We start from the raw sequence: 57100 nt of genomic DNA on the forward strand, positions 1-57100 counted from the left end.
GATCTTTGAGCCTTCCAGGACACGGACCTGGCGTTCCTGGAACTCGGGCTCGGCAGCCATCTTGAAGGCAACAGCCTTGGCAGCGATGACGTGTTCCAGCGGTCCACCCTGCTGGCCGGGGAAGACGGCAGAATTCACTTTCTTGGCGATGTCGGCGTCGTTGGTGAGGATCACGCCACCGCGGGGGCCGCCGAGCGTCTTGTGCGTGGTGCTGGTGACAATGTGGGCGTGCGGGACCGGGCTCGGGTGGAGCCCTGCAGCCACAAGACCTGCGAAGTGGGCCATGTCCACCATGAGGTAGGCGCCCACCAGGTCCGCGATGCGGCGGAATTCAGCGAAGTCCAGCTGGCGGGAGTAGGCGGACCAGCCGGCGACGATCAGCTGCGGCTTGCTTTCCAGTGCCAGGCGCTCAACTTCGGCCATGTCCACGGTGTGGGTGTCCTCGCGAACTCCGTAAGGAACAACCTTGTACAGCTTGCCGGAGAAGTTGATGCGCATACCGTGGGTCAGGTGTCCGCCGTGCGCCAGGTTCAAGCCCATGATGGTGTCGCCGGGAGTGATCAGGGCGTGCATCGCCGAGGCGTTTGCCTGGGCTCCGGAGTGTGGCTGAACGTTGGCGAACTCTGCGCCGAACAGGGCCTTCAGGCGGTCAATGGCGAGCTGTTCGATCACATCAACGTGTTCGCAGCCGCCGTAGTAGCGCTTGCCGGGGTAGCCCTCGGCGTACTTGTTGGTCAGTACCGAGCCCTGTGCCTGCATGACGGCAGTGGGAGCGAAGTTCTCAGAGGCGATCATTTCCAGCGTGGACTGCTGGCGGATGAGTTCCTGGGCGATCGCCTGATCGACCTCCGGGTCCGCCTGTGCGAGCGGGCGGATCAGCGGTGCAACCATGGTGTTCTCCTTCTGAAGTACTTGTAGCGGCCGTCTGTTAGGCAACTGATATATTAGAACTATTGCCATAGTATGTTGGAGATCACATAGTCGTCAACAGGTCTTGGGTAACTCATCCAACAGACTGGGATTACGACAACGGGAGAGAGTAATGAGCGCAGCACTGGACGCACTGGAAACAGCTCAGCAGGGCACGTCCCTCGCCGACAATGCATACCTGCTGCTGCGCGACAGGCTCATCATGCTGGATATCAAACCCGGCGATCCCATCAACGACGGCCAGATCGCTGCCGAACTCGGCATCGGCCGCACCCCTGTTCGTGAAGCCATCAAGCGGCTTGAAAGCGACCATCTGGTGGTGTCGTATCCGCGGCGGGGTACCTTCGCTACCGGCGTAGACATCACGCAGCTTGCCGAAGTCTCCGAGATCCGTGAGCTGCTGGAACCGCTCGCCTCCAGGAAAGCTGCCCGGATGGCCAGTCCTGCCATGCGTTCAGAGCTCCGGGCGGTCGCCTCGGCCATCCGCGATCTGGAAGGCCAGGACAATTCGTCCCAAGAACTGATGCGCTACGACATTCAGGTCCACCGGCTCATCTACAAGGCTTCCGCCAATGCGCACCTCCAGGACGTCCTGATCCGGTACGACAACCTCGCCACCCGCATCTGGTGCCACATGTTGGAGAAGATGCCCTCCGTTTCGGGTCACATCTCCGAGCATGCCGAGCTCCTGACTGCCATCGCCGACGGCGACGAAGAACGCGCCGCCGAGCTAGCCCTTCACCACGTGGTCAGCTTCGAAGAGACCATCCGCAAGGTCCTCTGACCCTCTCTCACCTTTCGTCGGTTTTTTCTGGACGCTCTCTCACCTTTCGTCGGGTTTTTTGGGACGCTCTATCACCTTTGGTTGGTTTTTCCGGGACGCTCTCTCACCTTTGGTCGGGTTTTTCGGGACCCTCTATCACCTTTGGTCCATGAGGCTTTTCGACGGAATCATCGCGACTTCGGCCGCGTCTGCCGCGCAGGTGTGCGTGCGCATTTAAGGCAGGGGTCGACGTCGTTGCCGCGTCTAAGTGCCGACGTCGAGTCGTCTTCACCCAAGTGAGAGAGCGTTGGCGAAACGCCGACGAAAGGTGAGAGAGGGTTCCCAAAAGTGGGACGAACGGTGAGAGAGCGTCCCCATGAGGGGACGAAAGGTGAGAGAGGGTTCCCCGGGTGGGGGCGAAAGGTGAGAGAGCGTCCCCAAAAGTGGGACGAAAGGTGAGAGAGCGTTGGCGAAACGCCGACGAAAGGTGAGAGAGCGTCCCCAAAAGTGGGACGAAAGGTGAGAGAGCGTCGAGTCTGCTTGCAACTGAGTTGATGTAGTCGCAACGGAATCGCCTTGCCCGGCCGAACCGTTGCATCGATCCCCACTTAAAGACCGACACAATTCCTCAATGAAATCAAGGACGACGGTATTTTCAAATAGACCCTTGACCGTGATCCACCGCACACATAGTCTGGTGCAACAGCGTTGCGTTGAATGCAACCCCAATGATTTTGGTGGACACATGAGCAATGAATCCTCTGTGGCAGCCGAGCAAGGCACAGCACCTGCCTCCGGCGCCAGCCACAACAACAGCCACACCCCCAGCCCCAACCACACGGTCAGCAAAGACACTCGACGGCGAGTGGTCACTGCCAGCTTCATCGGCAACTTCGTCGAGTGGTTCGATTACGCGGTGTACGGCTACCTCGCCGGCATCATCGCGACGGTTTTCTTCCCGGAGTCAGACCGCCAAACGGCGTTGCTGGCAACCTTCGGCGTCTTTGCGATCTCTTTCTTCGTCAGGCCCCTGGGCGGTTTCATCTGGGGCCACATCGGCGACAGGCTTGGCCGCAAACAGGCGTTGTCCCTTTCGATCGTGCTGATGTCGGTGGCCACATTCTGCATAGCGTTGATCCCCGGGTACGCCACCATCGGCGTCATGGCCCCCATCCTGCTCTTGCTCGTAAGAGTGGTCCAGGGCTTCTCGGCCGCGGGGGAGTACGCCGGCGCTTCGGCCTTCCTGGTGGAGTACGCACCGGCCAATCGCCGCGGACTCTATGCCGCCGTCGTGCCTGCAAGTACAGCAGCGGGACTGTTGCTGGGGTCCTTGCTGGCCGCGCTGCTGAGTTCAGTACTGTCGGCCGAGCAACTCAACGACTGGGGCTGGCGCTTGCCGTTCCTGCTCGCGGCGCCCATGGGCCTCATTGGGCGGTACATCCGGACCAAGCTGGAGGACACCCCGGCGTTCAGGGAACTCACGGCGAAGGACACCGCCGTCAAAGCGCCTGCCTTGGCCATGTTCAAGACGTATCGGAAGCAACTCATCATCGCCACGGGTGCGGTGTTGCTGAACGCAGTGGGCTTCTACGTGATCCTCAGCTACATGCCCACGTACTTATCTGTGGAATTGGGCTTCGGGGCGGCTGAATCCTTCCTGGCCACCACCATCGCCTTGGCCAGCTACATCGGCTTCATCTTCCTGACGGGCATCGCATCGGACAAGTTCGGCCGTAAGCGCATGCTCATCACGGCATCAGTCCTCTTTATACTGCTGACGGTTCCGGCGTTCATGCTCCTGGACACCCGCAACTTCCTGGTGATCGTGCTGGTACAGATCCTCCTCGGCGGAATGCTGACCCTGAACGATGGCACCCTTCCCAGCTTCCTGGCTGAGCTCTTCCCCACGAAGGTCCGGTACACGGGATTCGCTGTCAGCTTCAACCTTTCCAATGCGTTGTTTGGCGGCACTGCGCCGTTCATGGCGACGCTCCTCATTGGCATGACCCACAGCCAGCTGGCTCCCGGCTGGTACCTCGTGGCGGCCTCCCTTGTTTCCCTCATCGCAGTCCTGTTTGCCGCGGAGACTTCCAAGAAGCCCCTGCTGCAGGACTAAGAACAACCAACCCATCGAAAGGAACCACCATGACCATCACCGAGAACGAAGCAATCAACGACGTCGCCAAGCTCGAGCGCCTCAAGGTCCTCAACAACGGGGACAAAGTCTCCCTGACCTTCTCCGACACTGAGTTCGAGCGTCGCCTCGCGGGCCTTCGCCGGATCATGGCCGAGAAGGACCTCGACGCCGTGGTCCTCACCAGCTATCACTCCATCAAGTACTACTCCGACTTCCTCTTCACCTACTTCGGCCGCTCCTACGGCATGGTGGTCACCAAGGATGACACGGTGACCATTACGGCAAACATCGACGCCGGTATGCCTTGGCGCCGCAGCTACGGCGACAACCTGGTGTACACGGACTGGCGCCGGGACAACTACATCCACGCCATCCAGGAAGTCCTGCGGACCCGCGGCATCAACCCGCGCCGCATCGGCGTCGAAGATGACTCGCTGCCCCTGGACAACCGCAACAAGATCCAGGCGGCCTTCTCCGGAGCGACGCTGGTTGACGTCGCGCAGGCGGCTATGCGTCAGCGCATGATCAAGTCGGATGAGGAGATCGCGGTTATCAAGCACGGCGCCAGGATCGGCGACCTCGGCGGTGAGGCTATCCGCAACGCCATCACCGCAGGCATCACCGAGTACGAGGTTGCGTTGATCGGTACCGAAGCCATGGTTCACGAGATCGCCCGCACGTTCCCGGACTCGGAAATCCGCGACACGTGGGTCTGGTTCCAGTCGGGCATTAACACCGACGGCGCCCACAACTGGGCCACCACCCGGAAGATCCAGGAACACGACATCCTGTCCCTGAACTGTTTCCCCATGACCAGCGGCTACTACACCGCCCTGGAGCGCACCCTGTTCTACGGCGAACCCGATGCCCGCTCCTTGGAACTGTGGAACATCAACGTGGAAGTTCACAAACGCGGCCTCGAACTCATCAAACCCGGTGCCGTCTGCAAGGACATTGCCGCCGAGTTGAACGAGATCTACGTCAGCCACGGCCTGCTGGCCAACCGCACGTTCGGCTACGGCCATTCCTTCGGTGTGCTGAGCCACTATTACGGACGCGAAGCTGGCCTGGAACTTCGCGAGGACATCGACACCGTGCTGGAGCCGGGCATGGTGGTCTCCATGGAGCCGATGATCACGGTGCTGGACGGGCAGCCTGGAGCCGGCGGTTACCGCGAGCACGACATCCTGGTGGTCGGTGAAGGCGGCGCGGAGAACATCACCAAGTTCCCGTTCGGTCCCGAGTACAACATCATCGGAGCCTAGGTGACCCGGCCGGTGAACACAGTGCACGGTGTTCACCGGCCTGCGCCCGGGACGTCCAGCGGGCTTCAGCGAAATATAGTGAACCCATGACTCCCACGGAATCCAACGATGCTTCAGGCAACGGTGACAACAAGAGCACCTCGGTGATCGTCAACGCGATAGCAGTGCTGAGGAGCTTCACGGCGGACGAACCACTCCTGGGAGTCACGGAAATCGCGGGCCGAATCGGCTTGCACAAGAGCACCGTCTCCCGCATCCTGGCAACGCTGGAACAAGAAAACCTTGTAGAGCGCGACGTCGATTCGCGCAGGTTCCGCATGGGGCTGGGGATGATCGCCATGGCGGGCCCCCTCCTGGCGGAACTCGAAGAGCGCCGCGTGGCCTACCCCGTGCTGCGCGAACTCACCGAACGCACGGGGGAGACCAGCGCGCTGATGGTGTGGAACGGCAACGAATCCATGTGCGTTGAGCAGATCCCCAGCCGCCACCAGGTCAAGCATCTTGCTCCGCTGGGTGCCAGGTACAACGAGGCACTGAGTTCGTCGGTGCAGGTCTTCCTCGCCACGGAGAACGAGGACCGGGTGCGTCAGCTGCTGCGCAGCGGTTCGATCGTCCTTACCGGTACGGACGAGGACGCTATTGAGGCCTACCTCATGCGGCTGAAGGAATCGAGGGAGCGCGGCTGGGCTGTGAACTTCGGCGAAACGTCCATCGAAGAGGTTGGTGTGGCCTCCCCGGTCTATGACCACCGCGGCGACATCGTGGCCTCCGTCCTGATTCCGGCGCCGAAATTCCGCGTCTCCCAGGACACCCTGACCAGCCTCGGTGAAGCCTGCGCCGCCGCCGCTGCCAAGGTCACTTCGCGGCTGGGTGGACGCGCCCCGCGCTAGGCCGTCGCCGAGGCGCCAACAAACCACAATCCCAGGCTTCGGAGCCGTCATTACCGTCATCCCAGCGGAAACGAAACGGCGGCCGTCCCCTCAAAGGGGACAGTCGCCGTCGTTGTTCTGCACGACGTGCGAAAGGCTACATATTCCTTCGCGCCGACGGTGATTCGTCCATGGCATCCCTGCCCAGCCAGGCTCCCAGGCCGATCATGGCAACGCCGAGGATGAGGTGCAGCCAGTTGTCAGCCGTGTTGAACGGGACAAAGTTGGCGCCTGTTTCCTGGTTGATGACCAGGCCGTAGATCCAAAGAACGATGTACACAGCGCCGCCGCCCAAGAGGAACAGGCGGGCCATGCGGGCGTTCCTTGCCATGGCCAAGCCGGCCACGCCAAACAGCAGATGAACGATGTTGTGGAGTATGGACACTTGGAAGACTCCAAGCAGCATGGCGCCGGATTCATGTCCCGCAAAGGTCATGGCGCCGAAATTGGTGGTGATCCCCGGGATGAAGCCCAGGACGCCTACCAGCAGAAATACAATGCCAACGCCCATGGCGGTGTTGCGAAGTGTCAACCCCATCATGTGGTGGTGTTCGGCGGGGTGCGAAGCGGTGGTCATCAGTCCTCCCTTTCACGCGGTTAACCGGCTCTTCTCATGGAGAGCCGACCTGCGGCAAGGGGTGTGGCAAAACCTTGCCGACGCCGCCATAATACTCCTGAAATGCTCCGGATAGCAGGGGATGTGCCCAGTTCAGCGGCGGTTAGCATGGTTTTATGAGCCAAGATCCGAACGGGCGCGTGCACACGATCTTCCATGACACCCGGGATTTGACGCCTTTCCGCGAAGGCTACGTCCGTACCCCGGTGCGCGGCCTCGCGGACGGCATGAATGACGTGCTGTCAGGGGTGCTGGGGGGTCGGGACCATGCGAGGCTCTCTGTGGTGGGGAATGTCCCGCGTTTGAAGATGCTGTCATCCAAGCCGGCGAAGGGCATGCACGATGCCGTGTTTACGTCCACCGAGCCGGATTCCCTGCTGGCGTTTGGCCGCGTGAATCCCGGGTGGGCAGGCTTGTGCTACGTCATGGCAGGCCTGCTGGCGTACAAGCACGGTGGGTTCCTGCGGGCGTCTGAGTTGCTGCAGCGCGGTTTAACAACAAGGATCGACGACGACGCCAGCCAGTTCTCGGCCATCTACCTTGGGCAGGTGGTCACCCGTGTGGAGGTGGCGGAACGCATCGAGGTTCCCGTCTTGTTCAGTGAGGAATCCGTGTTCCTGGCCTTGGCCCATTGTCTCCGGGAAATGGGCATGACGGAGTCGGCGTTGGAAGCGGTGGTGGGTTTGCCGCCGTCGTTACCTTCTGCCTTGGCACGCTGCACGGCAGCGCATTCCCTGGACCGTCACCGCGATGTGGTGGTTTGGACCGAAGGGTTGCTGAATACTGACGATCTTTCCGCGGCGTTGTTGTTGATCCGTGCGCGGTCCCAGCGGGCCAGGGGTGACTTCGACTCCGCGCAGGTTGCGTTGAAGGAGATCCTCCGCCGTCGGAAAACAAACCTGGCACTGAAGAATGATGCCTTGACGGACCGCGCCCTCCTCGCCTTGGACCAAGGGCGCAGAACTTTGACTCCCCGATCCAAGCGCCCTGCCCCTCCTGCGGAGTTGGAGACCCTGGAAGTGATCCGCAAGGACGCTGAGATGCGGCGTTTATGGGAGAACGATTTCAGGCAGTTGGGCGGGGAATAGACGCTATTGTGCCTTGGTCTCAAGGGGCGTAACGTTGTAATCAACCAAACCATTGATAAAGGATTTGGTTGATTACGAAGGGTATATGCGGCGATGGAACGGGAAGTTCGGGGGCCTGACGCTTTGGACAGGGCCTTCATGGCGTTGGCAGATCCGGTGAGGCGGGCGATAGTCGCCCGGCTGTCCCGGGGTGACGCCACCGTGAACGAGCTCGCGGAACCATTCGCCATCACAAAACAGGCGGTGTCCAAACACATCCAGGTCCTGGAGCATGCCGGATTGGTTACACGCTCCCGTGACGCCCAACGCAGGCCGGTCCACCTGGACGCGGCAGCCCTGGAGCACTTGACGGCCTGGATTGACCAATACCGGCTGATCGCCGAGTCCCGATTCCGGCGACTCGACCAGCTGCTGGGCGCAGACGTCCCGGATGAAGGACCACAGGAAAAACCAGGAAAGAAGAAAGAGGAACTGAAATGAGCAACCCAACAACAATCACCGCTGACAATGGCGTCCCGTTCGTTGACACGGTCCGCGAATTCGATGCCCCGGTCAGCGCAGTCTTCAAGGCCCACGTGGACCCGGACCTCCTGGCCAAGTGGCTTGGCCCGCGGAGTGCGGTGACAAGAGTGACCGAGTACAACGCGAGCACGGGCGGCAGCTGGCACTACGAGAGCGGGGGAGATGGCGGGATGTACGGCTTCCGCGGCATTTTCCACACGGTGGAGCCGGACGCGCTGATCATCATGACCTTCGAATTCGATGGTGCGCCGAACCAGGTAGGCCTGAGTACCACCACCTTCGAGGAAGTGGATGGCCGCACGCGGATCGTTGCCCACGAGGTTTACCCCACGGTGGAAGCGCGGGACATGGCCCTGGCCACGGGGATGAATTACGGAGTGGTGGAAGGGTATGAGCGCCTGGACGAGCTGCTGGCCGCCTAGCTGCTGGCGGCCAGAATTTGCAGCACCAACGGCAGGAGCTGCTCCGACAACAGCACTGTCCCCAGTCCGATCATGACGATCCCGCTCACCAGGGTCACCACCCTCGCGGCACCCGGCCGGGAGGCCAGCAGCTTCCGCGAGGTCAAGGCGACGCCGGTGTAAACCATCCCTGCAAGGATCACGAAGGTCAGGCCGAGTAACCCCGATTGCACAGGGACGGGCAGTGCTGCCTCAGGACTCACAAACTGGGGCACCAGCGCCACAAAGAACAGCAGGCCCTTCGGATTGATACCGCTGGTGCCCATGCCCTGGAAGAACGTGCGGAGTTGATTTCCGGACTGCACGACGCCGCCTTCCGCACTGAAGCTGGCGCCTCGCCAAGAGCGGATGGTTCCGACGCCGAGCCACAGCAGGTACGCCGCTCCGGCGATGGTGAGCCATCCCAGAAGTCCGGGCACTCCAGCCAGTAGGGCCGCCAAGCCAGCCGCCATCAGCAGGGTGTGGACGACGTAGCCGCTGCACAGTCCGGCAACCGCAGGGACGAAGCTACGTTGGCGAAGGCCTGCAGAGATCGAATAAGCCCAGTCCACGCCGGGGGTGCAGGCCAAGGTGACTGCGACAAGCATGAAGGCGATGAACAGCTGCGGATTCACGATCTCTCCAGGGTTAGGTGGTAGGAAAACTCTAGGGAAAAATACCCCATAAGTGTTCCCTGATTTAGCCCTGATATTGCCGAAATGGGTAAGATTATTGCGTGATAGACAAAATCGACAGAAGTATTTTGCGCTACCTCAAAGAAGATGGGCGGATGACGGCCACGGCCCTCGCGTCACAGGTGGGTTTAACGGTGGCTCCATGCCATCGGCGACTCCGCGATCTGGAGTCCTCTGGGGTGATCCGTGGCTACCGTGCGGACATTGATCCTGCAGCGGTGGGGCTTGGTTTCGAAGCGATTGTTTTTGTCACTCTCCGCCAGGTTGAGCGCACCATCATGGCGGAGTTTGAGGATCGTGTGACCGCAAGTCCCAACATTGTGGAGGCTCAGCGGCTCTTCGGTTCCCCGGACTATCTGTTGAAGGTCATTGCCGCGGACCTGCCTGCCTACCAGCGCTTCTACGACGACGAACTTGCAGCCCTTCCAGCTGTCGAGCGCCTGACCTCGACGCTGGTGATGAAGAACCTGAAAACAAACATCGGCCCGCCTGTCTAGGAAGTCTCCACCCCAGGCGACTGCCGCTTCTGGCCGCAGGGCCTCTCCTTGCGGCCGGACAGCCTCTCCTGGCCGCAGGCGGGTTGGTCAGCTTGCTGGGCTCACGTGGACGATGATGACCTGCTGGTCTTTGGAACCGTCAAAGCGGAGGTCGTAGTTAACCTCCAGCCCGGTGCTGGTGCCGGACGTCAGGGAGTAGTCGCTCTTTGAGCCGGTGTCCTTGCTGGTGGACTCAATCCAGCGCTCGGCATCAGAGGAGTCGATCCCGTACTTTTCCACGCCGTCGCGGATGAGGGTGCTGAGGCCCTCGAATGAATCCGCAGTGAGGAAGTAAGTGACCTCAGTGAAGTCGGGCCTCGCATCGGTGGTCTTGAACCGGATGCGGTCTGTCTGAGCGCTGATCTCGCCGCTGGGTGCCGCGATGGTCAGGTTGATCTTGCCCGAGTCCTGTGTGTTGATCTCCGGACCATAGCTGTCCGGGGAGACACGCACTGCCGATTTCTGGAGTGACCCGCTGCTCATGTCCAAACGGGCTTGCTTGTCCGTTCTGATCCGGTCAACGCCAGCAGCGTCCAGCGTGGAGAATTCCGAGGTGATCACTGTGCTCCCTTGTGAAGATGAAGATGAGGATGATGATTGCGGCGCCTGGGATGTTGGGACGGGCGTAGGCAACTGGCATGCGCTGGTGGTCATGACTCCCAGCCCCACCACGGTGGCCACCGCGAGCTTCAGTAAGTATTTTGCCTGCAGCCTCACTGATGCACCTCCGCATCGAAGCCGTCCAGGAAGCGATCCATGATGCCGGGAATGTTGTTGGTGGGCCTGTATTGGTCTACGCGGTCATTGAAGTCCGAGCCGATGATGTCCCGGGCTTGCTGGGGGTCGTTCGCCAGGAGGTCCTGATAGGCCGGAAGGGTGTCCTGTTTGATAAGGGCCCACCGCTGGTCAGCGTCGGCGATATTGCCGTCAGGGAATCCAGTGGTGAAGTCGGTGCGGAACTGCGCGGGGTTATCCCAGTTGGTAAAGGGGATGTTCTCGGGCCCAGGGCTCTCCACGCTGAACTCGTAGGGGAAGACCTCGGGGTAGCTCTTGGCTCCGGGGATGGACGGCTCGCCCGCCAGGGTGACCATGTAGGTTACCGCTTCCCCGCCAGGGTGGTTGCGCATGTTCGTGTAGTCGTCAGCGATGATTTCGTTTTGCTCGCGGTAGAGCAGGGCCGTGTTGCCTTCCTTAACCTGTGCCGGGTCACCGGAATCGATGTGCGCCCAGGCTTCTGCAGTTCCCGGGTCAATTGCACCGGAGTCGCGAAGGCGGTTGATTTCCTCGATGCCGCCGTTCATGTACGCCTGGTGCTGGCGTGCCTGGTCCAGGAAGATCTCTTTGTTCATGTCCAGCATGGACGTTTCATAGAACTTGATCTCGGCATCGGTCATGCCGGCGAGTTGCTCGATCTGGTCCAGCACCGGGATCGGGATGTCCGAGGCAGGGTTGTCGGCTATTTGCTGTGCCAGGTCACGCAGCATGGACATGTCCTTGAATCCACCGGCAAAGGATGGACCGATCATGTTCGCCATGCCGGCCCACTGCAGGTCCGGGTTGGACAGGAAGGCCTGTCCGTAGAAGTCGTAGACCTTCTTGATGGTTTCCCAGTTGTATTCAGTGCCCCTGCTGGTGTCCCACGTTGAGGGGTCGATGCCCATCTCCCGCATGGCCTGCTGGTTCCAGTAATCGCTGAGGAACTGTGAGTACTCCGGCGACTTCTTTTCAATGAGGCCGGAATCGGCGGCCGCATCCATCGCGGCCTTGGCTTCCTCGGGGTGTTCCAGTGCCCACTTCTTGAATTCATCGCTGCGGAGGTATTCGGACCGCTCCTGCGGCGTCATACCGCTGAGCAGGTCCGTTAGCTCCTGGCCGTTCCCGCCTGGCGAGCCGGATCCACCGGGACCACCACCACTGCCTCCGCCCGTGCTGGCAGAATCCTGTTCCTGGGCGTTCTTTAACAAGCTCTGGGAGGCGGCCTTGATTCCGGAAGCCGCACTTTGGAGAGCCCTCAAATGCGAGTTGCTCCATTCATGACGGAACCGGTCGCCGTCGTTGCCCCGCCACGGACTGTTGTTGATTGAACCCGAGAGCTGTTGTCCCAGATCCGTGAGTCGATCCGCATTGCGCGCCAGTTCCTTGGCCAACTGCCGCAGCTGTGCGACGTCTGCGCCGTAGAAGTTGCCCGCCACCATGCCCCCAAAGTTGTTTGCCGTTGATCTGACCCCCATCCTAGGCCGAGGCCAGAGCCCGGCACATGGGCACAACTGCCCTATGTGAATAACGTGAGTCGCTACTCCTGGAGCAGCCCTGTGGTCCGGTACGGAATGACTTCCCGCAGGAACATGCTGGTGGAGGTCCGCACGATTCCGGGGCATAGACGAATTTCCTCGGATACCCGGTACAGATCATCGGGGCTCTTGGCCACCACCCTAATGATGAGGTCCGTGTCTCCGGCAGGCGCGTGGCATTCGAGGACTTCGGGGATTTTCCGGAGGGCTGCGATTGCCTCGTTGAGATGGCTTTGGTCCAGTTCGGCGCTCACTGCGGCAGCAACGCCCCGTCCCAGGGCGGTGGGCAGGACGCGGCTGCTGTTGGGTCGCAGGGCGCCGGATGCCGTCATCCGCTCAAGGCGGGACTGCACCGTTCCGCGTGCGAGGTGCAGTTTCTGCGCCAACACCATGATGGGGACCCGCGGATCGTCGTCCAGTGCGGCGAGGATTCGGCGGTCGGTGGCGTCGAGTTCCTGCAATGTGACCACTTCCTGACCAGGTTTTCGTATGGGACTAGTCAGATCGACCAGTCATCTCAATGTCTGTTGCACCTACTGTATGCCTACTGCTGAAATGGTGACAACGAAGCAGGACGAGGCTACCGCCGGACCCCGCAGGCACCAGGCACCCGGAACACCACCCGGAGCCCTGCATAGGTTTCCCGCAAGGAAGCAGCCGCTGATTGACTCTTGTTCACAGCATTGTCATTCTGCACTCGCCCGTCGTAGGGCAGCACAGTAAGAGCCCCTGAGCCACCGGATCGTTGCGGTGGCTGAGGGGCTCTTGTCGTGCCGGCACTCACGGCGCCGGCGAATAGGCTTGGAGCATGACTCCTGCTGGCCGCTTCGCCCCGAGCCCATCCGGCGAACTGCACGTCGGCAACTTGCGCACAGCCATCCTTGCCTGGCTGTTCGCAAAATCCAGCGGCCGTGATTTCCTGCTGCGGGTAGAGGACCTGGATCGTGCACGGGCCGGCGCCGAGGCGGAGCAGCTCCGCGATCTGGAGGCAATCGGCGTGAGGTGGGATGCCGCCGTCGTACGCCAGACTGAGCGCGCGGCGCTTTACAGCGACGCTATTGCCCGCCTCACCAAGGAAGGCCGTACGTACGAATGCTTCTGTACACGGCGGGAAATCCAGGAGGCCCCGTCCGCTCCGCATGCACCGCAGGGCGCGTATCCGGGGACGTGCAGGCGGTTGTCCCACGCCGAACGTGAGATCCGGCGCGCCTCACGCCCGGCGTCGATCCGCTTGCGGTCGGACGTCATGGAGTGGGCTGTTGAGGACCAGTTGCACGGAACATTCGTGGGCATGGTGGACGACTTCGTGTTGCGCCGAAATGACGGCGTGACGGCCTACAACCTGGCGGTCGTGGTGGACGATGCTGCCCAGGGAATCGACCAGGTGGTGCGGGGCGACGACCTCCTCTCATCCACCCCGCGGCAGGCTTATCTGGCTGCCCTGCTCGGCCTGCCTGTCCCGGAATATGCCCACGTTCCGCTGGTGGTGAATCACGACGGCGTGAGGCTGGCAAAGCGCGACGGTGCCGTGACGCTGGGCGACCTCGCCGCCGCCGGAATTCCCGTGCATCGCGTGCGCGACCTGATCCTTGAATCGCTCCGGCTTCCTGCTGGTTCATTGCAGGACGCGCTCCCGGCATTCAACCCCCAAACGCTGCCAAACGAGCCGTGGGTGTGGATAACGCCCCGGGCCTGAAGGTCCTGACCCCGTAGGCTGTCTGGATGCATTCACAGGTGATCGCCCCAGGTTTTGAACCCGTAGCTGAGCTCTTTGGCCGTTTCCTCGAACAGGATCCGGACTACTCCGCGCAAGTAGCGGCGTACCATCGTGGCGTCAAAGTGCTGGACCTGAGCGGCGGGCCGCACATCCGCCCGGATTCGGTGACGGGTGTCTTTTCCTGTTCCAAAGGCATGGCTGGGCTTGTCATGGCGTTGCTGGTGCAGGACGGCGAGCTGGACCTTGACGCCGAGGTGGTCAAGTATTGGCCCGAATTTGGCGTCGAGGGCAAAGCCTCGATCACTGTCGCGCAGCTCCTGTCCCATCAGGCCGGGCTCTTGGGTGTGGACGGTGGCCTGACCCTTGAGGAGGTCAACAACTCGGAGCTCGCGGCCGTGAAGCTCGCCAAACTGGCGCCGCTGTGGAAGCCGGGTGCGGCGTTTGGCTATCACGCGCTGACCATTGGCATCTTCACGGAAGAGCTGTGCCGCCGCATCACTGGTTCCACGCTGCAGGAGGTCTTCGAGCAGCGGATCCGTGCCGTGACCGGTGCTCACTTCTACCTTGGCCTGCCCGATTCCGAGGAGGCCCGCTTTGAGCCGTTCCGCTGGGCGGCCGATCCCTCGTGGCCATGGGTGGACCCGGCCAGCCACGTCGGCTTGGCCGCCAACGCGGCCGTGGGCGACATCCTGGACTTGCCGAACATTCGTGAAGTCCGCGCGGCAGGCCTGAGCTCGGCCGCAGGCGTGGCGAGTGCGGAAGGAATGGCGAGGATCTATGCGGCGACGCTGACCGGGCTGGCCGGCGACGGTGCTGGATCAGCGGTCGGCGGGCAGGACGCCGTCGGGCCGCTGCTGACCGAGGAGACAATTCGTGCGATGACCAGTGAGCAGGTGTTCGGGATCGACCGCGTTTTCGGGGAGACCGGCTGCTTCGCCACTGTTTTCATGAAGTCGCACAGCCGCATGCCGTTCGGCAGTTACCGCGCGTTCGGGCACGACGGCGCCAGCGCGTCGTTGGGGTTCGCGGACCCCGTGTACGAACTCGGCTTCGGGTACGTGCCGCAGCAGGCGGAGCCCGGGGGAGTGGGCTGCCGCAACTTCCAGCTGAGTTCAGCGGTTCGGGAGGTTATCGCGGGCCTCGCGTCCTAGCTGTGCAAGGCTGCCTGCGAGGCGTGCGTCGCCTGGGCGGCAGGAACCCCTGTGGCCATGCCTGCCCATAGGGTGTCGGTGGTGGCGGCAACCACGGCGTCCACCGTCGTCCCCTCCAAATGGTCTCCAGCCGCAAGCAGTGCTGCTCCGTGAAGGCTTACGAAGCAGACCATGGCCAGGGTCTCGGGGTCACCTGCCGCCAACACGCCCGCGTTCTGGGCTTCGGTGATCATGGCCCGGGCCACGTGAATCCCTTGTTCGCCCGTGCTTCGCAGCTCGGCGCTGGAGTCCGGATGGTGCTTCGTGGAGTACATCACCGTGAGGAGCGCAGGGTGGGCTACGGCGAAATCGACGTACGCCTTCCCGACGCTGAAGAACTTGCCGCGGAGCTCCTCACCTGACTGGGCGGCGTTCGCGATAAGGCTGTTCATTGATTCAAAGCCGGTCAGCGCCAAAGCATCGATCAGGGCTTGCTTGTCGCGGAAGTGTTTGGCGGGTGCGCCATGGCTGACGTTCACGTCGCGGGCGAGCTGCCGCAAAGACAGGCCTTCCACGCCCACTTCTTCGATGGTCTCCATGGCACGCTCCAACAGTGCCTCGCGGAGTTTGCCGTGGTGGTAGGGCTGCTCGGTCATGGGATCAGTCTAAGCCAATGTAGTCATTGACAACAAAGTAGACACTGCCTACCATGTTGTCAGTGACTACATGAGTCTCACCTCCCACCGATTGGATTCGCCATGACGATGACCTACTCAGGCACCACCGCTCTTATCACCGGAGCAAGCTCCGGCCTGGGCGCCGAATTCGCGGGCCAATTCGCTGCACGGGGCTCCAACCTCGTGTTGGTGGCGCGGCGCGTTGATCGCCTGGAAGAGCTGGCCCAGGAACTGCGTTCCAAGCACGGAGTCACGGTGACGGTGGTACCTATGGACCTGGGCCGCCCTGGCGTTGGCAGCGAACTCTTCGAGGAGGTCGCTGGCCTCGGAATCACCGTGGACACGCTCATCAACAACGCTGGCTTCGGCACGCATTCGCCCTTTGTGGAGGAGGACCCGGACACAGTTGCGTCTGAGATTTCCTTGAACGTGGCCGCCCTGGTGGACATCACGCGGGCGTTCCTTCCGGATATGCTTTCCTCCGGCAAGGGTGCGCTGGTGAACGTTGCCAGCACCGCCGCCTTCCAGCCCATCCCCGGAATGGCCGTGTACGGGGCTACCAAGGCTTTCGTCCTGAGCTTCACCGAAGCTGTGGCCCACGAGACCAAAGACTCCGGGCTCAATGTCCTGGCCCTCTGTCCCGGGGCCACCCGCACTGAGTTCTTCGACGTCCTTGGCGGCAACTCCGCAGCCGTGGGCAAGATGCAGACCTCTGGCCAGGTTGTGGGAACGGCGCTCAAGGCGTTGGATCGCAAGGAAACCCCCGGCAGCGTGGTCTCCGGTTGGGTCAACCGCGTCGCTGCAGGCTTCGCGCAGCGCCTGCCCAGAGCCGTCACCGTTGCCATCGCTGCTCGCGCAGTTCAGGACTGGTAGGACTGGCGGACCGGTCAGGACGGGCAGTCCGGTGTTTCGGGTCCCGGAACAGCGGATAGCCTGAAGGTGAGGACCGATCCCCGCCGGTCCCTCTTCAAGCCGGAGGCCAGCATGACCGAACCACGCTTCACCGTAGAGACAGCCCAGGTCCTGGCCGAAGTGGCTCACAACCGCCAGAAGGACAAACTCAAGCGTCCCTACAGGGAGCATGTTCTGGCGGTGGGGGATGCCCTGGCCGATTTTGATGAGGACATCCAGATCGCCGGATACCTTCACGACATCGCCGAGGACACCCCCATCACCCGTCAGGCTCTGCTGGACATGGGGGTTTCAGAGCGGGCAGTGGACATTATTGAGCGCGTCACCCGCCGCTTCCACGACGACCCGGATGATTACGACGCCGGCATCCGTTACGTTGCGGAGGATCACGACGCCACGTTGGTGAAGATCGCGGACAACGCCCACAACTCCCTGCCCGAACGTGTCCGGGCGCTCGCCGAGAAGTGGCCGGACAAGCCTCCGGCCACGCGCTACGCCGATGCCCGCCCGGTGCTGTACACAGCTGTCCCAAGGGAAGAAGTGGAGCTGATCCTGCAGCGGATCAACCCCTATCTGCTCGCTGAGTTGGACGAGATCGTTCCCGAGTAGCCTTTGGTGCCCCCAGCCTGTCTTCAGCCGCCCGTTGTGGGGCCTGTTTTGCGTGTTTGGCGGGGGATTTGGGGCGTAGAGTGGGCCCCGCAACGGGAGTGGGCTGAGTTGTGAGGCCTGCTTTGCGTGCCTCAACCGGCAATGAGGGTGCAGAGTGGGCCCCGCAACGGGAGTGGGCTGAGTTGTGAGGCCTGTTTTGCGTGTTTGGCGGGGGATTTGGGGTGCAGAGTGGGCCCCGCAACGCAGGCGGAGTCAGCCCGCGGCAGCTTCGAGCCGCCGAAGCGCAGCCGCCCGGCCCTTGTGCCCTCGGCGCTCGTCGTACGCGATGGACAAGCCCAGGACCACCATCATTTCCAGCATGCACAGGGGTACCGAAGCGCCCGCCGAAGCCATGGCGATGCTTCCCGCCAGGGCCACAACCACCAGCGTGGTGCTCCAGAGGAGTTCGCGGTCCCTCCCGAGCATGATGCTGTAGAGCGTCGTCAGGGACACTTTGAAAAGGATGATCGGCAAGGCAATCGAGGCCACTGCGGAGGCCGCCGGGATGTGAGCCTCGTGATCGATGAAGTAGGCGGCAACGTGGAGCCCGGCACCCGTCGCCGCGATGGCAGCGAAGATGAAGATGTGTCCGTAGCCAAACACCCACGAGCGGTGCCTCTGGAAGTGGAGAGCGGGTCCTGAAGGCAGGATGAAGTAGATCCACCACATGGCGAAGGCCAACCCTGTGCCGCTGAGCCCAACCAACGCGGCATCCATGGTCCAGCCGTGCAAGGCAACGATCGCGCGCAGGGTCTCAATGGCTCCGATCAAGCACTCGCCCAGGGCAATGATTGCCAGAAGTCCGTACCGTTCGGCGATGTGGTGCGCGTGCCACGGGGTGCGGATTTTCCTTTCCGCGAAGTATGGTGCTGCCATTTCCATGACGAACAGCGGCGTTGCAATGAGGAATGTCGTGAGGACGCTTGCATCGATCAAGAGGACCGCTACCCAGCCGATCTGCACCACGGAAACGTACTTTGCGTAGCGCAGGCACGTCTCACGGCGTTCAGGATCCTGCCGGGCGGCCCGCAGCCATTGGAAGATCAGGGCCACCCGCATCACGATGTAGCCCAGCACCATGGTGACGTTGTCCACGTGCTTGCCCTCGATGATCGAGTGGAACATCGGCTCAATGCCCATGGCCAGAACCAGGACACCCACCATCTGCACCATGGTGACTACCCTGAACACCCAATCGTCGGTGTCGTAGGCGCTGGCGAACCAAGTGAAGTTGATCCAGGCCCAGATCACGGCGAACATGGCGAAAGCGAAGGCGAGGAGCCCGGGCCAGAAGTGGGCTTCTGCCACGGCATGGGCGAACTGGTTACCGGCAACACCGAAGGCTATGACGAAGGTCAGGTCGAAGAACAGCTCAAGCGGCGTGGCAGTGCGGTGCTTCTCGTGGGGGTCGCGACCGCCCATGCGGGAAAGCGCATGGCGAAGTGGATTGGTGGACATGGCTCAAAGATTACCGCTGCCCATGTCTCCTCGCCGAGATCGCCGGAATGCGTCGAGATCGCCGAAGAGTTCCGGCGATCTCGGCAGCGTTCCGGCGAACTCGCGGAGAGGCCGGCCCTACACACGCCCCAAGACGTCGATGTCTTCCAGGAAGTCCTGATGGACCTCGGGACTCACGGTGGTGCGGGTATCCGCGATCGCATCGAGGTAGTCCTGCGTGACCGGCCCCTTGCGCCCGTTGGACCCGGACGCAACGTCGGCCGAACCGCCCGAGCCAGCACCGTCGTCGTACACGGCCTTTTCCAAAGCACGCTGGGAGGCGCTGCGGGCAGCGAACTCTATGTCCGCGGGGGAGAAGCCCTCGGTCCGGTCCACCAGCTGGGCGATGTCCACGTCATCCACCACGGTGGCAGGGATGAACCGCTGCCACATGGCCTCGCGCGCGTGGACATCCGGCAGGCCAATGGGGATCACGTAGTCGAAGCGGCCGTGGCGCAGGAACGCGGTGTCCAGGGCACGGATGAAGTTGGTGGCGCACACCAGCAAGCGCCCGGGCTGCTCACGGAACGCGGGGATGATCTTGAGGAGCTCGTTGGTGACGCCCTGGAGCGGCGACGGCGGATCACCGGCGCGCTGGGACGCGATTTCCTCTACCTCGTCGATGAACACCACGGCGTGCTCCAGTTCGGCGATTTCCAGGAAGGTTTCGCGCAGGGCACCGGCGAGGCCTTTGGGATCGGAGGCCAAACGCGATGGGAACACCTCAACAAAAGGCCATTCCAAGCGCGACGCAATGGCCTTGGCGAAGGTGGTCTTGCCTGTGCCCGGAGGGCCGAAAAGCACCACGGCCCGGGGTGGAACCACACCGTATTCATCAGCGAGGTCAGCCTCGGCCAGCGGCAGTACCAGGCGGCGTTCCAGCAACTCCTTCTCACGGCGCATGCCGGCCACGTTCTCCCAGAGGTCGCGCGCCAGGATGCGTCCGCCGAGCAGTCCCAGCGCGCCAAGCTCCTGGCGTTGCACCGGAATGGTCCGCTCAAAATAGCGCAGGTTTTTCTTCACCACGAAACCGCGGCCCAGGAACGCCTCGACGCGCGTCTCTGTCTCCGGCATCAGCGCGGACAACTTGTTGAGGCCATGAGGCGCCATGCGGTTTTCGACGGCGGACAACAGCGAGGTGCCGATCCCCCGGCCCCGGAACTCTGTCAGCGTGGCCAGGAAAACGATCCAGCCCTGGTCATGTGCCGCACGTCCGACGGCGGCACCCACCACTTGATCGCCCTGCACCGCAACCACCGCGTGGTCCTTTTCGCACGACGCCAGGACCTCTGACAACGCGTAGACAGGCTCCACACCATCGGCCTTGAGTGACTCCCACAAGTGCAGGATGCCGTCGAGGTCGGACGAGTGGAAGTCCCTGATGCGCCAGTTGCTCATGGCTGTGTCTCCTGGTTTTGCTAAGTGGATCGCCGTTGATTCCTTGGAGTTGAGCATAGGCGAACCGCGCGGGCAGGACGTTGCGCCTCCGTTGCGTTACGCAACGGAGGCCGCCTTGGGCAGTACCGCACGACGACGGCCTGTCGCCGCCCGCGTTCGTCCCGCCATGGGGCGGGCCTCCTAGGATGGGCCCACATGGCACTTTTCGAGGGAGAAGCGTGGGCCTGTTACCCGGGAGAAGGATCAATGCGGCGGGAATAATGGCTGCGTTGCTGGTGGGCGCAGGGTTGGCGCCGGCCGCTCAAGCACCGGCCGCTCATGCAGCGGACGCGCAGGATGTGACGGTCTATGGCCACCCGATCGTGGGCGCGGTCCTGTCCGTGGAAGGGGCTCCGGCCTACTTCGCCAACTGCGGCGGGAGCGGCGAGCCCAGCTATTCCATTCAGTGGCTCCGGGACGGCGAACCCGTGGAGACCAGCCCGCCTTACTCCCCATACCTTTACCCCCTGGAAGCTGATGACCTCGGCGGCCGGATCTCTGCGATCGCCACCGGATCGCCCACCAACTGTGCCGGCCAGGAAGTGGTGACCGGCGAGTCGGAGGAGATCCGCAAAGAACCCATGCGGGCAGAAGGCTTTACTGGCCGGGGCGTCTTCGAGCTGATGGCCCGGAAGCATGACGGAACGCTCATGATGTACCTGGGAAGGGACCAGGTTCAAGGCTGGCAGGAAACCCGGCAGGTAGGACCCGGCTGGGACGGGTTCACCAGGATCTTTGCCGCGGGCGACTTCACCACGGATGGCATCAGCGACCTCATGGCCACGGACACGTCGGGCACGCTCTACCGCTTCCAGGGAACGGGCGACGGTGGGTTCTACACCTTCCGCCATGCCGTGGGCTGGGGGTGGGACAGCATCGACAAAGTGGCGGGCCCCGGCGACTTCGACGGTGATGGCCTCAACGATCTCCTGGGCAGCGAGGCGAACGGGGACCTCTACGTCTTCCCCTCCCACCCGTGGGGAGGTTGGAGTCCCCGGATGAAGGTGGGCCACGGCTGGGACGTCATGGATCTCCGGATCGGTCCCGGCGACTTTGACGGCGATGGCAACGTGGACGTCCTGGCCAAGGACAAAGCCGGACGGCTCTATTTCTACGGCGGCGATGGTGCCGGTGGATGGACCAGCTCACGCCAGATTGGCCAGGGCTGGAATGCCCTGACCAACATCGGGAGCGCCGGAGACTTCAACCGCGACGGCGTTAATGACGTTCACGGTGTCAACGCCGCCGGGGAGCTGGTGATGTACTACGGTGACGGGCACGGTGGCTGGAAAGGCGCGGAAACCGTTGGCTGGGGCTGGACCATCTTCAACGGTCTCTACTGAACCCCACCTGCTACTGAACCCCACCGGCTACTGAACAGGCCGCAACCGCAATCCCTGCATGCCGCCATCCACCGCCAGGGAGGTTCCCGACGTCGAGCCCGACAAAGGGCTCGCCAAGTACGCGACGGCGCCGGCCACCTCCACCGGATCCACCATGCGGCCGTGCGGTTGGCGGGCGTTGAGGGCCGCACGCTCGCCGGCAGGATCGGCGGCAGAGTCCAGCAGGCGGCCTACCCACGGAGTGTCCACGGTGCCGGGGTTGACGCAGTTCACACGGATGCCCTCGCGGACGTGATCCGCCGCCATGGCGAGCGTCAGTGACAGGACCGCGCCCTTGGACGCCGAGTAGAGCGCCCGTTGCGGGAGTCCAGCCGTCGCGGCGATGGAACAGGTGTTCACGATCGCGGCGGCGGGGGACTCGCGCAGGTACGGCAGGGCCGCCCGGCTCACCCGGGCGATTCCCACCACGTTGACGTTGAGCACGCGCAGCCATTCGTCATCATCATTGGCGGCAATGTCACCTTGCGCGCCGATGCCGGCGTTGTTGATCACGATGTCCAACCGGCCGAATTGCTTCGCAACGTTTTCGACGGCGGCACGCACCGAGGCGTCATCGGCCACGTTGCATGTCACGCCGAAGTACGGACTGGTTTCAGGTGCGAGGTCGAGGACCGCCACCTGCGCGCCCCCGGCGGCGAGGCGGTCCGCGATGGCAGCCCCGATCCCGGAGGCTCCGCCGGTCACCAGTGCTGCGAGGCCATCGAACTCGTTACCCACCGAGGTTGCCACGGGGCTCAGGCGGTGGTGCCGGCGAAGGAAGCGGCGTGTGCTGCACCAGCGGCGGAGCCGGCCTGTGCGCGGAAGTACTCCTGGCGCTGGCGTCCCAAGCCGTCGATCTCCAGTTCCACAACGTCCCCTGGTTGGATAAACGGGAAACGGCCGGACATTGCCACGCCCTCGGGGGTGCCGGTGATGATCACATCGCCTGGTTCCAGGAGCATGTACTGGCTGAGGTGGTGGACGATCGTGGCGGGGTCGAAGATCATGTCCGAGGTATTGGAATCCTGGCGTGGTTCGCCATTGACCAGGGTCTGGAGGCGCAGGCTGCCGGCGTCGACGTCGGCAGCGGGAACCAGCCACGGGCCCAGGGGAGTGGAGCCGGGGAGGGACTTACCCTTGGTCCACTGTCCGGCCGCGCCGGGGATTTGGTACTCACGCTCGGAGAGGTCGTTGGCCACTGCGTAGCCGGCGATGCATGCTTCGGCCTCGGAGACGGAAGAAAGGTATGACGCTTCCCGGCCGATCACGATGGCCAGTTCCACTTCCCAGTCGTACTTTTCCGACGACGGCGGGATGGGGGCGGCGTCGAACGGACCAGTGATCGTATTGCTTGGCTTCAAGAAGACCACCGGAACCTCGGGCGGCGTTGCCCCGGATTCGGCGGCGTGGGCCGTGTAGTTGAGGCCAATGGCCACCACGGCTCCGGGGCGGGCCACGGGGGCGCCGACGCGAAGTCCCGCGGCGGAGATTTCCGGAAGTTCCCCGTTGTTCAGGGCTTCACGCGTGCGTTCGATGCCGTCCGAGGCGAGAAAACCGCCGTCGATGTCGTTGGTCAGGGCCGTAAGGCTGAAGTACTTCTCGGTGCCGTCGGCGTCCTGGGCAATGACGGCCGGTTGTTCGTTTCCGGCTGTTCCCAGCCTGGCGAATTTCAAGGTCATGGCTTCCTCCGTGCGTTCGGGACTAACATCCGAGCTCTAGTGTGCTGTTTTCACCCATAATACGGAAATGTGACCCATTGACAAGGCAGACATCGGATGTTTAGGCTCGGTGAAGAATCGTGACGCACTTCAGGAGCCCCATGAGCACCATTACCGCAGTGGATACGTTCGATATCCGCTTTCCCACATCCCTTGAACTGGACGGCTCGGATGCCATGAATCCGGACCCCGACTACTCCGCCGCCTACCTGATCATTCGCACCGACGCGGGCGACCACCTTGAGGGCCACGGCTTCGTGTTCACTATCGGGCGGGGCAACGAGGTGGAAGCTGCAGCAATCAATGCCCTCCGGGACCACATCCTGGGGGCCGACGTTGAGGAGCTGCTCAATGACATGGGCGCCACCTGGAAACTGTTGGCCCACGATTCCCAACTTCGCTGGCTCGGACCGGAGAAGGGCGTCATGCACATGGCCATCGGTGCCGTGGTGAATGCCTTATGGGACCTGAAAGCCAAACGCGCGGGACTGCCACTCTGGGAATTGCTGGCTGGAATGAGCCCGGAAGAGCTCGTGGCACTGGTGGACTTCCGCTACCTCACGGACGCGCTCACCCCCGCCGAAGCGTTGGAGATACTCCATGCCGCCGTGCCGGGCAGGGAAGCGCGCAAAGCGGCACTTCGCGCTGAAGGCTACCCCGCATACACCACGACGCCGGGATGGCTGGGTTACAGCGACCAGAAACTGACGCGGCTGGCCAAGGAAGCCGTGGCTGACGGATTCGCCCAGATCAAGCTGAAAGTGGGCGCCTCCCTGGAGGACGACATCCGCCGCGTGCGGGCAGCCCGTGAAGCCGTGGGCCCCGATATCAAAATCGCAGTAGACGCCAACCAGCGCTGGGACGTCCAGGACGCCATCGACTGGATGGCCCACCTGGCCCCCTACGACATTGCCTGGATCGAGGAACCCACCAGCCCGGACGATATTTTGGGTCATGCCGCCATAGCCCGGGGAGTGGCGCCGATTCCGGTGGCAACGGGAGAGCACGTCCAGAACCGGGTGGTGTTCAAGCAAATGCTCCAGGCCGGCTCGCTCGAGGTCCTGCAGATCGACGCAGCCCGCGTGGCCGGAGTGAACGAGAACATTGCCATCCTGCTGCTCGCAGCCAAGTTCGGTGTGAGGGTGTGTCCGCACGCCGGCGGGGTGGGTCTCTGCGAAGCTGTGCAACACCTGTCCATGTTCGACTACCTTGCCGTATCAGGGACCAAGGAAGGCAGGACCATCGAGTTCGTGGACCACCTCCACGAGCACTTCATCACACCCGTAGTTGTCCATAGCGGCGCGTACTGGCCGCCGTCGGCTCCTGGAGCCGGCAACCAAATGCTCCATGAAACACTGACCGCTTACAGCTTTCCGGACGGCCCGGTATGGAAGGAAACCCGTTGATCCAGCACGCACCGTGGTTCGAAGAAGCACGCTTTGGCATGTTCATTCACTGGGGCCTGTACGCTCTCCCGGCACGCCATGAGTGGGTGATGAACATTGAAGAGACCACGGTGGAGGAGTACGCCAAGTATTTTCAGCGCTTCGATCCCGATCTCTACGACCCCCGGGAATGGGCCCGCGCCGCCCGCCAGGCAGGCATGAAGTACGTGGTCCTCACCACCAAGCATCATGACGGCTTCTGCCTGTGGGATTCAGCCCTGACGGAGTACAAGGCCACCAACACGCCCGCCGGCCGGGACCTGATCACGCCGTATGTGGAAGCGCTCAAAGCGGAGGGGCTGAAAGTTGGCTTCTATCACTCGCTCATCGACTGGCACCATCCCCACTTCACCGTTGACGGGGTACACCCTCAACGGAACGCGGCCGACGTCGAAAGCTTGAACAGCGGGCGGGATATGGCCCTCTACCGTGACTACCTGCACGGCCAGGTGCGCGAGCTCCTGAGCAACTACGGCACCATCGACTACCTGTTCTTCGACTTCTCCTACGCAGGAACCAGCATCACGGAATTCTGGGGCGGGAAGGGCCGCGACGACTGGAACTCCAAAGAATTGCTGGCGATGGTGCGGGAGCTCCAGCCCGGGATAGTGGTCAACGATCGCCTGGACATCCCGGGAGACCTGGTGACGCCTGAGCAATACCAACCTACCGAGCCCATGATGCTCGACGGCGTCCCCGTCACCTGGGAGGCCTGCCAGACCCTGAACGGGAGCTGGGGTTATGACAGGGACAATGTGAACTACAAGTCCGTGGACCTGCTCATCCGTATGCTCATTGACGGTGTTTCCAATGGCGGCAACCTGCTGCTCAACGTGGGACCCACCGGCCGTGGCAGCATCGACCCGCGTGCCCTGGCTTCCCTGGAAGGGATCGGCGCCTGGATGAAGCTGCATTCCCGCGCCATTTACGGTGCCGGTGCCTCACGGTTTACGGCACCGGCCGACTGCCGCTACACCCAGCGCGGCGACAGGCTGTATGTGCACCTCTTTGCCTGGCCATTCGAGTACATCCACCTCCCGGACCTGGCCGGGAAGGTTGAGTACGCGCAGCTGCTGAACGATGCATCCGAGGTGTTCCTCAAGGAAGTCGATCCGAACCAACAGGCATTCAACACCGTGCCCGGGGGCCAACCGCCAGGAACCCTGACCATCAAGCTCCCGGTGCAGCGGCCGGACGTCGCCGTACCCGTGCTTGAACTGTTTCTGAAACCGGAGGCCGCGAATGGCTGAAAGCATCGCCCTGCACACCCGGCTCAAACCCGGAACCGAGGAGGAGTACGCTGACGCCCACGCGCACATACCGCCCGAACTGGTGGCGGCGCTCAAGGAAGCCGGCGTGCATAACTGGCGGATCTGGCGCAGCGGACTGGACCTCTTCCACGTGGTGGACGTTGAGGACTACCATGCCATGCGCCACGCGCTCGCAGATCACCCGGCCAACGTGCCGTGGCAGGCCAGAATGGCTGAACTCCTGGAGGTTCAGGACGATTACTCGGGGGAGGACAACGGTATCCGGAAGGTATGGGAACTGCCATGAACTCACTGGACCTCGGCAAACTCGGCTTCGGCGGAGCGGGAATCGGGAACCTGTACAGGGCCATTCCGGACGGCGAAGCCCTCGCGACAGTCCTTGCTGCCTGGGATGCGGGCATACGCTACTTCGACACCGCCCCCCACTACGGACTCGGGCTGTCTGAGCAGAGGCTGGGCGCCGTGCTCCGGGACAAGCCGAGGGATCAGTTCATCATCTCCACCAAAGTGGGCCGGCTGTTGGAACCCAACGATTCCGGTGGCCGGGACCCGGAAGGTTTCGATGTCCCAGCCACCAGCCGACGCGTATGGGACTTTTCCGAGGCAGGCATCCGGCGGAGCATCGAGGACTCCCTGGAACGGTTGGGACTGGATCACGTGGACATCGCCTACCTCCACGATCCAGACGTCCACGATCTCCACGCCGGAATCACCCAAGCCCTGCCGGTCCTTGAAAAGCTCAGGTCCGAAGGTGTGGTCACGGCAATAGGCGTTGGCACCAACTCGGCCGAGGCAGCCCTTGAATGCGTCCAAGCCGCAGACCTGGACCTCGTGATGCTCGCCGGTCGCTACACCCTGCTGGAGCAGCCCGGCGTTCCGCTGCTTGACCGCTGCAGGGCACGCAGCACCGGCGTCGTGAGTGTGGGTGCCTTCAACTCAGGGCTCCTGGCCCTGCCTGATGTCCCCGATGATGCGCACTACAACTACGAACGCGCGCCGCAGGTGTTGGTAGAGCGGGCGCGTCAGCTGGCGGCTGTCTGCCGCGACTTTGGCGTAGAGCTTCCGACGGCGGCCCTCCAGTTTCCGCTGCGGCATCCGGCCGTGGTGAACGTGACAGCCGGGGCAACTTCTCCTGAGCAGGTAGCCATGAACGCGGCCAGAATGGACGCTTCTGTGCCGGATGAACTGTGGGATGCGTTGGAGGCCGCCGGGCGTGATTGATTCGCACCTGCACTTGTGGAGCCTGGACACCTTCGTCCCCGGCGGTGAACGGCCCTATTCGTGGCTTGGCCCTCAGCACGGACCGCTTTTCCGGAGCTTTGGCGCGGATGAAGCGCGTGAGACGTTGGACGCCGCTGGTGTCAGGGGTGCCGTGCTGGTCCAGGCCGACGACACCCTGGCCGATACCCAGAGCATGCTGGCCGTCGCGGCACAGAATCCCTGGGTGCTGGGCGTGGTGGGCTGGATCCGCTTGGACTCACCAGCGGACGCCAGGAAGCAGTTGGCCCGTTTCGCCGCCCATCCCGCGTTCAAGGGCGTCCGGCATCTGGTGCATGACGATCCGCGGGCCGGTTTCCTGGCCCTTCCTGCCGTTCGGGAATCATTGGCTCTGCTGGCGCGGCAGGGCTTCCCCTTCGATGTCCCGGATGCGTTCCCGCGTCACCTCGGCTCCGTGGTCCGGCTGGCGCGGGACCTTCCGGAACTGACCGTGGTCCTTGATCATCTTGGCAAGCCACCGCGTGGCGATGCTGCAGCCATGGAGTCATGGCGAACTGACGTCCGGGCCCTCGGGCGTGAGCCCAACGCGGTGGCCAAGCTCTCCGGACTCCACCTGCCGGGGGTTGAGTACACCGCGGACTCGTTGCGGCCCTTGTTCGAATCAGCGTTGGAAGCTTTTGGACCCCGGCGTTTGATGATCGGCGGCGACTGGCCTGTCAGTACCTTGGGGGCTCCATACGGCCGGACGCTGGATGTGTTGCTTGAACTGCTTTCCTCTTTGGAACCTTCGGAGCAGGATGACGTGCTGGAGGGTACAGCGATCCGCACTTATGGGCTGGCGGCCGCTCCTCTCGCCGAGGGCTAGAGAGCCTGGCGCAGTTTGGAGCGCCCGGCGCAGCCTAGAGAGCCTGGCGCAGCCAGTTCTCGACGCCACTGATGTGCACGGTCACCAAGGCCCGCACCAGCTCGGCATCGCCGCGTTCCAAGGCGTCCGCGATTGCGTGGTGCTCGGCCAAGGTGTGTGCCACGGCCTTTTCCTGGGTTAAGCCCCGCCATATCCGTGCCCGGACGGTGCTGCTGGACAGAGCCTCCAGAAGGCTGCCGAGATAGTCGTTTCCTGCGGCTTCGGTGATGATGCTGTGGAACTCGAGGTCATGGGCCACCAGTTCCTCGACGTCCGTGTTCTCGTCAATGCCATCCATGGTGCTCCGGAGGGCAAGGAGCTCGTCCGGGGTAATTTTTCCTGCGGCCAGATGGGCCGTGGCGGGTTCCAGGATTCGTCGGACCTCAAAGAGTTCCAAAATGGAGCGGTCCTGGTGCAGATCCACCACGAATGCCACAGCCTCATTGAGGAGTTTGGCGTCGAGGCTGGTCACGTACGTTCCATCGCCGCGGCGGACGTCCAGCACGCGGATCAGTTCCAAGGCTTTCACAGCTTCACGCAACGAACTCCGGGAAAGGCCCAGGCGTTCGCTCAGTTCCTTTTCCGGCGGAAGTCGATCGCCGGCCTTGAGTTCCCCGCGGATCAGCATGTCTTTGATCTTGCTGATCGCCTCGTCTGTGACAGCCATGGACCAATAGTAGCCACGAATGATCCGATGTCTGTTTCTGTCGCGTCCCAACCCAATTGAGTCGCAGCTCGGGCCGTTTTCAGCGCTGGGAACGGCCTAACTGCGACTCGGTTGGGGGCGTTAACTTACGACGGCGGCACCTGGGTTCCGCTGTTACGGAACCCGGGTGCCGCCGTCGTAAATCAGCGGTTGTTACTTGTCGCCGCCCGGCAACGGCCGGTTGGCTATGACAGGGGCGCTGCCGGTGTAGCCATCGCGGGTGGCAGCAAGCTCATGGATTTGCTTGCGGCACAGGAACCAGCCCCAGACCATGAGTCCGCAGGCAACCGCGGTAACCAGCATGGTGAGCGGCGATTCGATGAACACCATGATCAGGACGCCTGCGAGGAAGATCAGGGACAACCAACCTGTGTAGGGTGCGCCGAAGAGTCGGAAGGACGGCCGTTTCACCCAGCCCTTGTCCGACCATCGCTTCAGCTGCATCTGGCACAGGACAATGGTGGCCCACGTGACGATGATGCCCACCGAAGCGACGTTCAGGACGATCTCGAAAGCATCGGACGGAACCAGGTAGTTCAGCGGTACGCCGAGCAGGGAGACGCCTGCCGTGATGGCGATGCCGCCATACGGGACACCCGCCTTGTTCATGCGCTGCGCGAACTTGGGGGCGGAACCCGCCACGGACATGGAACGGAGAATGCGGCCGGTGGAGTAGAGGCCGGCGTTCAAGGACGAAAGGGCCGCGGTGAGGACAACCAGGTTCATGATGACGTCTACGCCCTCAACGCCGATGGATCCGAAGAACGTCACGAAGGGGCTGACGCCCTTCTCGTACGAGGTGTAGGGGAGCAGCAGTGCCAGCAGGATAACCGAGCCAACATAGAAGACTGCGATGCGGAAGACCACGGAGTTGATGGCCTTGGGCATGATCTTCTCAGGGTTGGGGGTTTCGCCGGCCGCAGTGCCCACCAGTTCGATCGAGGCGTACGCAAACAGCACGCCTTGCATCAGAATGATCATCGGCAGGATGCCGTTCGGGAAGACGCCGCCGTTGTCCGAGATGAGGCTGAAGCCGACTTCCTGGCCATCAACCGGGGTGCCGAAGATGACGAAGTAGGTGCCAACCAAGAGGAAGGCCACCAGCGCGGCCACCTTGATCAACGCGAACCAGAACTCCATTTCGCCGAAGACCTTCACCGAGACCAGGTTCAGGCTCAGCACCACCACCAGGGCAATAAGGGCCCATGCCCACTGCGGGACTGCGCCCATCCAGGGAATGTATTTGCCGAAGAAGTTCATGTAGAGCGCGGCCGCCGTGATGTCCACAATGGTGGTGGTGGCCCAGTTGATCCAGTAGAACCAGCCCGAGACGAAGGCCGCCTTCTCGCCGTAGAACTCACGGGCATAGGAAACAAACGATCCCGACGACGGACGGTGCAGAACGAGCTCGCCAAGTGCGCGGAGGATCAGGAAGGCAAAAAAGCCACAGACTGCGTAGGCAATCACGAGGGACGGGCCAGCTGCATTGAGCCGACCGCCGGCGCCCAGGAACAAGCCGGTGCCGATTGCGCCACCGATCGCGATCATCTGGATCTGCCGGGGCTTGAGGTCCTTGTGGTAGCCGGCGTCCTCCTTGTGGAGGGCCTTTTCGCTGGCGTGCGCTTGGGCCGGGACCGTGTGGTCCGTGATGGGATTGGTCATTGGAATCCTTAGTGGTGTCCTGTTGGGGGCGTCCTGGTCGAGGCCGGTGGGGGTTCCGGGCTCGCCGAACAGCGCCTCGTGGGGGTATGCCTCATCGGGCGGGGCGGCTGGCTGCAGCCGCGGGGCTTATGGGCCAGTTTCGGCCTATTTGCTCAGATTTGCCAGACGTTCAGGGCTGAGAAGTTCCTCGAGCTGGGCTGCGGTCAGCAGGCCGTGCTCCAGAACAAGTTCTGCCACACCCTTCCCCGTTGCCAGCGCTTCCTGTGCGATAGCGGTGGCGGAGGCGTAACCGATATGGGGGTTCAATGCCGTGACGAGACCGATCGACTGCTCCACGGTAAGCCGTAGCCGTTCGGTGTTTGCGGTGATGCCCCGGACGCAGCGTGCCGTAAGGGTGCGGCACGCTGCTTCCAGGTGGGAGATGCTCTTGTGCAGGCTGTGCACAATGATCGGTTCGAAGGCGTTCAGCTGAAGCTGGCCTGCCTCCGCGGCCATGGTGACGGTGACATCGTTGCCGATGACTTCATACGCCACCTGGCTGACCACTTCCGGGATCACCGGGTTGATCTTGCCGGGCATGATCGACGAACCGGACTGGACGGCCGGAAGGTTGATCTCGCCCAAACCTGCGCGCGGTCCGGAAGACAGCAGACGGAGGTCATTGCAAATTTTGGAGAGCTTCACAGCCACGCGCTTCAGCACACCGGACAGGTGCACGAAGGCGCCAACATCCTGGGTGGCCTCAATGAGGTCGGCGGCAGTGAGCAGGGGAAGGCCGGTGATGTCGGCCAAATGACGGCAAGCAGCATCGGCGTAGCCAACCGGGGCGTTCAGGCCCGTGCCGATTGCCGTGGCGCCGAGGTTGATCTCGTGGATCAGCATGTGCGACTCATCCAGGCGGGCGCGGTCCTCGCCGATAGTGACGGCGTATCCGCCGAACTCCTGTCCCAGCGTCATGGGAACAGCGTCCTGCAACTGGGTCCGGCCCATCTTCACGACGGTCCGGAACTCGCGGCCCTTCTCCGCGAAAGCCACCTCGAGTTCCTCGAGTGCTTCCAAGAGCTCCTTTACGGAGAAGATCGTGGCGAGGTTCACCGCCGTCGGGTAGACGTCGTTGGTGGACTGGCTCAGGTTCACGTGGTCATTCGGGTGCAGCTTGGCGTAGTCGCCCTTGGGGTGGCCCAGGATTTCCAGAGCACGGTTGGCGATGACTTCATTGGCGTTCATGTTGGAGCTGGTGCCGGCACCGCCCTGGATGACATCAACCATGAACTGGTCCTGGAGCATGCCATCCATGACGTCCTGGCATGCCTGCTCGATGGCTCCGGCGCGCTCAGCATCAAGGAGGCCGAGCTCGTGGTTGGTCCGGGCGGCTGCCTGCTTCACGGCGGCCAAACCCCTGACGAGGTGCTTGTTGGTGGAGAGCGGCTGCCCGGTGATGGGGAAGTTCTCGATTGCGCGGAGGGTATGGACGCCCCAGTAGGCATCCGCGGGGACGTCGCGGTCACCCAGGAGGTCGTGTTCGGAACGGAGGGGGATCGCCTGATCGACGGTGGTCATAGCTGTCCTTGGTTTAGTTGCTGAAAAATTTGGGCTGCGCGGAGTTCGCCGACCGGAAGGCCGCCACCCAGCACGGGTGGGCTCTGCAGGGTGTCCAAGCTGCCGCCGTCGACGTCCAGGCTGCGAAGTACCTCAAGCGTGATGGGCATGCGGGCGCGATCCCCGCCGTCGGAAATCTTCACGGCGACGCCCGTGCCGTCCGGTAGCCCCACCAGCTGGAGGCCTTCGAAGCCGTCCTTGGCGAGCAAGCCGGGAACAGCCCGCATCAAGGCGGTGACGTCGCGGCCTTCGCCGGCCACCATCTCCGGATAACGGCGCATAGCGTGGGCAACTTTGCCCTCATCGGTGCTTTCGTCGGCAGCGGCGAGACGGCCATAAGCGCGGGCCATGCCATGCAGCGAATGCGCGAAGAGCGGGGTCCCGCAGCCATCGGTGCTTACTGCGGCGGCTTCCTCGCCGGTCAGTTCCGTGATGGTGTCCCGGACCAGAACCTGCAGCGGGTGCTCAGGGTGCAAATACCCCTCCACAGGCCAGCCGTTGATGACGCAAACGGCGGTCATGGAAGCGTGTTTGCCGGAACAATTCTGCGCGATCTGGGTGGGGCCGTTGCCGGCACGTAGCCATTCTTCGCGTTCCTTCACGCCATAGGGGAGGTCCGTGCTGTTGCCCAAGGCCGCTTCGCTGAGGCCGTGCAGCTTCAGGATTTCGGTGGCGCCGTCACGGTGCATCTGAGCGCCGGAATGGCTGGCGGCCGTGAGGGCGAGGAGGTTTTGGGGGAGGTCCAGGCCCGCCTTGAGCAGGGCTACAGCCTGCAATGGCTTCAGGCTTGAGCGTGGGTACATCGGCGCGTCCGGTGCGCCGGCCTCGACGGCAGTGCTGCCGTCTTTGTGGAGGGCGATCAGCGATCCGTAGTGGATGCTCTCCACCAAACCGTCGCGGGTTACCTCGACGAGCGGGACGTGGTGGGGCGTTGTGGCCTGGGGTGTGGCCGGTGCTTCGGGGGCAGGCATGGTGTCCTTTGGGGGTGTCATTTGTTGAGGATCGTGTCCAGGGCAACGCTGACGGCCTGCAGGTGGGCTGCCATCGCTTTGCTTGCGGCCTCTGAGTCGCCCGCTTCGATCGCGTTGAGCACGGCGACGTGTTCGTCATCCGAGCGGTGCTGCCGGTCCGCGACGAGGTTCAGGGTTTCGGACTGGTGGGCCAGTGCCTCGCGGATATCGGACACGACGCTGGCGAACACGCGGTTTCCACTGGCTCTGGCGACGGCGGAATGGAAGCTTGCGTCAAGGTTCACCCACGCTTCGGGATCGTTCTCGCTGAGCATTTCCTGGACGATGTCCTTGAGGTGTTCCAGCTCCTCATCGGTCCTTCGTTGGGCGGCGAGGCCGGCGGCGGGAATCTCGATGTGTGGACGGGCCTCGTTGAGATCCCGCGCGCTGTACTGGCCCAAGGTAAGGTCATTAGCAACCTTGTTGGCCACAATGAACGTGCCCTTGCCGGTTTTGGTCATGGTGAGGCCCAAGGTGTTGCAGGATCTTAGCGCTTCCCGGATGACGGAGCGGCTCACGCCGTACTGTGCCGCGAGCGTCGCTTCGGAGCTCAGCTTGGTGCCAACGTCGAACTGACCGCCCTCGATGGCTCGCCGAAGTGCCGCAAAGACCGCCTCAGCTGCGGAAATGCGTGCAATGGGCGTATGCGCAGCGGTGTTGCCCGGGAATTCGGGCTGTCCGGCTGTCCGGCTGTCTGACAGGTTCACGCTTTTGAATATGGCACGGGTCACAAGGGGCTGTCAACGCTGAAAGAGTCGCTTCACGGTTTGGTGTCCTGGGCTGTTCACGCACAATGGACCATGCTCTTCACCAAAAAGTCCCTCACCCTGGACGGATTCACCGGTTTCCGTGCGTTGGATGACCTCGATCCCATGCGAATTCCCCAGGGACCCGGCATCTTCGTGGTCCTCCGCCCCGCAGATTTCGAGCCTGTCTTCCTCAACAAGAGCACTGCCGGCACCTTCAAGAAGAAGGACCCCTCCCTCACGCGTGAAGCCCTGCAAGCCGAGTGGGTTGCGGATGCTTCTGTGCTCTACCTCGGCAAGGCCAGCGCCGGCAGCCAAGGCAACCGGGGGCTCCGCAAGCAAATTCAGGAGCTCTTGGACTACGGCCGTGGGCGGCCCACCGTGGTGTGGGATGCCCGGCTCATCTGGCAACTGCGCGATGCCCTGGACTTGGTGATTGCGTGGAAGGAACTGCCGGCCTCCGAGGTCAATGCTGCCGAGGCCGCGTACCACGCAGAGTTCGTTTCAGCCTTCGGGCGCCTTCCGTTCGCCAACCTCGTCCAGGCGCGATCCAAGCGGTAACAAGCGGCGCGCGACGGCGGACGGTGAGTTGGGTCGTCGGCCTGCCGTCCGCCTCGCATCCGGCGCATAATGTCATCCATGACGGCCCGCGACCCCATTGGAAGCAAACCGGACGGACCCCGAATCACTGTGGAGGTGCCCGTACTTCGCGTGGGTGCAGGATCCTCGGACTACGAGGGACTTGGTCGATTTGCCGACTCCCTTCGCAAGCCGCAGGGATTGCACATGACCCTGCTGCATGTGGGCATTCTGGACGACCTCGCCGCAGACATTGCCGCGTGGACAAAAGGACTTTCGACGCCGGAGAAGACACTTCCGGAGATCGCCAGTTGGGTGACGGAGTTGCCGGTATTGCAGGGCTTTTTGGGGAAATCGGACAAACTGATCCCTCTGGGTGGTGGACGCCTGAGGGGACTCCACGTGGAAGTGCCACAGGAAGTGCACGACTACCAGGCGCTCCTTGTTCAGGGGCTCCATGTCCTTCTCGACGAGCTGGGCCTCGACAACATTGACGACTTCATCCTGAGTTCGCCGGCCCTTGGCTACAGGTCGCCGCGATGGCTGCCTCACATCGCCGTCGGCAGAGCACGATCCCGACACGAGCCGGCTATGGAGATCGCCCCCGTGGCTATCGAGTTCGGCGACTCGCGCATCCGGAACCGGGAGGCGTTGCCCTTGCCGTAGTCCTGCGTGGCACCGATAGACGCAAGCTAATTTCTACAGCCGGTAAAATAGGGGGTGTCTCCCGTTTTCTACCTGAGGACTTCCATGCAGCCCCGCACTCTGTTCCGAACCGTTGCTTTCGCTGAGGCCGTGACATGGACCCTGTTGTTGGTCGGGCTGTTCCTTAAGTACGTCACACGCACCACCGACGTCGGTGTGAGCATTGCCGGGGGAATCCACGGCTTCGTGTTCCTTTGCTACGCCGCCACGGCTGCGTTCACGTGGATCAACCAGAAATGGGTCGCGCCCACTGGCCTGCTGGCAATTGCCTCGGCGGTGATTCCGTACGCCACCATCCCCATGGAGAAGTCGCTCGATCGGCGCGGACTTCTCGCAGGCGGGTGGCGCTTGGCAGCTGGTGGAGACTCCCCCAAGGGTGGATTCGAGAAAGCCCAGGCCTGGGTCTTGCGCAATCCGATCCTCGCCGTGGTTGTCACTCTTGTTGCCGTTGGTGCCGTGTTCAGCTTCCTGCTGTTCATGGGCCCTCCAGGTACTTGGTTCTCCTAGTTTCGGCAGGCGAAAAGCATCGGTTCTTCGGAACTGGTGCTTTTCTTCTTTTAAGGCGAAGGTTCCCCTGCTCTGGGGGCCGCTGCCACCTACTTTGCGTCGTGGGTGGCCTCGACGAGCCGCCTGTTTGGGTGTGTCGTTTGGAGGTGGTGATCGAAGTGGGTGGTGGCGGTACGTGGCGCCTTCTGTCTATCTGGTCTCGGCTCCCGGGCAGCCCCAGGAGTTGGGGTTTTGTTCGCAGGTGTCGGCGACGAGCGCTTTTTCTGTTTTCCAGACGTGGATGGTTTTGGCGGGTGTGGTGATGTCCAGGGTGCCGTTGACGGGTAGTGGTGGGCCGTTGTTGACCGAGTAAGTGCCGGTGAAACTTGTGGTGACGGCGGCTTGGTAGTTGCCGGTTTCTGTGTAGCTGTGGCTGGTGCGGGTCGCGTTGGTGAGCCATTCGGCTTCGGGGAGGGGGTACCCGGTTATTGGTGTGGGGCCGAGGGTGGCGCCGTCGCCGTAGGTGTAGCTGTGGCTGGTGGGTGTGGCGGTGAGGTGGACGGTTTGGCCGAGGATGGTGAGGTTGAAGGCTTGTTCGGTGGCGGTGGTGTAGAAGTTGGTGGGTCCGCCTTTGAGGGTGTGGGGGAAGGGTTGGGCTTCCAGCGTGCCGGGGTTGACGGGTAGTTGGCGGAAGTCGTTGAGGATCCGGGCGGCGATGTCGGCCAGGACGTTCCCGGGTTCGGGGTCGTAGAGGCAGGTAGGTCCACTGACTGCTGGGTAGTTGCTCCACTCGGGATCAGTAATAGCCTTTGGAGCCTGCTTCCAGATCACAGGGGTGCCTTCCTCTCCGCCGGGGGTCTTCGCTGGACACTCCATGGTCAGGCAGCCCTTGTCCGGAGTGTCCGAGCCACCTGAGCGGCAATGAACGTCGGCCATGTACTGGAAGGGATCTTCAGATGAAGACGAGCCATCCAGCTTGGGCGTCGACTTTCCGGTCCCTGGATCGAAGGACCAGCGGGACCCAACCTCTATGGTTCCAGCTGCCTTATTTGTTGATGCCCAGTTTTCTTCAGCGTGGGCGGGCATTGACGCGGTGACCAGTACTGCGGTTAGGACAAAACCCTGAGCGACGCGACGCGCGTTGTTAGCGGATGACACCAGTGTCCACAACCTTCCACGTCGTTTCGAAGCTGGCGACGACAGCAAACGCGTCATTTGTTGCCGGGTCCGCTGGGCGCCCCTCAGTGCCGTCGGCGTTGTAGTAAGTGATCGCTTCTTGAATCACTTGGACTTTGGCTTGTTGGGTCGTGTGCCCGGCGTTCCAAGCGATCTCAATCCTGGGAGTGCGTACTTTTCCCCCTACGATCCACCGGCCATTCTTGGAGCTGTCCAGGGCTGCGTTTCGGAACTGCGTACATGCTTTGCATTCCAGGGTGCTCAAAGTACTAAGGCCGGAAACGTCTCCTGTCTCGTCCGCGTAGTTCCCAACCGCGTACCAGTACCCAACAAACGCTTCCAGCCCCGCCTTCGAGTTCTCCTTCGCGAGCTCGGGCATCACGGGCACCGGCACGTTCTGGGCTTTGCCCTTCGCATCGGCGGGCTTGTAAACGAGCGACGCGGTGGGGCCTGGAGAAGCAGCAGGGACCGAACCGCTCGAGGTGGGTGACGCCGTCGTCGAGCCTGTAACGGAGGGTGAGTCGGCCGGTGCGGAGCCACCCTGACAAGCGCTCAGAAGGAGCACGAGGGCCGCCGACCAGATCACCGTTCGCGCACGTAAGGACGGAAAAGAGGCAGGCGAATGGCATGGCATGACGGGCTCCCCAGCAGCTGTTTGACGGTGTGGCGGCCAGTCTAAGCAGTTGGCGGGCGTGGAATCATGTCGGAAATTCCTGCCTGTGGACAACCCACGAGGATGCTCATGGATCAAGCAATGAATTCTGCTGGATCATCCAAATCCTGCATCCATGAAAACCCCGGGATTCCGCGGTTGTTCTCGGATGCAGAGGGCGATGATCCAGCAGAAATGCGCGGTACGCCCGAAACCCGGCAGGCAACTACCCCCGCAGCTTCTCCATATCCCTGCGGTCCTTCTTGGTGGGCCGGCCGGCGCCTCGGTCACGTTGTGGAAGCCCCAGCTTGGGGGCGACGGGGCGCGGGGGCGTGTGGTCAGTGAAACAGTGTGAAGCGGCTTCGGCTCCCACACGCTTGGCAATCAGGCGCCGCACCTCGAGGATCCGCTCCCAGCCGGATTCACGCACCCGAATGGTGTCGCCGATGATCACGCTTTGTGAAGCTTTCACGGGGTTGCCGTTGATACGGATGTGCCCTGCCCGGCAGGCAGCCGTAGCGGCGGAACGGGTCTTGTAGGCCCGGATCGCCCACAACCAGGCGTCCACCCTTACATTCGCGGGGGATGACGACGGAATACTCATGATTCGAACGAGTCTAACCGGGGCAGAGCAGGCTGGCGAGAACGCCGGAATGCTTCGAGAACGCGGGGAAGCCGCCGAGATCGTCGGAAAATTCCGGCGATCATGCACCCTTCCGGCGAACTCGGCGAGGCAAGCGAACTCGGCGAGGCAAACTAAAGACCTACCGCACCGTCACCTCAACCACCTGCGCCATGTTGTTCCCGATCCCCTGGTAGTTCCACACCTGTTCAGTGGGCTGGAGCGCGCCGGAGGTATCCATCGCGCGGCACCGGAGAACATGCTCACCGGGGCTCGCCACCCACACCATCGACCATGAGCGCCAGGCAAAGTCGCCCAGAGCGGGCTCGAGGTGCGCCGGCATCCACTCGCCGTCAATCCCCACTTCCACGCGCTCCACGTCGCCGTGCCCTGACCATGCCCGTCCGTGCAGCATCACCGGGCCGGACTCCACGATCCGGCGTCGGGTGAAGAACTCAGGGATCCCCGGCGGCACCATCAGGGAGCGGACGCGGATATGTGTCACGGGCAAGCCGGGACCATCGGGACCCTGCAGGTAGTGGTAGGCAACGGACTGCTGCCATCCCATGAACCGCGACGTCACCGCTTCGATCGAGGTCAGCCATTTCACGCTGGCCATGCCGTACCACCCCGGCACCAGCAGCCGCAGCGGGAACCCATGCTGCAGCGGCAACGGATTGCCGTTCATGGCGTACACCAGCATGACTTCGGGGTGCATCGCCTCAGCGACGGTCAGGCTGCGCGCGTACGGCTCTTCTACGCCGCCCTGGATGCCGTTGTCGGCACCGGTAAAGACAAGTTCGACGGCGTCACTCGCCAAACCGGCTTCCTCCAGAAGAGGCGCCAAGGGGGTTCCGGTCCATTCGGCTGTGCCCACTGCCCCCAGAACCCACGGTTGGCTGAGTGGCCGTGGTTCCAGGAGGGAGCGTCCGTTGCCCGCGCATTCAAGGGTGACGGGCATGGTGACAGCGGGCCGGGCTTTGATGTCTTCAAGGCTCAGTTCCAAGCTGTTCTCAACAGCCCCGCCCAGCCTGAGCCGCCACGAATCAGCGGAAACATGGGGGATGTCGAAGTGGATCAGCAGGTAATGCAGCCCGGCAGGCGTGATGTCGTCGTGCAAGGCTTCCAAGGGCATGGAGTGGTTCCGCCCGGACAGTTGCAGTTCTTCATGGGTCAGGGGACCTTCGGTCGGCTGCCCTGGGGTGGCGGCTTTCGCTGCCCTTTGCTTGACGTGGTGTTTGGACATGGGACGGCGGCGTTCTACTGGAAGCTAAACGCTGCGGAGTGCCGCAGCACTTAGGACAAGGATCACGCCGCGGCCGAACCTGCGTCAATACCTCGTTGTGGGGCCTGCTCTGCGCGCCAAACGAAGCGCGAGGGACGCAGAGGAGGCCTCACAACGCAAGGCAATTACCGGCGTCGCAGTTCCGGGTACTCAAGGTGCGGGGCAACCGTGCCGGCGTCGCGCTCCAGGAAGTTAACCGCGGGGGCAACGATGTCATCGATTTCGTCGAGGATGGCCTCGCTCAGCACCACATCCGCGGACTTCAAATAGTCGGTGAGGTGCTCCTCGGTGCGCGGCCCGATGACCACGCTGGTTACTGCCGGATGGTTCAGCGCAAAGGCGACGGCCAGCTGGATAAGCGTCAGTCCGTGACGTGCCGCCAGCTGCGCAAGGGCGTCGGCGGCGTGCAGTTTGCCTTGGTTGAAGGGCGCGGTAACGTCGAATCGGCCCGGAACAGCTGCCGACCGCGAACTTTCGGGCTGACCGGCGCCGACGCGGTAACCGCCGGCCAGCCAGCCGCCGTCGAGCGGTCCGTAGCTCAAAACCCCGACGCCGTACTGCTGGGTGATGGGGAAAACGTCGCGTTCGTTGGCGCGCACCAGCAGGGAATAGGGAACCTGGTCCACCACGGGCGGCGTGAGGTGGTTGGTGTTGGCGATCCACTGGGCCTCAACAAGCTGGGCCGGGCTGAACACGGAGGTTCCGTAGTAGAGAATCTTGCCCTGCCGGATGAGGTCGTTGAGCGCGGTGATGGTCTCAAGGAGATCGGTGTTGTAGTCCGGACGGTGCGCTTGGTAGAGGTCGATCCTGTCCGTGTTCAGCCGCCGCAAGCTGTCCTCAACAGCCCGGACGATCCACCGGCGTGAGTTGCCTGCGTGTGCAGGGTTGGAGCCCATCTGGCCGTGGAACTTGGTTGCCAGGAAAACGTCGTCGCGCCGGCTGTGGATGGCCTGGCCAACCACGGTCTCAGCTTCGCCCTGGGAGTAGATGTCTGCGGTGTCAACGCTGGTAATCCCGGCGTCGAGGGCGGCCTTGATGATGCGGATGCTCTCGGCCGGGCCCGTGGGTGCGGCGCCGGTGCCGAAATTCAGGGTGCCCAGCGTGAGGGGGCTGATCAGGGCGCCAGTGCGTCCAAGCGTTCGTAGCTCGTTGAGGCTCATGTCGGCTTCCTGTGGTGGGACAGTGCTGATGTCCAGGCCTGAGTCGGTGGCCGTGGATGTTCAATCGAGGCTACACACGGCCGCCGGAGGCATAAACGCAAGCGGTAGAACTTCTTCGTTTTTCGTCTTGCGAAGTAATGGAACAGGCCTTACTTCGCGATATTTCTTGACACGCAGCAACACAAATGTCTTGCGGATCAACAAATATTGCCGTTCCCGGAAGCAGGTGAATCATGGGAAAGGAACTCAAGCAACGCACGAAGGGGACAGCGGAATGACACAGACCACAGTGGAAGAAACGGCGGCCATCAAGGCGGCATTTGCGCAGTTCCCGTCCGGAGTTGCCGCCTTCAGCGCGATGGTGGACTTCACGCCGGAAGCTTTGGTGGCATCTTCCTTCACGGTGGGCGTATCACTGGAGCCACCGCTGGTGATGTTCGCGGTGCAGAACTCCTCCACCACCTGGCCTAAGCTCCGCCAGGCGCGGCGGCTGGGTGTCTCGGTCCTGGCCGAGGGGCAGGAAGGTGCGGCACTTCAGTTGGCATCGAAGACCCGCGATCGCTTTGCCGGACTGGATACCAGCGTCAGCGACTCAGGCGCAGTACTGATCGACGGCGCCGTGCTGGGTTTCGAATGCGAAGTTGTGTCGGAAACGCCCGCAGGGGACCACGCGATTGTGGTGCTGGAGGTCAAAGCGACCAGCATCAACCTCGAGTCCAAGCCGCTGATCTACCATGGCGCGGCCTTCCGGCAACTGGCCGCCTAGGAAGCAGAGGCCGGACCGGCAACTACGAGTTGCGGCTGGCGCTGCTCAGCGAACCTTTACGGATCGGGCTCGGAGCTTTTCCATTCTTGGAATTGCCCGGGCCCGATTTCTTTGCCCCGTTCCCGTTCGAAGAACTCTTGGTTTCGGCGGGTTTTGCCTGGCCGTTGTCCGGCCTTTTGCCCGGGGCATCGGGGTGCTTGGGGTTGGGGGTTTTACCGTTGGGCGATGGTGCGGGATCGTCAAGGTCGCGGACTGTCACCTTGATGGCCGGCGGCTGCCCGGCCTGGGCGCGGGCGGCCGCGCGTTCGTCTGCCTGGGCAACTGCATCCGCCCAGTCTTTTGCGAGAACGGGCGGTTCCTTGGCAGCTGCCACAACAATGGGGTGGTGCGCGGTCTGGTGTTCCACGGCGGACTTGACCTCTGCCGGCTTGGGCAGGTTCCGGGGGTCCACCTTCGCCTTCCACGCACCGTTCCTGACGGCGGCCGACGCACCCGAGAGTCGTCGTCGAACATCACCAATGAGGTCCCGCTGAGGGGCCGCGGGAGCGGAAGGTACGGGCGGCGCAGGCTGCGAAGAGGCAGGCTGCGAAAGGGCAGATTCAGCTGTGCTCGGAAGGGCAGCTGCTGTGGGAGCCTGCACCTGTGCAACGGAATCCGTGTGAGTGAGACCGTCCAGCGGCGATTCAGTAGCTTGTGAAGTCTCGACGCCGCCGGTCACCGGAACAGGTACGCGCGCCGGCCGTGGGGGCAACTGCACAATGGGAGTGGTTTCCTTCTTGGGGAAAATTCCGACCATGGCCAGGAGCACTATGGACAACAGTCGCCCAACTCCGGCCACCACCAGGGTGATGATGATGATCAACCCGAGACCCAGGAACATCAGGACAGCAAGTCCCAGCGTTCCCAAATACGTCAGGTTGATGGCGAGTGTTGTCGGATCCTCCACGTAGCCTCCCCTGGCTGTCGTTTTGTGATGCGCGCATTGCCCACCCAGCTTGCGTATCTAGCCTAAGGTCCAACACCGACGGAATCACGCCCCGGCCCACACTCTGGCGGGGTTGTTTCGAAGCTGTTATATCGCGTGGGAAAATATGTTGCCCAGCTCTCATTTACAGCCTCAGATTGGGACCCCGTGACCCTCCATCCTGACCGACTCCGCAACGGCCTGTGCCCCTGCCTCTCCGGGGAGCAGTACGGCGATTGCTGCGGCCGCTTCCACAGCGGCGAAGCCGATGCCCCCACTGCCGAGCAACTGATGCGCTCCCGCTATTCGGCCTTCGTGGTCCTGGACCCCGGCTACCTCCTGCGCACCTGGCACCCCTCCACCCGGCCGGACTCCATGGAACTGGATCCGGACATGCAGTGGCGCAGGCTGGACATCGTTTCCACCACCAACGGCGGACCTTTGGACACGGCAGGCACCGTTGAATTCGCCGCCCATTACAGGCTCGACGGCGATCGCGGCGTTCAGCGCGAACTCAGCCGCTTTGTGCGGGAAGACAAACGCTGGTTCTACGTGGACGGGGATGTTCGCTGAGCGCGCTCGTTCCCACTTGCCTCCAACTTTCCGGCCGCGATTGAGGAAATTCCGCTGACACACGTGTGGTCCTCACGCTGTTCTCGGGACTAACCGGGAGGGAACGCTGCAGAAGCCCTCACCGATACTTGCGGTGCAGGTTTTCCTTGGTTGACGCGCCAGGGGAGGCGTCGCCGATCCAGGGCCCGGTTCCTTCCGACTGATCCAGGACGCCGGCCTCCAGCCAGGCGTAGTCGCCGGCGAGAACCTTGCGCGAGAGGTCGTGATCGCCGTCGTCAGTATTCCTCCACAGCTGGTCGAAGTATTCATCCACCCGCACGCGCGCCTGCTCGCAGAACGCCTCAGCCAGCTCAAAGGCGGCGGCGCCCTGTTCGGGGTGCTTGCGGAGCAGCATTTCAGCCCGGGAGCAGCAGGCCGCCATGGCAAACAGCTCGGCCCCAATGTCCACGATCCTGCCAAGGAACGCCTGCTTGTGCTCCAGCTTGGCCTGCCACCGCCCCATGCCGTAGAACGTTTGCCGGGCAAGCCGCCGCGACGATCGTTCAACGAACCGCAACTGCTTCGCCAAGCGGCCGAATTCCGCGTAGGAACGCGGGTCCATCCCTGCTCCCGCAACCAGCTTGGGCAACCATCGGGCATAGAAGCCTGAGGCCCCGACGGCGGCCCTCGCCTTGTCCTGCAGGCTCGCGTCCGCTGAGGCGAGGTCGCCCGCGGCGGCAAGGTGTGCGTCAACCGCTTCACGGGCGATCAGGAGTTTCATGATCTCGCTGGAACCTTCGAAGATCCGGTTGATGCGGAGGTCCCGGAGGAGTTGCTCGGCCGGCACTGCGCGTTCGCCCCTGGCTTCCAGTGAGTCGGCGGTCTCGAAGCCCCGGCCACCACGGATCTGCACGAGTTCGTCGGCGATCCGGCAGCTCAGTTCCGTGGACCACAGCTTGGCCAGCGCGGCTTCGATCCGAATGTCCTTCAGCCCGGCGTCGGCCATCTCGGCGGAAAGTTCAAACACTGCCTCCAAGGCAAAGGTGGTTGCTGCGATGAACGCGATCTTCTTGCCAACGGCCTCGTGTTTGCCCACGGGGCGTCCCCACTGGGTGCGGGCGTTGGACCATTCGCGGGAGATCTTCAGGCTCCACTTTCCCGCGGCCACGCAGAGGCCTGGAATGGAGAGCCGCCCCGTGTTCAGGGTGGTGAGGGCAATCTTGAGCCCCTGGCCTTCACGGCCCAGCCGATTGGCGGCAGGCACCCGGACCTGGTGGAAACGGGTCACGCCGTTCTCAATCCCGCGCAGGCCCATGAAGGCGTTACGGTTCTCCACGGTGATGCCGGGGGAGTCCATCTCCACAACGAATGCGGAGATGCCGCCCTTGTGCTCGGTCCCATCGGCATCGGTATGTGCAGGGACCCTGGCCATGACCACCACGAGCTCGGCAATCACGCCGTTGGTAGTCCACAGTTTCACGCCGTCCAAAAGGTAAGAACCGCCGTCGTCGGACAGTACGGCAGTGGCGCCCATGCGCGCGGGGTCGCTGCCGACGTCGGGCTCTGTCAGGAGGAACGCGGTGATGGCGCCTGCGGCGCAGCGCGGGAGGTATTCCCGCTTCTGCTCCGGCGTGCCGAATTCCTTCACAGGTTCCGGGACGCCAATGGATTGGTGGGCGGAAATTAACGCACCGAGGCTCGGGTGGACTGATCCCAGCAGGGCCAGTGCGCGGCCGTAATAGACCAAGGAAAGGCCCAGGCCTCCGTAGTCGCGGGGGATCTTCATGCCGAAAACGCCGAGGTCGGCGAGCCCCTTGAGGTATTCGTCGGGAATTTTGGCATCGCGTTCAATGATGCGGCCGGACATGGTTTTGGCGAAGGCCAGCAGCCGGGCCATGAATTCCTCGCCCCGCTCCACGTCCTCGGTTTTGGCTTGTGGCCAGGGGTGGATCAGGCTCAGGTCAAAGCTGCCCAGGTAGAGGCCCTTGGCGAAGCTGGGCCGGTTCCATTCGGTTTCGCGCGCGGCTTCGGCGACGGCGCGGGCTTCTTCTGCGGTGGCATTGACGCTTGCGGCGGCGAGACTGTTGTCAGTGGCGGACGTCATGGGAGAACTCCTCTAGCCGGTTGTGCCGGATGGAGCCAGGGTCCGCCTCGGGTGGGAACCCTTCAGCTGTCCCTCAATGCTACCCGCGGGTAGCTACCCGTGCCAGAGGAAATCTGCGGCTGGAATTCGGCCGGAATTTCCACTTGTCCAGCGTGGTGAACCAAGCGGTCCCACGCAAAATTAATGCCGTGGACAAGTCCTCCAAGAACACCTTTGACGGCGTACCAGACCATGCCCATGGCGCCAATAAGAATGATGGTTGCCATTGCTGCAGCGGCGATAAAGGCCACCAATAATGCAGCAAAGACCAGTGTTCCAATAACAACGTAAGTGCCTGTTTCCAGCGCAGTAAAATCGAAATCCATGGTTCCCCCCGGAGCGACGGTGCGTGGGTCGGCGCGGCGTGGATGCGTCGATGATCTGACACTAGGGGCGGGGCTTCATTCCGGCCAGTGGAGAAACGCGTCGCGACTGCGTTGATATGGGATCGAAACCATACCGGTTGGTAGGTTACGAAATGGTTTCGACGGGGACGCTTCTGTACGCGCGACGCCGGTACTGCAGAAGCGCGCGACGCCGGTACTTCAGGGCCGTCCGACGCCCCCGCGACGCTCTGCGTTAACCTTGTACGGGGCAGTTTCCGCTGCCAGCCAGGTTTCGCAGCAGCTGAAGGAGAGTAGTTGTCCCGCTCAGCCATGTCCTCCGCGGATGCCATCAGCGCGAGGCTCCGCGACCTCGAACAGCTGACCAAGGGTCCCGCGTGGGCGTTGACCCGCTCGGCGCCGTGGGTGATCGCGGTGCTGCAGGCATCCTTCACCCGCACCCGGCCGCAGCTTCCGCTCGAAGAGTTCCACGCCGACGTCGATGCCTTCCTTGAGCAGCTCCGCCGCCAGGATCCGGCGCTGGGTGGCCAGCAGAACGGCAAGCTTTTTGGCGATGAATGGACCCGGAAGCAGTTCCTGACGCGTCGTAACCAGTCCGGGCAGATCGTCTACGAAGTCACGGAGCCCGCCGCGCGTGTGCTCGCGTTCCTGGACAGCCTTTCCAGCGAGCGTTCCACGCTGAATGGCTCGCGGCTCGGCACGTTGTTGGGCGATGTTGAGAAGCTCGCCAACGAGACCAACCCGGACCAGAGCGCACGCTTGGAAGCCCTTGAGGAGGAGATCCAGGAGCGACAGCAGCTGGTGGAGGACATCAGCTCGGGAGAGTTCGATGGCCTGCTTGACGACGAAGAAGCCGTGGAGGCTGCCGGCAACATTCTGGATCTCGCGGCCAGCCTGCCGGCGGACTACAAGAAAATGCGCGACCGCATCGAGGAACTGGTGGGCGAACTCCGCAACCAGATCATCGAAGAATCGCTGAGCAAGGGTGCCACCATGGCCCAGGTGTTGGAGGCCGACAAGCGGCTTCGTCAAAGCCCGGAGGGACGCACCTTCCGCTCCTTCACCGCATTCCTCGAAGATCCGCAACAGCAGCTCCGCTTCCGCTCTGCCATTGGCGAAGTGCTGAGCCGGCAGTTCGCCGACGACCTTTCCCATGAGGACCGCGAAACCCTGAAGAACCTCGTGGCCGAGTTGCGTTATCAGCACAGCCAGATCCAACGCATTTACGGGAAGCTCTCCGAGAGCTTGAACACGTATATCCAGAGCGATGATGTTCGGCAGTCGGTGAGCCTCCGGAAGGTCCTGGCCGAGGCGGAGCAAGCCATCCGATCCTTGCCCTACGAACGTGACAGGCCTGGCCTGGTGCCAGGGCCTGTGTTGTACAACGCGGGGTTCGAGTCGCTGGCCATGGTCAAACTTTTCGACCCCGACGAATTCGCCACGCCTCCACGTCTGGCGGACCCTATCGCCTTCAGCGACTCCGACCGCGTGCGCTCCGCCCGCACCGGCAAAGCCAAACCCGCTGTTGTGCGGGCGGCCATGGCGGGATCTGCCACCTTGGGGGAGGCCTGGGAAAACCTGCCCACCGAGGAGCGGCACATCAACACGGTCCGGACCCTGCTGTCCATGGCATTGCAGTCAGGCGCTGCCTTTGACCGAGCTGCTTGGGAACACATCGACTTCGAACAAATCGACGGCAGCATCCGCACTGCGTACCTGCCCGTCGTCACGCTGAATGAGGATTCTGATGACTGAGGAAATCACGACGACGGATATCACCGAAGTGGACGAGGTCACCGGTGCGGATGACGCCACCAGCGCGGACGAGTTCACCGCTGCGGATGACGCCACCAGCGCGGAAGATGCCACCGGAGATGGGACTGAGGTCGCGCCCGGGGAAGCGGTTGCTGATCCCTCCCCTGAAGCCAGCCACGCCGATCCGTTCCGGATCACGCCCCGGGACACCTTCGTGGACGGCGCTGCGCTGTTCCCTGGCGATACTGGTGTGCTCCCCATGAAGGTGCGGCACGCCCTGGTGAAGTTGCTCAAAGGGCCCTACATTGACGGGGGCCGCGACGAGAAACTGTGGACCACGCTTCTGGACAACCAACTGATCCTCCGCAGCCGCCTCTCCGAGCTGTTCCTCACCTTGCAGTTGGACCACGACCGCAAAATCGCCGTCCTCCGGCCCGTTGATCCTGAGATTATCGGCGCAAGCTCCCGCTCCAGCATTCTCCGTCAGCAGCGTGCTCTGAGCCGGGTGGAAACCATCGTGTTGCTCCGCCTGCGACTTCTGCTGGACCGACATGTCACGGCGCAGACTGACCCCACCATCACCCGCGAAGAAATCTCGGATCTCGTGGCCAACTACACCCCCGCCGGCCAGCAGGATGCCCTCCGCGATTCCGATGTGGTCACCCGCACCGTCACCAAACTCCTGGCCCGCCAACTCCTCCTCCCCACCCCGCTGGATGACAGCTACACCATCAGCAACGCCCTGCCGCTGGCCCTCCCCTTTGAAAACATCGGCGACATCCCAGCCCAAATAGAGGCCCTGATAGCCGTAGCAGCCGACGAATCAGGAACAGAGCCCCTCCTGGACTTGGACTCCCACTCGAACCAACCGACCCCCACCGGTGACGACCTCGACGACGACCCAGAAGGTGACGGGTCCCCTGAAGTGAGCGCCGACGTCGAGCGTTCTTCAGATGAAATCAGTGATGCCTCTGAAATCGGGAACGGCACGAGCGGCGATGCCGGAGACATGCGGCAGCATCCGTCTAAGCGAGGCACGAGCGAGCATGCAGAGCATGTGTCCGGTACCGCAGCGGACGGAACCAACGCTGAAGGGATCACAAAGTGACCATCGCAAGCATGCTCCCGCTCGGTGAGCTGACCAACCCCGGCCAGATGCGTTTGGCGTTGGTGCAGGTGGTCAACTGGGGCACGTTCCATGGCGCCCACACCATGCACGTGGACCGCAAGGGCACACTCCTTACGGGTAACTCGGGTGTCGGGAAGTCGACGCTCTTTGATGCGATGCTCCGTGTGTTCGATGCCCGCCCACGCTCGAACGAAGCCGCCGCCCAGCGTTCCGGCGGCGCTGTGGAGGACAAGAGGACCACGTTCACCTACATGCGCGGCAAGGTGGGTGATAAGGCGGTAGGGGAAAGCTCGGCGAGTGCCTTCCAGCGCCCGGGTGCCACGTGGTCCGCCGTCGCGCTGACGTTTGATAACGCGGCCGGCACGAAGGTGACGGTCTCGGCGCTGTTCGACCTGCCGAAGAACGGCACGGAGTCCAGTGTTGGGCGTTTCTATGTGATTGACAGCAAACCTTTGGACCTTGAAGCTATCGAGGGCATCGCGCAGAAGCGGTTCACCAAGGGCGCGCTGGAGTCAATCTTCCCGGACGGTCAGGTGTTCGACGTTCATAAGGCGTTCGCGGAGCGTTTCCGTAGGCTTCTTGGCATCAACTCGGACCAGGCGCTCCCGCTGCTTCGCGTGATCCAGGCGGGCAAGGGCTTGGGCGGCAGCGTGAACACGTTCTTCCGCGACCAGGTTCTTGATGCTCCCGCTACGTTGGCTGCCGCGGATGACGTGGTGGAAGAGTTCAGCAACTTGATGTCGATTCGTCAGCGGCTGGAGGATGTGCGGCAGCAGCGCGACCAGTTGGCTCCGGTTCCGGGACTGAACAAGGAATACGCGCAGGCACTGCTGGATGCGAACCGCCTCCGCGAGTTGGCTGGCGAAGAGTTCGAGGCCTACAAGCAGCAGCTCGCGGTCACGGTCCACGCCAAGACGCTGGCCCGGTTCAAGGAGTTGGCTCAGTCCAAAGCCCAGGAGCTGGCCGCCGAGCGCACGGTGCGGGACGGCTTGTCCAAGGAGCTCCGGGACCTTGAACTGGATTACAACAACCGCGGCGGTAACGCGATTTCGGCGATTGAGCAGTCGTTGGAGAACGCAAAGGTTGGCCTGAAGCTGCGTCAGCAGGTGGAGGATTCGGCCAGGAAGGCTTTGGCCGACGCCGGGCTGAACCTTGAATGGTCTGCCGAGGGGTGGGACCAGGCGCATGAGCAGGCAGCTGCCCGTTCGGCTGAGTTGAAGGACGATTCGGAGGCTTTGAAGGAGCTTCGTTTCGAGGCATTCGACGGCCATGCCACCAAGAAGCGAGAGCTTGCCGCGGCTCAGCAGGAGTTGCTTTCGCTCCGTTCGCGCAAGTCCCTGCTGCCGCCGTCGAGCATTGAAAACCGCGCCGCCATCGCAGCCGCAACCGGCGTCCCGGAGGAGCGGATGCCGTTTGGCGGCGAGCTGATCGACCTCGCTGAGGGACAGGATCAGTGGCGCCCAGCTGCCGAACGTGCGTTGCGTAACCTCGCCACCACGTTGCTGGTGCCGGGTGAGCACTTCGCGGCCGTCACCCGGTACCTGAACGACAATACGGTCAGGGGCGCGCTGCGCGCTGTTGATGTTTCCAAGCCGCTGGCCGGTGGCGCACTGGCTGTGGAGGACGTGTCCGACGGCGACCTCTTGACCAAGTTGAGCATCCTCACCTCGAGCGCGAACGCCGACGCCGGGGAATGGATCCGTGAGCGGATCGCCGTGGACTTTGCTTACCCGTGCGTCGAGAATCCGGACGAGCTTTCCTCGATGGACAAGGGCCTGAGCTTGGGCGGTGTAGTCAAACGCAACCGGCACACCGTGGAAAAGGATGACAGGTTCACCGGCCGGCAGGACTACGTCCTCGGCTTTGACAATGCTTCCAAGCTCGAGCTGGTGGCAGCACGCGTGGGTGAGCTGGAAAATGAGTTGGCCAAGGCCGCGGAACTTGCCCAAAGCCGTGAGGATTCGCACCAAGGCATGGCCCGTCAGCTGGAAGCGCTCCGCCGGGTCGCAGAAGATGAGCGGCCATGGGAGCAGGTGTCGGCTACCGTTGCCGCGGACGATGTGGCCCGGATCGAGCAGCGTTTGGTGGACGCGTTGGCAGCCCAGGCCGATCTTGAGCCGCTGCGCGCCAACATCGAAGCCGTCCGTGAAAAGCAGCAGTCCTCCACAGGTACGGCCGCCGTACTGCAAAGCGAATACAAGGCGCTCGACCACAAGATGACCACGGCTGACGGCCTGCTCGATGCCGCAAGGCTGAAGCTCGAGCAAGCACCGCCGTCGGGCTCCACCGTGGCCGCGTTGGAGCCGTACTTTACGGGCGTCGCGGAGATTTCCGAGCTGCACGAGCTGGATAACCTCGCCAACAGTGTCCGCAACAGGCTGCTTGACGAACTGCATGCCGCCGAATCCCGGGGCCAGGCGACCGCCGAGCGCCTGACCCGCATGTTCGAGGCCTTCGTTCGCGACTGGGGCAGCGCCATCAGCGCGGATCACGGTACGTCAATTGGCGCTGCCGGGGACTTCGAATCCCGGTACCACGCGATCGTGAGCGACGGTTTGCCTGCGCAGGAGGCCGAGTTCCGGCTGTTCTTCAACCAGCGCACGCACGAGTCATTCAGCACGCTCCTGCACTTGCTGGACGAGGAACGCCGGAGCATCACCAGCCGCATCCTGCCCCTCAACGGCATCTTGTCCGAGGTGAACTTCCACGAGGGCAGCTTCCTGGAGCTGGACATCAAACAGACGCTTCCAGCCACGGCCAAACAGTTCAAGGATGCGATCCAGAACGCGCTCAAGGCGAAGCACACGCGGCCGTCACGCGGCGCTGCTGCTTCACCCGCAGAAGTCGACGACGACGCCGAACTCACCGCCCGCTACAAATCGCTGGAAACCCTGGTGAAGCGGCTCGGTTCGCAGACGCCGGAGGACCGGCGTTGGCGGGCCGAGGTTCTGGACGTTCGCGGGCACCTGTTTATTCAGTGCAAGGAACACCGCGAGGTTGCTTCCAGGTCAGGCAAAGCCGCAGGCGCCGGCAAGGCGACCAAGAAGAAGACCGAAGTCTTCATGCATGCCGATACCGGCTCCATGTCCGGCGGTGAGCGCCAGCGTTTCACGGCGTTCATCATGGCTGCTGCGCTGAGCTACCAGTTGGGTATAGCCGAGCAGGGGTTCACCACCTACGGCACCGTGATGATGGACGAGGCGTTTGTGTTGGCTTCGGAGGAATTCGCGGGTGCGGGCATCAAGGCACTTCACGAGTTCGGCTTCCAACTGTTGCTGGCAGCCCCGGAAAACGTGATCGATCTGTCACGGCACCTCGGATCCGTCACGGAAATCCTCCGGGACAAGCGGACCAACCGCTCGGGCGTGCTCACGGCTCCTGTCATCGCCGGCCCTGGTGAGCCTGGAGCGTGGCGCTCCGAGGCAAACCCGGTGGACATCGTCCTGCGTTAGGGTCCGTGGCACCCAACTGACTGGCAGTAGTGGTTGTTCTGAGCCCTCATGACAACCACTACTGCCAGCTACATTGGCCTACTTGGCGCGGACGCGGTCCAGGAACTGATCCGTCCGCTGCTCCAGTCCAGCGATCTGTCGAACCACGACGGCGGCGGGGTCCGGGTTGATCTCATTGACGGGCGGCTCCTTGCGCACATTGGCGCTGCAACCGAACTCGGCGCAGATCAGTGTCCCTACGGTGTTGCCGTCTTTGCCCGATTGTCCGGCTTTCTTGGCGACCCACAGGTACACATCGTCCTTGGAGAAAACATCACGGCAGAGTTCGCAGAGGACCACGCGCCTCTTCCCGGATCCACCCTCAGGAGCGCGGAGCAGGATCCCGGTGAGTTTGCCCCGGTGCTGAACAACGAGGTATCCGCGCTGGGGCATTTTCTCGTCCCGCCACCCCAGGAATTCCAGGTTGTCCCAGTCCAGGGCGTCGAAGTCACGGGGGAGGTTGAGCTTGGCAGCCTCGGAGCGGCTGGCGTTGATGAAGGATGAACGGATTTGTTGGGCAGAGATTTTCTGCATGGCAAGGCTTCTTCCGGAAGTGGTCGACGTCCGCGCTGACCCAGTGGGAGCGCGCGGAATGGCAGGGGGCGCCGGTCATCTGAAGAGCCGCAGGGCACAGCAACAAGACCCTTGAATCAGGGTGGCTGGAGAGCTTAGAAAGATTCCGGCGTGTGGGGGAGTGCCAAGCAGGCCAAAGCGGCCACCTCGCCAACCGTGGCAGCGGCAACTGAAACAGTGCGCATGCTCAACCCCTCGTCGTATTCCTTGGAAGCGGTAGTCCGCTGCCGCTATCTTCCCAAAATGACGGGGATGCTGTCCACCGGGAGGTGAGAGAGCGTCTGCCGAAGGGGGCCGGGAGGTGAGAGAGCGTCTGCCGAAAGGGGGCGGGAGGTGAGAGGGCGTGTGATCTGCGTCTCAATTCCGCCGAAACCTGCAGTCTAGGGGGATTAGGTGACGCAAACGTTTCTTAATTATCGGGAGGCTAGGCTAGCCTTACTTAGGTTCGCATCACTTACTTAAGGAGTCCCGTGGCTTCCCTTCTCCCACGCCGCGCCCTGCTGAAAACTGCAGGAACCGCGACGGCCGCAATCGCCGCCGTCGCCCTTTCACTCACTGGCTGCTCCACTGGTCCGGCAACTTCCGCGCCGGCCTCTGAGCAGGCAGCATCCTCAGCTTTCCCCGTGACCATCAAGAACGTCTTTGGTGAGACCACCATCAAGGAACAGCCCAAGCGCGTAGTCACCGTCTCGTGGGTCAATGACGACGTCGCGATCGCCCTGGGTGTTGTCCCCGTGGGTGTCCCGAAGAACGAGTGGGGCAATAACGACAAGGGATCCACCCCTTGGAAGGACGCAGCGCTGGAGAAGCTCGGCGCCGGCTTTGGCACCGACAAGGCTCCGGTCCAGTTCTCCGAGGCAGATGGCATCAACTTCACCGAGATCGCCAAGCTCAGCCCGGACGTTATCCTGGCCGCGTACTCGGGTTTGGAAGAGGCTGACTACAAGAAGCTCAGCGAAATCGCTCCTGTTGTTGCACAGCCGGAGCTCGCCTACGGCACGCCGTGGCAGGAAAGCACCACCCTCATCGGCAAGGCACTGGGCAAGGAAGCCGAAGCCAAGAAGCTGATCGAGGACACCGAAACCACTGTCAAGGACAAGGTTTCCAAGTTCCCGCAGATCAAGGACAAGACCTTCATCTACGGCAACCTTGAACCCGCCAAGGGCGATGGCGCCAACGTCTACACGGCCATCGACAACCGCCCCCGCTTCCTTTCCGAAATCGGCATGAAGCTGGCCCCGGTGGTTACTGAGAACACCAAGAGCAACACGGAATTCTTCATCCCGTGGTCAGCTGAAAAGGCCAACGAGCTCGAATCCGACGTTTTCGTCACCTGGGTTCCGGACGCCACCACCGCTGACGCCATCAAGGCCGACCCGCTGCTTGGCCAGATCCCGGCCATCAAGAAGGGCGCCCTGGTTGCTGATTCGGACCAGACGCTGACGCTCTCCATCTCCGCCTCTTCGCCGCTGAGCCTGCCGTGGGCGCTGGACACGTTCCTGCCGCAGCTGGGTAAGGCCGCGGACGCAGCGGGCAAGTAACTGCAATGAAACTGAGTACGACGACGGCAGTCCAGGGACGGGGCAACGGCACTTTGGTGTCGGCTGGCCCGGGAGGCATCGCCCCTGAAGCTGCTGGAACCGGAGGGGGAACCGTCTCCCGCAGCATGGCAGGCAAGCGCACCGCTTGGCTGCTGGCGGCCGTCGTCGTACTCGCCGCAGTCTGCGCCGCATCCTTGGCGATCGGCGCGCGAGGACTTCCCCTCAACACAGTGTGGGAAGCACTCACCAACTTCAATCCGGAAGACGGTAACCACGCTGTGGTCATCGCCCGGATTCCCCGCACCGTGCTGGGCCTGCTTGCTGGAGCCGCACTTGGCCTGGCCGGTGCAGCCATGCAGGGCGTCGCCCGCAACCCGCTTGCGGATCCGGGCATCCTGGGCCTCAATGCCGGTGCCGCTCTCGCAGTGGTCGTCGGGATCTACGTTTTCGGTATCGGCTCACTCTCCGGCTACATCTGGTTCGCTTTCATCGGCGCCGCAGCGGCCGCCGTCGTGGTTTATGCCATCGCCTCCATAGGCCGGGACGGCGCGACGCCGGTCAAGCTCGCCCTCGCGGGTGCGGCCTTGAGCGCTGGCCTGTTCTCGCTGATGAACGTGATCCTGGTGTCCAGCCAGGACACCTTCGACCGCTTTCGTTTCTGGCAGGTAGGCACCATCGGTGGACGTGACTGGTCCGTCCTCCTTCCCGCGCTGCCGTTCCTCGCAATCGGGGCCGTGATTGTCCTGGCCGGCGGTCGCATTTTGAACAGCCTGGCCTTGGGCGACGACATTGCCCGCGGTCTCGGCCAGAACGTCACCCTGGCCCGCAGCATCACCGGGCTGGGAATCGTCCTGCTTTGTGGATCCGCCACCGCCGTAGCCGGCCCCATTGCCTTCCTGGGCCTCGTGATTCCGCACGCTGTCCGCTCCCTCACCGGCCCGGACTACCGCTGGATCCTGCCGTTCTCCGCAGTTGCGGCCCCCATCCTGCTGATCATCGCCGACATCGTTGGCCGCGTCATCTTGCTTCCCGGTGAAGTCCCCGCAGGCATCATGACCGCGATCATTGGCGCTCCCGTCTTCGTCTGGCTCATCCGCCGCGGCAAGGGGGCCGGACTGTGACAACTGTCCACAAACTCCCCACCGAGTTGGCACTTAACGCCAATAATCCCGGCAAACATGGTCATCAAAAGTCACTTCGGCGCGTGCTGAGCCCCACCTTCTTCCTGGGACTCGCCGTTCTGGTCATGTTTGCGGTGTACGTGCTCCTGGGCAGCTACACCGTCACCATCCCCGACTTCTTCACCATTGTCATCAACCACCTGACCGGCGGCGAGAAAATCCCCGGTGCGAGCTTCATCGTGATGGAGCACAAACTGCCCAGGGCTGTTGTGGGAACCATGATCGGCATCTCCTTCGGCCTGGCCGGTGCCTTGTTCCAGACCATGCTCCGCAACCCGCTGGCCAGCCCGGACATCATCGGCATCAGCTACGGCGCCAGCGCCGCTGCCGTGACGGCAATCGTGATCTTCGGCGCTTCCGGAGCCGTGGTTTCCGGGGCTGCCCTTGGTGGAGCGCTCGGCGTCGCGGCCATCATCTACGCAATCTCCCGCGGTGGTTCCGGCGCGGGCGGAGGCAGCCGCGGCAACGCTGCAGGCAACCGCCTCATCCTTGCCGGCGTTGGCATCGCCGCTGCACTGCACGCAGTGGTCAACTTCCTCATGACCCGCGCGGATATCCGGACTGCCGCTGATGCCCTGATCTGGCTCAACGGCTCCCTGAACTCCGCCACCTGGGACCGCGCAGGCGTCCTCGCGGTGTCTTTGCTGGTCCTGATCCCCGCCGTCATTGCCCTCGCCGGTCCGTTGCGCATCCTCGAACTTGGAGACGACGCAGCTGCTGGCCTCGGCATTAAGGTCAACGCCGCCCGGCTGGGACTGGTGCTGACCGCCGTCGGGCTTGCCGCCGTCGCAACCGCCGCCGCCGGTCCGGTAGCGTTCGTCGCCTTCCTCGCCGGACCCATCGCCCGGCGTATCGTCCGCAAACCCAGCCTCCCGGCGTCGGCCCTCACCGGTGCGTTGATTGTCTTGTTGGCGGACTTCTTTGCCTCCAACATCGCCCCCGTCATCCTCGACGGAACCGTCCTCCCTGTCGGCGTCATCACCGGCGCCCTCGGTGCCCCCTTCCTGCTGTGGCTGCTGGTCACGTCGAACCGAAAGGAAGCCTGACATGGCCATCCTTAATGCCAAGGACCTGACGCTCCAATACGAGCAACGCAAGGTAGTGGAGGGGCTCTCCACTGAAATCCCTGAGGGCAAAGTGACCATGATCGTGGGTGCCAACGCCTGCGGCAAGTCCACCCTCCTGCGCGGCCTGTCCCGCCTGCTTAAGCCGGCCGGCGGTTCCGTGACGCTCGACGGCAAGGACATCCACACCCGGCCCGCCCGTGAACTTGCGCGCACTCTCGGCCTGCTCCCGCAGCACCCCACAGCCCCGGACGGCATCACGGTGCGCGACCTCGTGGGCCGCGGCCGCTACCCGCACCAAGGCTTCTTCCGCAGCTGGTCAGCCGCCGACGACGCCGCGGTGCAGCGCGCGCTCGACGCCACCTCCACGATGGAACTCGCTGAGCGAAGCATTGACGAACTGTCCGGCGGACAGCGCCAGCGTGTCTGGATCGCCATGGCCCTAGCCCAGGAAACCGACGTCCTGCTGCTCGACGAACCCACCACCTACCTTGACCTGGCACACCAGGTGGAAGTCCTGGACCTGATCACGGACCTCAACCGAAGCCGCGGGACCACAGTGGCAATCGTGCTTCACGACCTCAACCTCGCAGCCCGCTACGCGGACCACGTCATTGCCATGAAAGGCGGGTGCATCGTGGCCGAAGGGCCAGCACCCAGAGTGGTCACGGAAGAACTCGTTTTCAACGTCTTCGGCCTGGAATCCCGTGTGGTTCCAGACCCCATCTCAGGCACCCCTCTGATCGTCCCCATCGGACGCCACCACGCACAGCCCGCTTCAACCAACGAACTGGAGATCGCCTCATGAGTGCACAACCGACCCAGGCAAAAGCAAGCGCCGCCGTGGAGCCCATGACCCTCGCCTTCGACGTCACCGTGACGGCCGTGCAGGAGCTCAGCCCCAGCTTCCGGCGCATCACGTTTGGTGGCTACTCCCTGCGTGACTTTGGCGTTGCCGGAGACACCCTGGACCTCCGCGTGAAGCTGATGATCCCGTCCCGCGACGCATCCGGCAACGTCATTCCGCTGCCTGTTTTCAAG

The 57100-nt window shown here is 63.0% G+C and carries 55 protein-coding genes and 1 pseudogene (2 of these 56 running past the window's edge); 31 read left to right on the forward strand and 25 right to left on the reverse strand.

Features of this window, described 5'->3' with window-relative positions; all coding sequences use genetic code 11:
- Positions 1-891: the 5' portion of a serine hydroxymethyltransferase gene (gene glyA / locus BLW08_RS18140; RefSeq protein WP_091326884.1), read on the reverse strand. The gene continues 513 nt to the left of window position 1, outside the view; the window shows 891 of its 1404 coding nt (coding positions 1-891); it begins with the start codon at positions 889-891; its stop codon lies beyond the left edge, outside the window.
- Positions 892-1042: 151 nt separating this feature from the next.
- On the opposite strand from glyA, the gene BLW08_RS18145 reads away from it, so the two are divergent.
- The 4 genes from BLW08_RS18145 to BLW08_RS18160 all read left to right on the forward strand — a co-directional run bounded on the left by BLW08_RS18145 (position 1043) and on the right by BLW08_RS18160 (position 5985).
- The gene (locus tag BLW08_RS18145) at positions 1043-1714 is read left to right on the forward strand and encodes a GntR family transcriptional regulator (protein WP_090824399.1); all 672 of its coding nucleotides are present in this window, start codon (positions 1043-1045) and stop codon (positions 1712-1714) included.
- A gap of 724 nt (positions 1715-2438) precedes the next feature.
- Positions 2439-3809: an MFS transporter gene (locus BLW08_RS18150; protein ID WP_090824400.1), complete on the forward strand. Its 1371-nt coding sequence runs from the start codon at positions 2439-2441 to the stop codon at positions 3807-3809.
- A gap of 29 nt (positions 3810-3838) precedes the next feature.
- A complete protein-coding gene (locus tag BLW08_RS18155) occupies positions 3839-5095 on the forward strand; it encodes an aminopeptidase P family protein (protein WP_091326887.1) in 1257 nt (418 codons plus the stop codon).
- A gap of 86 nt (positions 5096-5181) precedes the next feature.
- On the forward strand, positions 5182-5985 hold the full coding sequence (locus BLW08_RS18160; RefSeq protein ID WP_091326889.1) for an IclR family transcriptional regulator: 804 nt from the start codon (positions 5182-5184) through the stop codon (positions 5983-5985).
- 136 nt (positions 5986-6121) lie between these two features.
- On the opposite strand, the gene BLW08_RS18165 is transcribed toward BLW08_RS18160, so the two are convergent.
- Positions 6122-6601 carry a DUF4383 domain-containing protein gene (locus tag BLW08_RS18165; protein WP_090824406.1) on the reverse strand — a complete coding sequence of 160 codons (480 nt, stop codon included), beginning with the start codon at positions 6599-6601 and terminating at the stop codon, positions 6122-6124.
- Between the two features lie 155 nt (positions 6602-6756).
- Between BLW08_RS18165 and BLW08_RS18170 the strand changes: the two genes are divergently transcribed.
- From BLW08_RS18170 to BLW08_RS18180, 3 genes are all read left to right on the forward strand, one after another.
- On the forward strand, positions 6757-7728 hold the full coding sequence (locus tag BLW08_RS18170) for a hypothetical protein (RefSeq protein WP_091326892.1): 972 nt from the start codon (positions 6757-6759) through the stop codon (positions 7726-7728).
- Between the two features lie 93 nt (positions 7729-7821).
- Positions 7822-8208, forward strand: a complete 387-nt coding sequence (locus BLW08_RS18175; RefSeq protein WP_091326894.1) for an ArsR/SmtB family transcription factor — start codon at positions 7822-7824, stop codon at positions 8206-8208.
- The gene (locus BLW08_RS18180) at positions 8205-8672 is read left to right on the forward strand and encodes an SRPBCC family protein (RefSeq protein WP_090824411.1); all 468 of its coding nucleotides are present in this window, start codon (positions 8205-8207) and stop codon (positions 8670-8672) included. Before BLW08_RS18175 ends, BLW08_RS18180 begins: the two co-directional genes overlap by 4 nt.
- Here BLW08_RS18180 and BLW08_RS18185 read toward each other — a convergent pair.
- The gene (locus BLW08_RS18185) at positions 8669-9325 is read right to left on the reverse strand and encodes a LysE family translocator (protein WP_090824413.1); all 657 of its coding nucleotides are present in this window, start codon (positions 9323-9325) and stop codon (positions 8669-8671) included. The genes BLW08_RS18180 and BLW08_RS18185 overlap by 4 nt on opposite strands.
- 101 nt (positions 9326-9426) lie before the next feature.
- On the opposite strand from BLW08_RS18185, the gene BLW08_RS18190 reads away from it, so the two are divergent.
- Positions 9427-9882, forward strand: a complete 456-nt coding sequence (locus BLW08_RS18190; RefSeq protein WP_091326899.1) for an Lrp/AsnC family transcriptional regulator — start codon at positions 9427-9429, stop codon at positions 9880-9882.
- Between the two features lie 87 nt (positions 9883-9969).
- Here BLW08_RS18190 and BLW08_RS18195 read toward each other — a convergent pair whose 3' ends face one another.
- The 3 genes from BLW08_RS18195 to BLW08_RS18205 all read right to left on the reverse strand — a co-directional run bounded on the left by BLW08_RS18195 (position 9970) and on the right by BLW08_RS18205 (position 12673).
- On the reverse strand, positions 9970-10482 hold the full coding sequence (locus BLW08_RS18195; RefSeq protein WP_368086894.1) for a hypothetical protein: 513 nt from the start codon (positions 10480-10482) through the stop codon (positions 9970-9972).
- Positions 10483-10634: 152 nt separating this feature from the next.
- Positions 10635-12113, reverse strand: a complete 1479-nt coding sequence (locus tag BLW08_RS18200; RefSeq protein ID WP_091326986.1) for a WXG100 family type VII secretion target — start codon at positions 12111-12113, stop codon at positions 10635-10637.
- 101 nt (positions 12114-12214) lie between these two features.
- Complete coding sequence (locus tag BLW08_RS18205) at positions 12215-12673, reverse strand: Lrp/AsnC family transcriptional regulator (RefSeq protein WP_175538760.1); 459 nt, start codon at positions 12671-12673, stop codon at positions 12215-12217.
- Between the two features lie 347 nt (positions 12674-13020).
- Here BLW08_RS18205 and gluQRS point away from each other — a divergent pair, with 347 nt between their 5' ends.
- Positions 13021-13908, forward strand: a complete 888-nt coding sequence (gluQRS, locus tag BLW08_RS18210) for a tRNA glutamyl-Q(34) synthetase GluQRS (protein ID WP_091326903.1) — start codon at positions 13021-13023, stop codon at positions 13906-13908.
- 26 nt (positions 13909-13934) lie between these two features.
- Positions 13935-15080, forward strand: a complete 1146-nt coding sequence (locus BLW08_RS18215) for a serine hydrolase domain-containing protein (protein WP_091326905.1) — start codon at positions 13935-13937, stop codon at positions 15078-15080.
- On the opposite strand, the gene BLW08_RS18220 is transcribed toward BLW08_RS18215, so the two are convergent.
- A complete protein-coding gene (locus tag BLW08_RS18220) occupies positions 15077-15715 on the reverse strand; it encodes a TetR/AcrR family transcriptional regulator (protein WP_090824423.1) in 639 nt (212 codons plus the stop codon). The two genes, BLW08_RS18215 and BLW08_RS18220, sit on opposite strands and share 4 nt — an antisense overlap.
- 102 nt (positions 15716-15817) lie before the next feature.
- On the opposite strand from BLW08_RS18220, the gene BLW08_RS18225 reads away from it, so the two are divergent.
- Positions 15818-16609, forward strand: a complete 792-nt coding sequence (locus tag BLW08_RS18225) for an SDR family NAD(P)-dependent oxidoreductase (RefSeq protein ID WP_091326908.1) — start codon at positions 15818-15820, stop codon at positions 16607-16609.
- Positions 16610-16720: 111 nt separating this feature from the next.
- On the forward strand, positions 16721-17257 hold the full coding sequence (locus BLW08_RS18230) for an HD domain-containing protein (protein WP_091326989.1): 537 nt from the start codon (positions 16721-16723) through the stop codon (positions 17255-17257).
- Between the two features lie 252 nt (positions 17258-17509).
- Here the strand turns inward: BLW08_RS18230 and BLW08_RS18235 are convergent, their stop codons facing one another.
- Positions 17510-18754 carry a low temperature requirement protein A gene (locus BLW08_RS18235; RefSeq protein ID WP_090824427.1) on the reverse strand — a complete coding sequence of 415 codons (1245 nt, stop codon included), beginning with the start codon at positions 18752-18754 and terminating at the stop codon, positions 17510-17512.
- Positions 18755-18871: 117 nt separating this feature from the next.
- The gene (locus BLW08_RS18240) at positions 18872-20191 is read right to left on the reverse strand and encodes an ATP-binding protein (protein WP_091326910.1); all 1320 of its coding nucleotides are present in this window, start codon (positions 20189-20191) and stop codon (positions 18872-18874) included.
- 260 nt (positions 20192-20451) lie between these two features.
- On the opposite strand from BLW08_RS18240, the gene BLW08_RS18245 reads away from it, so the two are divergent.
- Positions 20452-21573 (forward strand): FG-GAP-like repeat-containing protein, encoded by a 1122-nt coding sequence (locus tag BLW08_RS18245; protein ID WP_091326912.1) that lies wholly within the window; start codon positions 20452-20454, stop codon positions 21571-21573.
- Between the two features lie 27 nt (positions 21574-21600).
- Here the strand turns inward: BLW08_RS18245 and BLW08_RS18250 are convergent, their stop codons facing one another.
- Both BLW08_RS18250 and BLW08_RS18255 read right to left on the reverse strand, forming a co-directional pair.
- Positions 21601-22362: an SDR family NAD(P)-dependent oxidoreductase gene (locus tag BLW08_RS18250; RefSeq protein ID WP_175538755.1), complete on the reverse strand. Its 762-nt coding sequence runs from the start codon at positions 22360-22362 to the stop codon at positions 21601-21603.
- A gap of 5 nt (positions 22363-22367) precedes the next feature.
- Positions 22368-23291: a fumarylacetoacetate hydrolase family protein gene (locus BLW08_RS18255; protein WP_091326915.1), complete on the reverse strand. Its 924-nt coding sequence runs from the start codon at positions 23289-23291 to the stop codon at positions 22368-22370.
- A gap of 140 nt (positions 23292-23431) precedes the next feature.
- Between BLW08_RS18255 and BLW08_RS18260 the strand changes: the two genes are divergently transcribed.
- From BLW08_RS18260 to BLW08_RS18280, 5 genes are read left to right on the forward strand one after another with little or no spacing between them, the layout of a single operon-like run.
- Positions 23432-24736, forward strand: coding sequence for an L-fuconate dehydratase (locus tag BLW08_RS18260; RefSeq protein WP_091326917.1), 1305 nt, complete (start codon positions 23432-23434; stop codon positions 24734-24736).
- Entirely contained in the window at positions 24733-26025 is a 1293-nt protein-coding gene (locus BLW08_RS18265) for an alpha-L-fucosidase (protein WP_090824440.1), read from the forward strand. Before BLW08_RS18260 ends, BLW08_RS18265 begins: the two co-directional genes overlap by 4 nt.
- A complete protein-coding gene (locus BLW08_RS18270; protein ID WP_091326920.1) occupies positions 26018-26332 on the forward strand; it encodes an L-rhamnose mutarotase in 315 nt (104 codons plus the stop codon). Before BLW08_RS18265 ends, BLW08_RS18270 begins: the two co-directional genes overlap by 8 nt.
- Positions 26329-27267, forward strand: coding sequence for an aldo/keto reductase (locus BLW08_RS18275; RefSeq protein ID WP_254779954.1), 939 nt, complete (start codon positions 26329-26331; stop codon positions 27265-27267). The genes BLW08_RS18270 and BLW08_RS18275 overlap by 4 nt, the downstream gene beginning before the upstream one ends.
- Positions 27260-28129 (forward strand): amidohydrolase family protein, encoded by an 870-nt coding sequence (locus BLW08_RS18280; RefSeq protein WP_091326995.1) that lies wholly within the window; start codon positions 27260-27262, stop codon positions 28127-28129. The genes BLW08_RS18275 and BLW08_RS18280 overlap by 8 nt, the downstream gene beginning before the upstream one ends.
- Positions 28130-28163: 34 nt before the next feature.
- Here BLW08_RS18280 and BLW08_RS18285 read toward each other — a convergent pair whose 3' ends face one another.
- The 5 genes from BLW08_RS18285 to BLW08_RS18305 all read right to left on the reverse strand — a co-directional run bounded on the left by BLW08_RS18285 (position 28164) and on the right by BLW08_RS18305 (position 33852).
- Entirely contained in the window at positions 28164-28835 is a 672-nt protein-coding gene (locus tag BLW08_RS18285; protein WP_090824445.1) for a FadR/GntR family transcriptional regulator, read from the reverse strand.
- Between the two features lie 192 nt (positions 28836-29027).
- Entirely contained in the window at positions 29028-30536 is a 1509-nt protein-coding gene (locus BLW08_RS18290; protein WP_090824446.1) for an amino acid permease, read from the reverse strand.
- A gap of 144 nt (positions 30537-30680) precedes the next feature.
- Complete coding sequence (locus BLW08_RS18295; protein ID WP_090824448.1) at positions 30681-32096, reverse strand: aspartate ammonia-lyase; 1416 nt, start codon at positions 32094-32096, stop codon at positions 30681-30683.
- Entirely contained in the window at positions 32093-33127 is a 1035-nt protein-coding gene (locus tag BLW08_RS18300) for an asparaginase (RefSeq protein ID WP_091326924.1), read from the reverse strand. Before BLW08_RS18300 ends, BLW08_RS18295 begins: the two co-directional genes overlap by 4 nt.
- Complete coding sequence (locus tag BLW08_RS18305) at positions 33124-33852, reverse strand: FadR/GntR family transcriptional regulator (RefSeq protein ID WP_090824452.1); 729 nt, start codon at positions 33850-33852, stop codon at positions 33124-33126. The genes BLW08_RS18300 and BLW08_RS18305 overlap by 4 nt, the downstream gene beginning before the upstream one ends.
- A gap of 93 nt (positions 33853-33945) precedes the next feature.
- On the opposite strand from BLW08_RS18305, the gene BLW08_RS18310 reads away from it, so the two are divergent.
- From BLW08_RS18310 to BLW08_RS18320, 3 genes are all read left to right on the forward strand, one after another.
- Positions 33946-34452 carry a hypothetical protein gene (locus BLW08_RS18310; RefSeq protein WP_091326927.1) on the forward strand — a complete coding sequence of 169 codons (507 nt, stop codon included), beginning with the start codon at positions 33946-33948 and terminating at the stop codon, positions 34450-34452.
- Positions 34453-34530: 78 nt separating this feature from the next.
- Entirely contained in the window at positions 34531-35136 is a 606-nt protein-coding gene (locus BLW08_RS18315) for a hypothetical protein (protein ID WP_254779955.1), read from the forward strand.
- Positions 35137-35220: 84 nt separating this feature from the next.
- Positions 35221-35682, forward strand: a complete 462-nt coding sequence (locus BLW08_RS18320) for a DUF3817 domain-containing protein (protein ID WP_254779956.1) — start codon at positions 35221-35223, stop codon at positions 35680-35682.
- 189 nt (positions 35683-35871) lie between these two features.
- Here the strand turns inward: BLW08_RS18320 and BLW08_RS18325 are convergent, their stop codons facing one another.
- The 5 genes from BLW08_RS18325 to BLW08_RS18345 form a co-directional block, all read right to left on the reverse strand.
- The gene (locus BLW08_RS18325) at positions 35872-36819 is read right to left on the reverse strand and encodes a hypothetical protein (protein WP_254779957.1); all 948 of its coding nucleotides are present in this window, start codon (positions 36817-36819) and stop codon (positions 35872-35874) included.
- Positions 36806-37402 (reverse strand): DUF6318 family protein, encoded by a 597-nt coding sequence (locus BLW08_RS18330; RefSeq protein ID WP_254779958.1) that lies wholly within the window; start codon positions 37400-37402, stop codon positions 36806-36808. The genes BLW08_RS18325 and BLW08_RS18330 overlap by 14 nt, the downstream gene beginning before the upstream one ends.
- Before the next feature lie 313 nt (positions 37403-37715).
- The gene (locus tag BLW08_RS18335; RefSeq protein ID WP_018779945.1) at positions 37716-38093 is read right to left on the reverse strand and encodes an RNA-binding S4 domain-containing protein; all 378 of its coding nucleotides are present in this window, start codon (positions 38091-38093) and stop codon (positions 37716-37718) included.
- Positions 38094-38253: 160 nt separating this feature from the next.
- Positions 38254-39357 (reverse strand): sulfite oxidase, encoded by a 1104-nt coding sequence (locus tag BLW08_RS18340; protein ID WP_091326934.1) that lies wholly within the window; start codon positions 39355-39357, stop codon positions 38254-38256.
- 164 nt (positions 39358-39521) lie between these two features.
- Positions 39522-40556 carry an aldo/keto reductase gene (locus BLW08_RS18345; protein ID WP_091326937.1) on the reverse strand — a complete coding sequence of 345 codons (1035 nt, stop codon included), beginning with the start codon at positions 40554-40556 and terminating at the stop codon, positions 39522-39524.
- Positions 40557-40830: 274 nt separating this feature from the next.
- On the opposite strand from BLW08_RS18345, the gene BLW08_RS18350 reads away from it, so the two are divergent.
- Entirely contained in the window at positions 40831-41322 is a 492-nt protein-coding gene (locus BLW08_RS18350; protein WP_090824466.1) for a flavin reductase family protein, read from the forward strand.
- Between the two features lie 22 nt (positions 41323-41344).
- Here the strand turns inward: BLW08_RS18350 and BLW08_RS18355 are convergent, their stop codons facing one another.
- On the reverse strand, positions 41345-42268 hold the full coding sequence (locus BLW08_RS18355) for a hypothetical protein (RefSeq protein ID WP_091326940.1): 924 nt from the start codon (positions 42266-42268) through the stop codon (positions 41345-41347).
- A 186-nt stretch (positions 42269-42454) separates the two neighbouring features.
- On the opposite strand from BLW08_RS18355, the gene BLW08_RS18360 reads away from it, so the two are divergent.
- A complete protein-coding gene (locus BLW08_RS18360; RefSeq protein WP_254779959.1) occupies positions 42455-42859 on the forward strand; it encodes a YchJ family protein in 405 nt (134 codons plus the stop codon).
- 118 nt (positions 42860-42977) lie between these two features.
- Here BLW08_RS18360 and BLW08_RS18365 read toward each other — a convergent pair whose 3' ends face one another.
- The gene (locus BLW08_RS18365) at positions 42978-44942 is read right to left on the reverse strand and encodes an acyl-CoA dehydrogenase family protein (RefSeq protein WP_090824471.1); all 1965 of its coding nucleotides are present in this window, start codon (positions 44940-44942) and stop codon (positions 42978-42980) included.
- A gap of 62 nt (positions 44943-45004) precedes the next feature.
- A complete protein-coding gene (locus BLW08_RS18370; protein ID WP_090824473.1) occupies positions 45005-45307 on the reverse strand; it encodes a hypothetical protein in 303 nt (100 codons plus the stop codon).
- Positions 45308-45622: 315 nt separating this feature from the next.
- Here BLW08_RS18370 and BLW08_RS18375 point away from each other — a divergent pair, with 315 nt between their 5' ends.
- The 3 genes and pseudogenes from BLW08_RS18375 (at position 45623) to BLW08_RS18385 (ending at position 51661) form a co-directional block, all read left to right on the forward strand.
- A complete protein-coding gene (locus tag BLW08_RS18375; protein ID WP_090824475.1) occupies positions 45623-47080 on the forward strand; it encodes a DUF3375 family protein in 1458 nt (485 codons plus the stop codon).
- Positions 47073-47936: pseudogene (locus BLW08_RS18380) on the forward strand (DUF4194 domain-containing protein); the annotation flags it as partial. The gene BLW08_RS18375 and the pseudogene BLW08_RS18380, both read left to right, overlap by 8 nt.
- 248 nt (positions 47937-48184) lie before the next feature.
- On the forward strand, positions 48185-51661 hold the full coding sequence (locus BLW08_RS18385; RefSeq protein WP_091326948.1) for an ATP-binding protein: 3477 nt from the start codon (positions 48185-48187) through the stop codon (positions 51659-51661).
- A gap of 78 nt (positions 51662-51739) precedes the next feature.
- Here BLW08_RS18385 and BLW08_RS18390 read toward each other — a convergent pair whose 3' ends face one another.
- Positions 51740-52234: an FBP domain-containing protein gene (locus BLW08_RS18390; protein ID WP_091326951.1), complete on the reverse strand. Its 495-nt coding sequence runs from the start codon at positions 52232-52234 to the stop codon at positions 51740-51742.
- A gap of 509 nt (positions 52235-52743) precedes the next feature.
- On the opposite strand from BLW08_RS18390, the gene BLW08_RS18395 reads away from it, so the two are divergent.
- The 5 genes in view from BLW08_RS18395 to BLW08_RS18415 are tightly spaced (at most 5 nt apart) and all read left to right on the forward strand, a layout consistent with a single transcriptional unit that may run on beyond the window.
- The gene (locus BLW08_RS18395) at positions 52744-53814 is read left to right on the forward strand and encodes an iron-siderophore ABC transporter substrate-binding protein (protein ID WP_090824483.1); all 1071 of its coding nucleotides are present in this window, start codon (positions 52744-52746) and stop codon (positions 53812-53814) included.
- Positions 53815-53819: 5 nt separating this feature from the next.
- Positions 53820-54935 (forward strand): FecCD family ABC transporter permease, encoded by a 1116-nt coding sequence (locus BLW08_RS18400; RefSeq protein WP_090824484.1) that lies wholly within the window; start codon positions 53820-53822, stop codon positions 54933-54935.
- Entirely contained in the window at positions 54932-56041 is a 1110-nt protein-coding gene (locus tag BLW08_RS18405; protein ID WP_090824486.1) for a FecCD family ABC transporter permease, read from the forward strand. The genes BLW08_RS18400 and BLW08_RS18405 overlap by 4 nt, the downstream gene beginning before the upstream one ends.
- Position 56042: 1 nt before the next feature.
- Positions 56043-56867 carry an ABC transporter ATP-binding protein gene (locus BLW08_RS18410; protein WP_090824488.1) on the forward strand — a complete coding sequence of 275 codons (825 nt, stop codon included), beginning with the start codon at positions 56043-56045 and terminating at the stop codon, positions 56865-56867.
- On the forward strand, positions 56864-57100 hold the start of the coding sequence (locus BLW08_RS18415) for a siderophore-interacting protein (protein ID WP_062072804.1). The gene runs 819 nt beyond the window's last position; the window shows 237 of its 1056 coding nt (coding positions 1-237); its start codon is at positions 56864-56866; the stop codon falls past the right edge of the window. Before BLW08_RS18410 ends, BLW08_RS18415 begins: the two co-directional genes overlap by 4 nt.

Origin of the sequence: Arthrobacter sp. cf158 (assembly GCF_900106835.1) — a bacterium.
Taxonomy (GTDB): Bacteria; Actinomycetota; Actinomycetes; order Actinomycetales; family Micrococcaceae; genus Arthrobacter.

Coding starts and splice junctions, on each gene's coding strand:
- BLW08_RS18145 (WP_090824399.1), top strand. CDS start 1,043: ATGAGCGCAGCACTGGACGCACTGGAAACAGCTCAGCAGGGCACGTCC.
- BLW08_RS18150 (WP_090824400.1), top strand. CDS start 2,439: ATGAGCAATGAATCCTCTGTGGCAGCCGAGCAAGGCACAGCACCTGCC.
- BLW08_RS18155 (WP_091326887.1), top strand. CDS start 3,839: ATGACCATCACCGAGAACGAAGCAATCAACGACGTCGCCAAGCTCGAG.
- BLW08_RS18160 (WP_091326889.1), top strand. CDS start 5,182: ATGACTCCCACGGAATCCAACGATGCTTCAGGCAACGGTGACAACAAG.
- BLW08_RS18165 (WP_090824406.1), bottom strand. CDS start 6,601: ATGACCACCGCTTCGCACCCCGCCGAACACCACCACATGATGGGGTTG.
- BLW08_RS18170 (WP_091326892.1), top strand. CDS start 6,757: ATGAGCCAAGATCCGAACGGGCGCGTGCACACGATCTTCCATGACACC.
- BLW08_RS18175 (WP_091326894.1), top strand. CDS start 7,822: ATGGAACGGGAAGTTCGGGGGCCTGACGCTTTGGACAGGGCCTTCATG.
- BLW08_RS18180 (WP_090824411.1), top strand. CDS start 8,205: ATGAGCAACCCAACAACAATCACCGCTGACAATGGCGTCCCGTTCGTT.
- gluQRS (WP_091326903.1), top strand. CDS start 13,021: ATGACTCCTGCTGGCCGCTTCGCCCCGAGCCCATCCGGCGAACTGCAC.
- BLW08_RS18215 (WP_091326905.1), top strand. CDS start 13,935: ATGCATTCACAGGTGATCGCCCCAGGTTTTGAACCCGTAGCTGAGCTC.
- BLW08_RS18220 (WP_090824423.1), bottom strand. CDS start 15,715: ATGACCGAGCAGCCCTACCACCACGGCAAACTCCGCGAGGCACTGTTG.
- BLW08_RS18225 (WP_091326908.1), top strand. CDS start 15,818: ATGACGATGACCTACTCAGGCACCACCGCTCTTATCACCGGAGCAAGC.
- BLW08_RS18230 (WP_091326989.1), top strand. CDS start 16,721: ATGACCGAACCACGCTTCACCGTAGAGACAGCCCAGGTCCTGGCCGAA.
- BLW08_RS18235 (WP_090824427.1), bottom strand. CDS start 18,754: ATGTCCACCAATCCACTTCGCCATGCGCTTTCCCGCATGGGCGGTCGC.
- BLW08_RS18240 (WP_091326910.1), bottom strand. CDS start 20,191: ATGAGCAACTGGCGCATCAGGGACTTCCACTCGTCCGACCTCGACGGC.
- BLW08_RS18245 (WP_091326912.1), top strand. CDS start 20,452: ATGGCTGCGTTGCTGGTGGGCGCAGGGTTGGCGCCGGCCGCTCAAGCA.
- BLW08_RS18255 (WP_091326915.1), bottom strand. CDS start 23,291: ATGACCTTGAAATTCGCCAGGCTGGGAACAGCCGGAAACGAACAACCG.
- BLW08_RS18260 (WP_091326917.1), top strand. CDS start 23,432: ATGAGCACCATTACCGCAGTGGATACGTTCGATATCCGCTTTCCCACA.
- BLW08_RS18270 (WP_091326920.1), top strand. CDS start 26,018: ATGGCTGAAAGCATCGCCCTGCACACCCGGCTCAAACCCGGAACCGAG.
- BLW08_RS18275 (WP_254779954.1), top strand. CDS start 26,329: ATGAACTCACTGGACCTCGGCAAACTCGGCTTCGGCGGAGCGGGAATC.
- BLW08_RS18285 (WP_090824445.1), bottom strand. CDS start 28,835: ATGGCTGTCACAGACGAGGCGATCAGCAAGATCAAAGACATGCTGATC.
- BLW08_RS18290 (WP_090824446.1), bottom strand. CDS start 30,536: ATGACCAATCCCATCACGGACCACACGGTCCCGGCCCAAGCGCACGCC.
- BLW08_RS18295 (WP_090824448.1), bottom strand. CDS start 32,096: ATGACCACCGTCGATCAGGCGATCCCCCTCCGTTCCGAACACGACCTC.
- BLW08_RS18300 (WP_091326924.1), bottom strand. CDS start 33,127: ATGACACCCCCAAAGGACACCATGCCTGCCCCCGAAGCACCGGCCACA.
- BLW08_RS18310 (WP_091326927.1), top strand. CDS start 33,946: ATGCTCTTCACCAAAAAGTCCCTCACCCTGGACGGATTCACCGGTTTC.
- BLW08_RS18315 (WP_254779955.1), top strand. CDS start 34,531: ATGACGGCCCGCGACCCCATTGGAAGCAAACCGGACGGACCCCGAATC.
- BLW08_RS18320 (WP_254779956.1), top strand. CDS start 35,221: ATGCAGCCCCGCACTCTGTTCCGAACCGTTGCTTTCGCTGAGGCCGTG.
- BLW08_RS18335 (WP_018779945.1), bottom strand. CDS start 38,093: ATGAGTATTCCGTCGTCATCCCCCGCGAATGTAAGGGTGGACGCCTGG.
- BLW08_RS18340 (WP_091326934.1), bottom strand. CDS start 39,357: ATGTCCAAACACCACGTCAAGCAAAGGGCAGCGAAAGCCGCCACCCCA.
- BLW08_RS18345 (WP_091326937.1), bottom strand. CDS start 40,556: ATGAGCCTCAACGAGCTACGAACGCTTGGACGCACTGGCGCCCTGATC.
- BLW08_RS18350 (WP_090824466.1), top strand. CDS start 40,831: ATGACACAGACCACAGTGGAAGAAACGGCGGCCATCAAGGCGGCATTT.
- BLW08_RS18365 (WP_090824471.1), bottom strand. CDS start 44,942: ATGACGTCCGCCACTGACAACAGTCTCGCCGCCGCAAGCGTCAATGCC.
- BLW08_RS18370 (WP_090824473.1), bottom strand. CDS start 45,307: ATGGATTTCGATTTTACTGCGCTGGAAACAGGCACTTACGTTGTTATT.
- BLW08_RS18390 (WP_091326951.1), bottom strand. CDS start 52,234: ATGCAGAAAATCTCTGCCCAACAAATCCGTTCATCCTTCATCAACGCC.
- BLW08_RS18400 (WP_090824484.1), top strand. CDS start 53,820: ATGAAACTGAGTACGACGACGGCAGTCCAGGGACGGGGCAACGGCACT.
- BLW08_RS18410 (WP_090824488.1), top strand. CDS start 56,043: ATGGCCATCCTTAATGCCAAGGACCTGACGCTCCAATACGAGCAACGC.